Origin of the sequence: Kitasatospora sp. NPDC057015 (assembly GCF_042673745.1) — a bacterium.
Taxonomy (GTDB): domain Bacteria; phylum Actinomycetota; class Actinomycetes; order Streptomycetales; family Streptomycetaceae; genus Kitasatospora.
Window position 1 is genome coordinate 1 of the sequence record NZ_JBHUSG010000048.1, and the last position, 57,671, is coordinate 57,671.

Annotated in this window: 43 protein-coding genes and 3 pseudogenes (1 of these 46 running past the window's edge); 24 read left to right on the forward strand and 22 right to left on the reverse strand. The window is 74.0% G+C overall.

The genetic code is table 11. The features are described 5' to 3' along the window. Positions 1-116: pseudogene (locus ACFTWP_RS32835) on the forward strand (electron transfer flavoprotein subunit alpha/FixB family protein); the annotation flags it as partial. Between the two features lie 242 nt (positions 117-358). On the opposite strand, the gene ACFTWP_RS32840 reads toward ACFTWP_RS32835, so the two are convergent. Together ACFTWP_RS32840 and ACFTWP_RS32845 are read right to left on the reverse strand one after the other, a co-directional pair. Continuing rightward, a complete protein-coding gene (locus ACFTWP_RS32840; RefSeq protein ID WP_380268622.1) occupies positions 359-559 on the reverse strand; it encodes a hypothetical protein in 201 nt (66 codons plus the stop codon). 461 nt (positions 560-1,020) lie between these two features. Beyond that, a complete protein-coding gene (locus ACFTWP_RS32845) occupies positions 1,021-1,491 on the reverse strand; it encodes a DUF5709 domain-containing protein (protein ID WP_380268623.1) in 471 nt (156 codons plus the stop codon). A 666-nt stretch (positions 1,492-2,157) separates the two neighbouring features. Between ACFTWP_RS32845 and ACFTWP_RS32850 the strand changes: the two are divergent. Together ACFTWP_RS32850 and ACFTWP_RS32855 are read left to right on the forward strand one after the other, a co-directional pair. Beyond that, a pseudogene (locus tag ACFTWP_RS32850) lies at positions 2,158-2,778 on the forward strand (serine protease); the annotation flags it as partial. A gap of 201 nt (positions 2,779-2,979) precedes the next feature. After that, positions 2,980-3,702, forward strand: a pseudogene (locus ACFTWP_RS32855) (putative Ig domain-containing protein); the annotation flags it as partial. 160 nt (positions 3,703-3,862) lie between these two features. On the opposite strand, the gene ACFTWP_RS32860 reads toward ACFTWP_RS32855, so the two are convergent. From ACFTWP_RS32860 to ACFTWP_RS32870, 3 genes are all read right to left on the reverse strand, one after another. Then, the gene (locus tag ACFTWP_RS32860; protein WP_380268624.1) at positions 3,863-5,680 is read right to left on the reverse strand and encodes a cation:proton antiporter; all 1,818 of its coding nucleotides are present in this window, start codon (positions 5,678-5,680) and stop codon (positions 3,863-3,865) included. 265 nt (positions 5,681-5,945) lie between these two features. Then, the gene (locus tag ACFTWP_RS32865) at positions 5,946-6,284 is read right to left on the reverse strand and encodes an SHOCT domain-containing protein (protein ID WP_380268625.1); all 339 of its coding nucleotides are present in this window, start codon (positions 6,282-6,284) and stop codon (positions 5,946-5,948) included. Between the two features lie 5 nt (positions 6,285-6,289). Further along, a complete protein-coding gene (locus tag ACFTWP_RS32870; protein ID WP_380268626.1) occupies positions 6,290-6,733 on the reverse strand; it encodes a DUF6325 family protein in 444 nt (147 codons plus the stop codon). Positions 6,734-6,967: 234 nt separating this feature from the next. On the opposite strand from ACFTWP_RS32870, the gene ACFTWP_RS32875 reads away from it, so the two are divergent. Further along, the gene (locus ACFTWP_RS32875; protein WP_380268627.1) at positions 6,968-7,891 is read left to right on the forward strand and encodes a diiron oxygenase; all 924 of its coding nucleotides are present in this window, start codon (positions 6,968-6,970) and stop codon (positions 7,889-7,891) included. Between the two features lie 98 nt (positions 7,892-7,989). On the opposite strand, the gene ACFTWP_RS32880 is transcribed toward ACFTWP_RS32875, so the two are convergent. Then, positions 7,990-10,482 carry a ricin-type beta-trefoil lectin domain protein gene (locus ACFTWP_RS32880; RefSeq protein ID WP_380268628.1) on the reverse strand — a complete coding sequence of 831 codons (2,493 nt, stop codon included), beginning with the start codon at positions 10,480-10,482 and terminating at the stop codon, positions 7,990-7,992. A gap of 281 nt (positions 10,483-10,763) precedes the next feature. Between ACFTWP_RS32880 and ACFTWP_RS32885 the strand changes: the two genes are divergently transcribed. Then, positions 10,764-11,786, forward strand: a complete 1,023-nt coding sequence (locus ACFTWP_RS32885) for a polyprenyl synthetase family protein (RefSeq protein WP_380268629.1) — start codon at positions 10,764-10,766, stop codon at positions 11,784-11,786. A 69-nt stretch (positions 11,787-11,855) separates the two neighbouring features. On the opposite strand, the gene ACFTWP_RS32890 is transcribed toward ACFTWP_RS32885, so the two are convergent. Next, positions 11,856-13,049 carry a PP2C family protein-serine/threonine phosphatase gene (locus ACFTWP_RS32890; RefSeq protein WP_380268630.1) on the reverse strand — a complete coding sequence of 398 codons (1,194 nt, stop codon included), beginning with the start codon at positions 13,047-13,049 and terminating at the stop codon, positions 11,856-11,858. Between the two features lie 409 nt (positions 13,050-13,458). Between ACFTWP_RS32890 and ACFTWP_RS32895 the strand changes: the two genes are divergently transcribed. From ACFTWP_RS32895 to ACFTWP_RS32935, 9 genes are all read left to right on the forward strand, one after another. Then, a complete protein-coding gene (locus tag ACFTWP_RS32895) occupies positions 13,459-13,893 on the forward strand; it encodes a hypothetical protein (RefSeq protein WP_380268631.1) in 435 nt (144 codons plus the stop codon). Further along, the gene (gene pstC / locus ACFTWP_RS32900; RefSeq protein WP_380268632.1) at positions 13,890-14,894 is read left to right on the forward strand and encodes a phosphate ABC transporter permease subunit PstC; all 1,005 of its coding nucleotides are present in this window, start codon (positions 13,890-13,892) and stop codon (positions 14,892-14,894) included. The genes ACFTWP_RS32895 and pstC overlap by 4 nt, the downstream gene beginning before the upstream one ends. After that, positions 14,891-17,839: a phosphate ABC transporter permease PstA gene (gene pstA / locus ACFTWP_RS32905; RefSeq protein ID WP_380268633.1), complete on the forward strand. Its 2,949-nt coding sequence runs from the start codon at positions 14,891-14,893 to the stop codon at positions 17,837-17,839. Before pstC ends, pstA begins: the two co-directional genes overlap by 4 nt. Next, the gene (locus ACFTWP_RS32910) at positions 17,836-20,649 is read left to right on the forward strand and encodes a hypothetical protein (RefSeq protein ID WP_380268634.1); all 2,814 of its coding nucleotides are present in this window, start codon (positions 17,836-17,838) and stop codon (positions 20,647-20,649) included. The genes pstA and ACFTWP_RS32910 overlap by 4 nt, the downstream gene beginning before the upstream one ends. A 271-nt stretch (positions 20,650-20,920) precedes the next feature. Then, positions 20,921-21,919: a hypothetical protein gene (locus ACFTWP_RS32915; RefSeq protein ID WP_380268636.1), complete on the forward strand. Its 999-nt coding sequence runs from the start codon at positions 20,921-20,923 to the stop codon at positions 21,917-21,919. Between the two features lie 161 nt (positions 21,920-22,080). Further along, positions 22,081-23,673: an Ig-like domain repeat protein gene (locus ACFTWP_RS32920; protein WP_380268637.1), complete on the forward strand. Its 1,593-nt coding sequence runs from the start codon at positions 22,081-22,083 to the stop codon at positions 23,671-23,673. Between the two features lie 131 nt (positions 23,674-23,804). Beyond that, positions 23,805-25,763 (forward strand): hypothetical protein, encoded by a 1,959-nt coding sequence (locus ACFTWP_RS32925; protein WP_380268638.1) that lies wholly within the window; start codon positions 23,805-23,807, stop codon positions 25,761-25,763. Next, positions 25,760-26,725 (forward strand): sortase, encoded by a 966-nt coding sequence (locus tag ACFTWP_RS32930; RefSeq protein ID WP_380268639.1) that lies wholly within the window; start codon positions 25,760-25,762, stop codon positions 26,723-26,725. Before ACFTWP_RS32925 ends, ACFTWP_RS32930 begins: the two co-directional genes overlap by 4 nt. 127 nt (positions 26,726-26,852) lie before the next feature. Next, a complete protein-coding gene (locus ACFTWP_RS32935) occupies positions 26,853-27,650 on the forward strand; it encodes a phosphate ABC transporter ATP-binding protein (RefSeq protein WP_380268686.1) in 798 nt (265 codons plus the stop codon). A 251-nt stretch (positions 27,651-27,901) separates the two neighbouring features. Here ACFTWP_RS32935 and ACFTWP_RS32940 read toward each other — a convergent pair whose 3' ends face one another. Further along, positions 27,902-28,996: a M20 family metallopeptidase gene (locus ACFTWP_RS32940; protein ID WP_380268687.1), complete on the reverse strand. Its 1,095-nt coding sequence runs from the start codon at positions 28,994-28,996 to the stop codon at positions 27,902-27,904. Positions 28,997-29,183: 187 nt separating this feature from the next. On the opposite strand from ACFTWP_RS32940, the gene ACFTWP_RS32945 reads away from it, so the two are divergent. The 3 genes from ACFTWP_RS32945 (at position 29,184) to ACFTWP_RS32955 (ending at position 31,998) form a co-directional block, all read left to right on the forward strand. Further along, positions 29,184-29,912, forward strand: a complete 729-nt coding sequence (locus ACFTWP_RS32945; RefSeq protein ID WP_380268640.1) for an alpha/beta fold hydrolase — start codon at positions 29,184-29,186, stop codon at positions 29,910-29,912. A gap of 311 nt (positions 29,913-30,223) precedes the next feature. Next, positions 30,224-30,868 carry a transcriptional regulator gene (locus ACFTWP_RS32950; RefSeq protein ID WP_380268641.1) on the forward strand — a complete coding sequence of 215 codons (645 nt, stop codon included), beginning with the start codon at positions 30,224-30,226 and terminating at the stop codon, positions 30,866-30,868. Next, the gene (locus ACFTWP_RS32955; RefSeq protein ID WP_380268642.1) at positions 30,865-31,998 is read left to right on the forward strand and encodes an aminotransferase class I/II-fold pyridoxal phosphate-dependent enzyme; all 1,134 of its coding nucleotides are present in this window, start codon (positions 30,865-30,867) and stop codon (positions 31,996-31,998) included. Before ACFTWP_RS32950 ends, ACFTWP_RS32955 begins: the two co-directional genes overlap by 4 nt. Before the next feature lie 138 nt (positions 31,999-32,136). On the opposite strand, the gene ACFTWP_RS32960 is transcribed toward ACFTWP_RS32955, so the two are convergent. Beyond that, entirely contained in the window at positions 32,137-32,796 is a 660-nt protein-coding gene (locus tag ACFTWP_RS32960) for a TetR/AcrR family transcriptional regulator (protein ID WP_380268643.1), read from the reverse strand. Positions 32,797-33,004: 208 nt separating this feature from the next. Here ACFTWP_RS32960 and ACFTWP_RS32965 point away from each other — a divergent pair, with 208 nt between their 5' ends. Both ACFTWP_RS32965 and ACFTWP_RS32970 read left to right on the forward strand, forming a co-directional pair. Further along, complete coding sequence (locus ACFTWP_RS32965) at positions 33,005-33,814, forward strand: class II aldolase/adducin family protein (RefSeq protein ID WP_380268644.1); 810 nt, start codon at positions 33,005-33,007, stop codon at positions 33,812-33,814. Positions 33,815-33,968: 154 nt separating this feature from the next. Beyond that, complete coding sequence (locus ACFTWP_RS32970) at positions 33,969-35,024, forward strand: 2-dehydropantoate 2-reductase (protein ID WP_380268645.1); 1,056 nt, start codon at positions 33,969-33,971, stop codon at positions 35,022-35,024. A gap of 25 nt (positions 35,025-35,049) precedes the next feature. Here the strand turns inward: ACFTWP_RS32970 and ACFTWP_RS32975 are convergent, their stop codons facing one another. The 3 genes from ACFTWP_RS32975 to ACFTWP_RS32985 form a co-directional block, all read right to left on the reverse strand. Continuing rightward, the gene (locus ACFTWP_RS32975; protein WP_380268646.1) at positions 35,050-36,045 is read right to left on the reverse strand and encodes an SMP-30/gluconolactonase/LRE family protein; all 996 of its coding nucleotides are present in this window, start codon (positions 36,043-36,045) and stop codon (positions 35,050-35,052) included. A gap of 276 nt (positions 36,046-36,321) precedes the next feature. Continuing rightward, a complete protein-coding gene (locus ACFTWP_RS32980) occupies positions 36,322-37,137 on the reverse strand; it encodes a hypothetical protein (protein ID WP_380268647.1) in 816 nt (271 codons plus the stop codon). A gap of 235 nt (positions 37,138-37,372) precedes the next feature. Then, positions 37,373-38,578 carry a hypothetical protein gene (locus ACFTWP_RS32985; protein WP_380268648.1) on the reverse strand — a complete coding sequence of 402 codons (1,206 nt, stop codon included), beginning with the start codon at positions 38,576-38,578 and terminating at the stop codon, positions 37,373-37,375. A 443-nt stretch (positions 38,579-39,021) separates the two neighbouring features. Here ACFTWP_RS32985 and ACFTWP_RS32990 point away from each other — a divergent pair, with 443 nt between their 5' ends. Next, positions 39,022-39,654 (forward strand): AAA family ATPase, encoded by a 633-nt coding sequence (locus ACFTWP_RS32990; protein WP_380268649.1) that lies wholly within the window; start codon positions 39,022-39,024, stop codon positions 39,652-39,654. Between the two features lie 95 nt (positions 39,655-39,749). On the opposite strand, the gene ACFTWP_RS32995 is transcribed toward ACFTWP_RS32990, so the two are convergent. Beyond that, positions 39,750-41,156 (reverse strand): M64 family metallopeptidase, encoded by a 1,407-nt coding sequence (locus ACFTWP_RS32995; protein WP_380268650.1) that lies wholly within the window; start codon positions 41,154-41,156, stop codon positions 39,750-39,752. Positions 41,157-41,288: 132 nt separating this feature from the next. Here ACFTWP_RS32995 and ACFTWP_RS33000 point away from each other — a divergent pair, with 132 nt between their 5' ends. The 4 genes from ACFTWP_RS33000 to ACFTWP_RS33015 all read left to right on the forward strand — a co-directional run bounded on the left by ACFTWP_RS33000 (position 41,289) and on the right by ACFTWP_RS33015 (position 47,101). Then, complete coding sequence (locus ACFTWP_RS33000) at positions 41,289-42,704, forward strand: tetratricopeptide repeat protein (protein WP_380268651.1); 1,416 nt, start codon at positions 41,289-41,291, stop codon at positions 42,702-42,704. 216 nt (positions 42,705-42,920) lie between these two features. Next, positions 42,921-43,745 (forward strand): FAD binding domain-containing protein, encoded by an 825-nt coding sequence (locus ACFTWP_RS33005; protein WP_380268652.1) that lies wholly within the window; start codon positions 42,921-42,923, stop codon positions 43,743-43,745. Between the two features lie 138 nt (positions 43,746-43,883). Then, positions 43,884-45,488: a CehA/McbA family metallohydrolase gene (locus ACFTWP_RS33010; protein WP_380268653.1), complete on the forward strand. Its 1,605-nt coding sequence runs from the start codon at positions 43,884-43,886 to the stop codon at positions 45,486-45,488. A gap of 263 nt (positions 45,489-45,751) precedes the next feature. Next, positions 45,752-47,101, forward strand: a complete 1,350-nt coding sequence (locus ACFTWP_RS33015; protein WP_380268654.1) for an acyltransferase — start codon at positions 45,752-45,754, stop codon at positions 47,099-47,101. A gap of 192 nt (positions 47,102-47,293) precedes the next feature. Here ACFTWP_RS33015 and ACFTWP_RS33020 read toward each other — a convergent pair whose 3' ends face one another. The 9 genes from ACFTWP_RS33020 to ACFTWP_RS33060 form a co-directional block, all read right to left on the reverse strand. Further along, positions 47,294-48,859 carry a polysaccharide lyase family 1 protein gene (locus tag ACFTWP_RS33020; protein ID WP_380268655.1) on the reverse strand — a complete coding sequence of 522 codons (1,566 nt, stop codon included), beginning with the start codon at positions 48,857-48,859 and terminating at the stop codon, positions 47,294-47,296. Positions 48,860-49,609: 750 nt separating this feature from the next. Further along, a complete protein-coding gene (locus tag ACFTWP_RS33025) occupies positions 49,610-50,401 on the reverse strand; it encodes a DUF3050 domain-containing protein (RefSeq protein ID WP_380268656.1) in 792 nt (263 codons plus the stop codon). Positions 50,402-50,498: 97 nt separating this feature from the next. Continuing rightward, positions 50,499-51,473 carry an alpha-ketoacid dehydrogenase subunit beta gene (locus tag ACFTWP_RS33030; RefSeq protein WP_380268657.1) on the reverse strand — a complete coding sequence of 325 codons (975 nt, stop codon included), beginning with the start codon at positions 51,471-51,473 and terminating at the stop codon, positions 50,499-50,501. Beyond that, positions 51,470-52,462, reverse strand: a complete 993-nt coding sequence (locus tag ACFTWP_RS33035) for a thiamine pyrophosphate-dependent dehydrogenase E1 component subunit alpha (RefSeq protein ID WP_380268658.1) — start codon at positions 52,460-52,462, stop codon at positions 51,470-51,472. Before ACFTWP_RS33035 ends, ACFTWP_RS33030 begins: the two co-directional genes overlap by 4 nt. Further along, positions 52,459-53,388, reverse strand: coding sequence for a phytanoyl-CoA dioxygenase family protein (locus ACFTWP_RS33040; RefSeq protein WP_380268659.1), 930 nt, complete (start codon positions 53,386-53,388; stop codon positions 52,459-52,461). Before ACFTWP_RS33040 ends, ACFTWP_RS33035 begins: the two co-directional genes overlap by 4 nt. A gap of 68 nt (positions 53,389-53,456) precedes the next feature. Then, a complete protein-coding gene (gene hppD / locus ACFTWP_RS33045) occupies positions 53,457-54,452 on the reverse strand; it encodes a 4-hydroxyphenylpyruvate dioxygenase (protein ID WP_380268660.1) in 996 nt (331 codons plus the stop codon). 37 nt (positions 54,453-54,489) lie between these two features. Next, a complete protein-coding gene (locus ACFTWP_RS33050; RefSeq protein ID WP_380268661.1) occupies positions 54,490-55,773 on the reverse strand; it encodes a beta-ketoacyl-[acyl-carrier-protein] synthase family protein in 1,284 nt (427 codons plus the stop codon). Beyond that, positions 55,770-57,389 carry a class I adenylate-forming enzyme family protein gene (locus ACFTWP_RS33055; RefSeq protein WP_380268662.1) on the reverse strand — a complete coding sequence of 540 codons (1,620 nt, stop codon included), beginning with the start codon at positions 57,387-57,389 and terminating at the stop codon, positions 55,770-55,772. Before ACFTWP_RS33055 ends, ACFTWP_RS33050 begins: the two co-directional genes overlap by 4 nt. Before the next feature lie 256 nt (positions 57,390-57,645). Further along, positions 57,646-57,671: the end of a hypothetical protein gene (locus ACFTWP_RS33060; RefSeq protein ID WP_380268663.1), read on the reverse strand. It continues 574 nt past the right edge of the window; only the last 26 of its 600 coding nucleotides appear in the window; its start codon lies off the right edge, out of view — the gene reads right to left on this strand; the stop codon is at positions 57,646-57,648.

Sequence of the window (57,671 nt, forward strand, 5' to 3'; positions counted from 1 at the left end):
CGGTGAACAAGGACCCGGAGGCGCCGATCTTCGAGCTGGTGGACTACGGCGTGGTCGGCGACCTCTTCGCCGTCCTGCCCCAGCTCACCGCCGAGACGGCCGGTCGCAAGGGCTGAGAGCGCCGCGCCGCGCGCCCCGTACGCAAGGCCACGGGTCCGCTCCCGGGAGAACGTCTCCCGGGAGCGGACCCGTGGCCTTGCGGTCTGCTCCGGCGGCTCGAGTGCCGCGGGCGCCGGTGCCGCCGGCGGGCGCCCGGCAGCGGGGCTTCACCGCGGCGCGGGCCGATCGTGCGGGCTGATCGTGCGGTAGGACAGTCCGGCGCGGGCCGCACGGCCCGGTCAGCGGACGGGCTCGGGGATCAGGGGAGCAGCCGGTCGAGGGCCGCCTTGCCCTCGGTGGCGAGCTTCTGCTCGGCCCAGGCGAGGTTCTTGGGGGTGAGGTCGCGGCCGGACGCCAGGACGATGTCCTCGGCCGTGACGGGGCCTTCGGAGCCCACGTGCAGCAGGGCGTCGGGGGTGATGCGGTCGGACGGCGGAATCGAGTCGGGCTGAGTGTTCATACTGGCTCCTTGGTGCTTCTCGGGACCGGCGGCCGACCGGCGTTCGCGGCCGGCCTCGCCGGTACTGTTCTGCTCCTCGTCGGTACCGGCCGCCCGTACGGGGCGGCGGGCCCCTCGTCCGCCCGCGGGGTGATCGGGCGCAACCCCTCCGGCTCAGCTTCGCGGGGTCCCCTCCATGGTCCATCCTCCGCCCGTCGCGGGCGCCGCGGCGGGCGGGCGTGTCGTCGCGGCCGGTGGGCCGGGGGCACCGGCCGCGCTGCCGGTCCGGTAGGTGCCGCCGTGCGTTCCGCGCGCTCCGGGACGGGGAGGACGCCGTCCCGGCCGGGGCCCGGCGGCTACTCCCTGCGGGTGGTGTCGCCGCCCTGGAGCCGGCTTTCGGAGTCGGTTCGCGGAGCCGGTTCCCGGTCCGGGCCACCGGTCCGGACCTCGGCCGGGCCGCCCCGCCGGGGAGAGCGGTCGTCTCAGGGGAACTCGCCGTCGGCCGGGATGATGTGCACGGCGGCCTCCTCGGCGGAGGCGGCGGCGCCGTCGATGCCGACGTCCTCGGCGAAGGTGCTGGGAATGCGCCCGGTCGGGGCGGTGAGCCGGCCGGCACGGGCCGCTCCGACCTCGCCGTCCAGCGGCTCACCGTCGGTGTCCGACACGTCGCCGATCCCGTCCCCGACGTCGGCGGCGAAGTCGAGCGCGGGGTCCGGGAGCTCCTCGGTCAGCCGCTGGGCGAGGCTTTCCCCCACACGCTGTTCCTCGGCCGTCGTGCCGACGCGCTCGACCGCGAGTGAGCGTTCCGGTGGCGACCAGCCCTCGTCGTACGGGTCGGCCTCCCGCCCGGTGAGGGTGTCCTGGGCGTCCAGGATGCCGCTGTCGTCGACGATCTCGCCGCCGCCGTCGGGCTGGTAGACGTCGTCGCCCCTCGCGCTGTCCGTCGCTGCCATGGCGTGAGTCCCTTCGTGTGAACCCCTGAACCCCCTGTGCGCTCCTGTGCGTCCGGACGGTCCTGGCCCCGGGGCCCCGGCCCACCCGCCGTGGTGACGAGACGCGGGCACCGCTGTGCCCGCCGTCCGGGGCGGCGCCGGCGCCGCAGCGCCCATGTTCAAGGTTAGGCCGTGTCGGGCCGGGTGGGTGTTCGGCGGGTCCGCGGCGGTGGTGTGCGGGCCGCTGCGCCGTCCGATCGTCACGGAGAGTGAGGGCTCTCCCGGGTGCGGCCGGCCGCCCCGTGCGCCGGCGGTCGGCCCGTCATCCGCCCGCCCGGGGGAGGACTGCTGACGGGCCGGGGCGTCCGCCCGGGGCCGGGGTGGGAGCGGGCCGCCCGGGGCCGGCGGTTCGGGGTGCCCGGCCGGGTCGGCGGTCGCCGCGACGGCGCTTTCCCGTCAATTCCGGGCTCCGGCGGGCGGTCGGCCGTGGGGGCGGGCGTACGGGCGTGCGGGTGTGGTGAGGCGCGACGCCAGGGGCGCCGTGCGCTCCCCGGGGCGCGGGGCGCGGGAATTCGGCCGCGAGTTCGGTCGGCATGGTTGACCTTGTTGAAGTGCCCATGGCAGGTTCTTCCCGGCGTGGGAGTCCGCAACCGGTCGGACGCTCCGTCATCCCCCACAAGGAGAGCCATGTTCAAGAGACTTGTCGCCGCATTCGGCGCGGCCACGGTCCTCGCGGGCGTACTGACCATCGCCGCCACCCCGGCGCAGGCGGCCGTCCAGGCGAGCGACCTCACGGCCACCATCGCGCTGAGCAACTGCTCCGCGTCGCTGGTGCGTTACCCCTCCTCGGTCGACACCGACCGGGCCCTGATGCTCACCAACGGGCACTGCCTGCCGACCATGCCGTCCGCCGGCCAGGTCATCCAGAACACCACGGCGAGCCGCAGCGGCACGCTGCTCAGCCCCTCGGGCACCTCGCTCGGCACCGTCCAGGCGGACAAGGTGCTCTACGCGACCATGACGGGCACCGACGTCGCGCTCTACCAGCTCACGGACACCTACGCGTCCATCACCACCAAGTACGCCACCACGGCGCTGACGATCAGTGACACCCACCCGGTCGACGGCTCCGCGATGTACATACCCTCGTCGTACTGGAAGCAGGTGTGGAACTGCTCGGTCAACGGCTTCGTCCCCACCCTGCGCGAGGACCAGTGGACCTGGCACGACTCGATCCGCTACAGCTCCGGCTGCAACACCACCCACGGCACCTCCGGTTCGCCGATCGTCGACACCGCCACCAAGCGGGTCGTCGGCATCAACAACACCGGTAACGACGACGGCGCGGTCTGCACGCTGAACAACCCCTGCGAGGTGGCGGCCGACGGCACCACCACGGTGACCAAGGGCCAGAGCTACGGCGAGGAGACCTACTGGTTCACCACCTGCCTCGGCACCGGCCGCGCCATCGACCTCAGCGTCAGCGGCTGCCTGCTCACCAAGCCGGTCGGGGCCGCGCCCACGGTGACCAACCCGGGCAACCAGTCCAGCACGGTGAACTCCTCCGCCAACCTGCAGATCCAGGCCACCGGTGGAACCGCCCCGCTGACCTTCACCGCGACCGGCCTGCCCACCGGCCTCTCGATCGGCTCCTCCGGCCTGATCACCGGCACCGCCACCGCGGCCGGCACCTACAACGTCACCGTGACCGCGAAGGACGCCGCGAACAAGACCGGCTCCACCGCCTTCACCTGGACGGTCAGCAGCACCGGCGGCACCTGCACCCCGACCCAGCTGCTCGGCAACGCCGGCTTCGAGACCGGCACCGCGGCGCCCTGGACCACCACCAGCGGTGTGGTCGACAACAGCTCCGGCCAGGCCACCCACGGCGGTAGCTGGAAGGCGTGGCTGAACGGCTACGGCTCCGCCCACACCGACAGCCTCGCGCAGACCGTCACCATTCCGGCCGGTTGCAAGGCGACCCTGAGCTACTGGCTGCACATCGACACCGCCGAGACCGGCAGCACCGTGTACGACAAGCTGACCGTGACCGCCAACGGCACCACGATCGCCTCGTACTCGAACGTGAACGCGAACACCGGCTACGCCCAGAAGACCGTCGACCTGTCGGCCTACGCCGGGCAGTCGGTCGCGCTGAAGTTCAACGGCGTGGAGGACTCCTCCCTGCAGACGAGCTTCGTGATCGACGACACGGCCGTCCAGACCAGCTGACGCCGGGCCCGGCCGGCCGCGGACGACCGTCCCCGGCCGGCCGGGCACTGCTCGGTGCCGTACGCCCGGCGAAGTGCCGTACGGCTTCGGCCCGTACTGTGCGTACCGCCCTGCCCGTACTGCCCGTACTGCCCGTACTGCGCGTACCGCCCTGCCCGTACTATCCGGTGGACGGCGCCGTTGCCGGGCCCAGCAGGATCCGCAGTCCGGTGCCGGTGCCGGTGGCAACGCCGGTGCCGGTGAAGGGGCCTGAGCCGCCGTCCGGGCCGGGAGCGCCGCCGCCCTCGTGGGCGGGGCTCAGCCGGCCGTCCGGTGCGACGGTGAACAGCACGTCGTGGCCGGGCGGGACTTCGGCGGTGACGGGCCGCGCCGAGATCCCGCCGCCGTTCCGGAAGCGCCCGGCGATGGCCCGGCCGGTCAGGCCCGCGGCGAACAGCGGCGCGGTGTCCGGGTCGACCAGGGCGCCGTGCTCCAGCGGCTCGGCGGGGACCAGCCGGTGGACCGCCCGGCCCTCGTCCTCCTGGAGCAGGGCGGACACCAGGGCGTTGAAGTCGTCGTCGGCGGTGAGCAGGTAGACGGCGGTGACACTTTCGCGTTCCGCTCCCTCGCCGCTCGCGCTGGCCAGCAGGTCGCCCCCCGCGAGGTCCAGGCCCGCCGCCCTGATCCGGTCACGCTCCGAGGCCCGGCCGGCCCACACCAGCGCGTCCAGGCCGGCCGACCGCAGGACCCGGCCGAGTTCCAGCACCCAGAGGTCCCCACCGACCAGCAGCGGCCGCGAGCGTGCCGGCCTGACCACGCCCAGCCGTCGGGCCATCGGCGCGGCCGTCAGCCCGTACAGGGTGACGGTGGCGACGATGACGAGGAAGGTCGCGGGCAGGATCCGTGCCGCGCCGCCGATCCCGGCCGCGGCGAGTTCGGCCGAGAAGGTGGCCGCGGTGGAGGCCGCGACGATGCCGCGCGGTGCCATCCAGCCCAGGAAGGCCCGTTCGCCGTGGGAGAGGTCCGTGCCCAGGGTCGAGAGGGCGGCCACCAGCGGGCGGACGAGGACGACCAGGACGGCGACCAGGCCGACGGCCGGCAGCAGGATCGGCCGCAGCGACGACCAGGTGACGGTCGCCGAGATCGAGATGAACAGGACGCCGACGGCCAACGAGACGAGGGTCTCGAAGAACGGCCGTCGGATGGAGAGTTCGAAGGCGGGGAGGGTGGCGACGGCGACGCCCATCGCGATGGCCGCGATCAGCCCGGTGTCCTCGCGGAACGCGTCGCACCCGGCGGCGACGCCGATCACCGTGGCCAGCTGGACGGTCGTCCCGAGGAGTTCGCCGAGCCGCATCCGCACCAGGAGCCACCAGAGCAGCGCGATGCCGACCGCGCCGCCGAGCAGGCCGACGCCGACGCTGGCCAGGAACTGCAGCGCACCGATCCCGAGGCCGTGCTTGTGGTCGCTGATCAGCGCGTGGAAGACCAGCGCGCCCGCGATCCCGCCGACGGCGTCGATGAGCGAGCCCTCCCAGAGCAGGATCCGCTGGAGCCGCTCGTTGGGGCGTACGAAGTTCAGCACCGGCCCGACGACGGTGGGCCCGGAGACGATCAGGATGGTGCCGAGCATCGCGGCCGCCTGGCCCGAGATGCCGAGCAGGGGGGCCGCCGCGAAGGCCGCGATCGGTGCGGTCAGCAGGGCTCCCATCCAGACCAGTCGATGCACCACCCGCCGCGTGTGGCCCCCCAGTTGGCGCAGATCCAGGCCGAGGCCGGCGTCGTAGAGGATCACCGCCACGGCGAGCGAGACCAGCGGGGAGAAGGCCGCCCCGAGGATCTGGTCCGGATGCACGGTGTCGGTGATCGCGCCGGCCGCGAAGCCCAGCGGCAGCAGCACGATGATCGCGGGGATCCGCAGCCGGGCGGCGAGCACCTGCCCGCCCACGGCCAGCACCACGATCAGACCCACGCCGATGAGGATCTGCTGGGAGGTCATCCGTGACCGGTCCTTCCGTTGCTGCCGGCCCGGGGCCGGTGGGGACCATGGCGGTCGGGGTCGGGGTCGGTCGCAGTGGTCGGGGGAGAGCGGGCCGTCCGCGCGGAGGTGCCACCGCGAGGGGAGCCGACGGGCGCGCCCGTGTGCCGTGCCGGGATGATGCGGGGGAGCCGCGGCCGAGGCCGGGGCGACGGACCACTCGGGCCGGCGGCGAGGGCACCCGACGCCGGCCGCCCCGTAGGGGGACGGCCGGCTGGGTGGTGCTTCAGGAGTTGAGCACGCGGGCCTTCTCCGCGGCGAACTCCTCGTCGGTCAGCAGCCCCTGGGCCTTGAGGTCGGCCAGGGCGGTGAGCTTGCCGATCCGGTCCTCCCCGGCCGCGGGGGCGGCCTGGGCCTGCTGGCCGGCCGTCACCTGCGCCGCCGCCTGGGCGGCCGCCTGGTCCACCATCGCCTGCTGCTGGGCCGCCGCGGCCTGCTCCTGCTGGGCGGAGCGTTCGGCCGCGCCGCGCTGCATCCGCCCGGACACGGTGGTGGCGGTGCCCGCCACCACGGCGGTGCGGGCCACCGTGCCGAGCAGGCCGGGCCTTCCCATCCGTCGACGCATCGTGATCAGTCCTCCTCGTCGAGTGCGGTGATGGCCCTGAGCACCTCGTCGCGCGGGATGCGCTCCAGCAGGAGCACCTCGCCGTGCGAGGCGCGCAGCGCCGCCGCGAGCCGGGCGGCCCAGGTGTTCTCCCAGACCACCACCAGTGCCGAGGTCTCCGGCGGGAGTCCGGCGGCGGCCGCTGCCAGATCCTCCTCGCTCAGCAGGTCGAACTCGTCCGAGGTGGCCCGGGCGAAGGCCGCGGCCACCTCGGAGTCGGTGACCTCCACCACCGCGACCGCGCCGTCGCGGTCCTTGCGGATGAAGGTGAGGTCGAGGATGCGGACCGTTCCGCTGTCCTGGAGGTCCAGCAGGGCCGGGGCGACCTCCCCGTTGAATCGATTGCCGTCGAAGGAGACCACCGCGACGTCCACCGGGCCGACCGTGTCGGCTGTGAGACCCCTGGGCACTTCGTCACCCGCTCTCTGAACCGTCTCGCTGAACCGTTTCTCGTGGTGAATACGAACATATCGGACAAATACTCTCGGGGTGGCGGTCCGCCCGCGTCGCGTGTCACCGGCGCGGGCGAGAAGGGGTCGTCAGCTCTATTGACGCTGTGTCTAATAGCTTCTAGCTTCTGGACGGGGCCCGCTGCTCGGTCGCCCCCACGGTCGGTCGCCCACCCAGGAGTCGAGGAGCCGCTCATGACAGCCACCACCCGCCGGGCGAAGACCGGGCCGGACGCGCCCGACCACGCCCCGGCCCGCGAACGCACCGCCCGGCGCCTGCTCGCCTCCTCCGCCAAGCTCTCCTTCGACCCGCTGACGGACGTCGACTGGGCCGCCGCCCCGGAACCCGGCCGCTTCTACGGCCCGCCGCACCGCCTCTCGCTCTACGGCACCCCCCAGTGGGAGCGGATGACGGAGGAGCAGCGGATCGAGCTGAGCAAGCACGAGGTCGCCAGCATCGCCAGCGTGGGGATCTGGTTCGAGGAGATCCTCATGCAGATGCTGCTGCGGCACGCCTTCGACCGCGATCCGACCACCGCCCACGTCCAGTACGCCCTCACCGAGATCGGCGACGAGTGCCGGCACTCGGTGATGTTCGCCCGGATGATCTCGTGGATGGGCGTGCCGGCGTACGGCCCCGGCCGGGTGGCGCACGAACTGGGGCGGATCTTCAAGGCCGTCTCGACCCACAGCCAGACCTTCGGCGGCACCATGTACGTCGAGGAGATCCTGGACGCCTTCCAGCGGGAGGCGATGGCCGACGAGACGCTCCAGCCGCTGACCCGCCAGGTCTCCAGGATCCACGTGATCGAGGAGTCCCGGCACATCAGCTACGCCCGGGAGGAGCTGCAGCGGGAGCGCCTCGGCCCGGTGCGGCGACGCTGGGAGCAGCTCCTCATCGGGGTGATCGTCTACTTCTCCACCACCAGCCTGATCAACCCCCGGCTCTACGCCGCCGTCGGGGTTGACCCGGCGGAGGGTCGCCGGGCCGCCCGCCGCAACCCGTTCTGGCACACCACCAAGCGGGAGATGGCCGCCAAGACCCTGGAGGTGCTCGACCGGGCCGGGCTGGTCGGCCGGGCCAACCGCTGGCTGCTGCGGGCGGCCGGCGTGGTGTAGCCGGGCCGCCCGCAGCAGCCAGCTCGCGCCCTCGCCCGCCCGCAGCAGCCGCCCGCCGTTTCGCCCCGCCCGCTGTCGCGCCCCGCCGGCCCGTGCGATCAGACGCGGACCCAGTGCCGGCTGTCCGCGCCCGTACAGACGCCCAGCTCCAGCGGGGCGCCGTCGCCGGTGCTCGCGCCGGCGACGGCCAGGCACAGCCCCGACCGCGCGCCGACGAAGCTGCCGTCGCCGTTCCGGACCCACCGCTGGCCCGGGCCGCCGTCGCACTCCCCGAGGACGATCCGGGTGCCGGGGGTGGTGCCGTGGCCGGCGGTGTCCAGGCACCGGCCGGCGATCCCGAGGCTGCCGTCGGGAGCGATGGTGACCCGCTGGGCGCTGCCGCCGCGGCAGGTCCGCTGCGCCACCGCGCCGGCGGCAGCGGCGGTGCCCGCGTCGACGCACCTGTCCGAGCCGACCCCGACCAGGCTGGAGGTGGGCCCCGCACCGCTGCCGGTCACGGTGAGGTCGTCGAACTGCGCGGGGTGGTAGCCGGCGGTGCCGAGGCCCGCGAGACCGACGGCGTACGTGGCGTCGGTGACGCTGCCGAGCACGGCGCCGTCCAGTGCCGCGGTGATGGTGCTGCCCCGGAACCCGAGGGCGACGGTGTGCCAGGTCGAGTGTCCGAGGGGGCCGGCCGTCCCGCTGAGGAGGGTGGTCGTCGAGGCCTCGTCGTCGGGGCTGTTGCGCAGGATCGACCAGGCGCCGGTGTCCGAGATCCGCAGGTAGTAGCCGGCCTGGTGGCCGGGGGCGCCCTTGGACTGGCGGGTGGCGCGGCCCAGCAGCTCCACGCCCCCGCCGGGCTGCGGGAGCAGGGCGTCCAGGCTGACGGTGTAGTCGCCCCAGTCGGGGTCGCCCAGCAGCGCGAACGGCTCGCAGTCGACCCGGGACCACTCGATCGGCCGGGTCGGCGCCGCCTGCCGCAGGCAGGTGCCGGTGCGCCCGCCGGTGCACGGCGCGGCCTCGAAGGAGCCCTGCATGTCGGCGAGGTAGCGGGCCTGCCGGCCGGCGGCCAGGAGCTCGAAGTCGTCGCGGTACGGGAGCGGGAGGCCGTGCCGGGCGGGGACGGGGCCCGCTCCGCCCGGCACGCCGGCGCCGAGCGGGTCGGGGGGCTCGGTGGTGGTGAGGGTGTAGGCGTGGCCGGGCTGGAGGGTCAGCGAGAAGGCGCCGGCGGCGGGGGAGACGTCGGGCAGCCGGGTCATCCAGCGCGCGGGGTCGGTCGAGTCGAGGGCGCTGTCCCAGACGTGCACGGTGGTGGCGGGCAGACCGCGTACCCGGAAGTCGACCGGCTGCGCCGCGGTGGCCGTGGTGGTCTCGATCACCGTGGTCCAGTCGGCCCCGTCGGGGGACTTCAGCGAGACGTGGCTGCCGTTGGCGCGGTCGCCGCCGAGGTAGCCGCTGCCGGTGTCGAGGTACTGCCACCCGGCCCGGGTGAACCGGGTGGTGTGGGCGGTGGCCCACAGGTTCCGCCCCGCGGTGTAGTTGCCCGACCAGGGCTGGTTGGCCAGCAGGAGCCCGTCGGTGGAGAAGGGCAGGCTCTGGGGGACGGCGGCGACCAGGGGCCAGTTGATGTAGGAGGTCATCCGGGCGTCCAGGTAGGCGCGGTTCGTCCCGCGCACCAGGGCGACGCCGTCCTGGTGGTCGTGCGATCCGCTCTCGCTCGCCCAGATCCGCTTCCCGCTGCGCAGGGCGTTGTCGTTCGGCGGCCGGCAGTCCGTCTGGGCGGTCAGGTAGCCGCAGGGGTAGTGGATGCCGATGACGTCGACCGCCTCGGCGAAGGCCGGGTCGGCGGCCATCCGGTCGGCCACCGTCCAGTTGTTGCCGCCGTCGTCGGCCCCGACGATCCGGGTCGGCAGTCCGCGGGCGGCGAGGGCGGCGTGGAACTCCCGGTACCAGGCCTTGTCGACGTCCTCGTGCTCGTTCCAGCCGCCGATGTAGTCGATGGTCAGCCCGTGGTCGGACCGGGCGTGCTCGATCCACCGGAGGTAGTAGTCGATCATTTCGGTCGACCAGAAGGACCCGATCCAGCCGGGGGCGCCCCAGGCGAGGGCGTAGAGCCTGATGTCGGGGTTCCGGGCCTTGGCCTGCTCCATCAGCCACCACTCGTAGCCGCGGTCGTAGTCGACGTCGGTGGCCGTGTGCTCGGCGCTGGGTTCGGCGCCGTCGGTGGAGTTGGTGTCCCCGCCGACCTCGACCTTCAGGACCTGCAGGCTGGCGCCGCGGCCCGGGGTGAAGAGCAGGTCGAGGATCTCGCTGCGCTGCGGCTCCGGGTAGTCGTACAGCAGCCGGCTGTTGCCGCCGCCGCCGCTGGCCGCTCCGATGCCGTCGAGGATCCGGCCTTCGGAGGCCCCGTCGACGGTCACCGTCCGGGTGGCCGCCGGGGCGGTCACGGCCGCCGGCCGGGTCGGGGCGGGAGCGGGAGCGGCCGTGACGGCCCCCGCCCCGGCCGGCGTGAGGGCGGCGGCGAGGGCCGCGGCGAGGGCGCGGGCCGCGAGGCGGCGGACCCGGCCGCGCGGGCGGACCCGGTGGCCGGGTGCGGGTGGGTCGGCCGGCAAGGCGGGCTCCTGGGGTGCTCCGGAGGGGTGACGGGCGATCACGGTCGGGTGCGGACCGGCCGGTCGGGGGAATCGTCGGCGGCGCCGGTGCGGGGGAGGGCGGCGCCCGGCCGGTGGTACGGGTCCGTCATACCGGTTCGCCCGCGTCCGGGGCGGTGGCGCGCCGCGGGCACTGGCCCTACCGGGTGAGCCCTATCGGGTGAGGGCGCCCTACCGGGTGAGAGCCGGCATGGAACGGCCCCCGTTCCGGGAACGTGTCCCCGAAACCCTGGAGGCCGCAATTGCAGACCGTACGCACCTCGGAGCGGATCACCGAAGCGGTGACCGCCTATCTCGAACCCGCCCTGCGCGAGGCGACCGCCAAGCTCAGCCAGCCGGTCAGGCGGATGGCCGAGTACCACTTCGGCTGGATCGACGCGGACGGGAGGCCCTCGGTCCCGGTGGGCTTCCGGCGCCGCCCGGCGCTCGTGGCGCTGCTGTGCGCGGGGAGCACCAGGGAGGCCTGGGACGCCGTCCGCAACGCCGCGCTCGCGGGCACCCTGATGTCCGCGGGGGGCACCGTGCACGACGACATCGGGGACCAGGAGATGCTCCGCAAGGGGCGCCCGACGCTCTGGACGGTCTTCGGCGTGCCCGCCGCCGTCCAGGTCGGGGTCGCCATGCACTGCCTGGCCTTCGAGCTGCTGGCGGCGGAGGGCACCCCGGCCGCCGCCGAGCTGAGCCGTCAGGCGGCCTTCGCGATCCGCGAGTGCTGCTCCGGCCAGATCCGCGACCTGGCCTCGGAGGGCAGTTCGCAGGCCGACCTGCAGGGCGCGCTCGACCTGCTGGAGAGCACCATCGCGCTGCCCACCGCCGGGGTGGCCATGGTCGGCTCGCTGGTGCGCGGGGCGCCGGCCGAGGAGGTCGCGGCGGCGAAGCTGTTCGGCTACCACGCCGGTATGGCGATGGCCTTCTTCGACGACTGGGAGGGGGTCTGGAGCAGCTCCCGCGACCTGCTGGAGGATCCGCTGGCCGACCTCCGCCGGCGCAAGGCGCGGGCCTTCGTGGCGGTGGCCCTGCAGTCGGCCGGGCCGGCCCGTGACCGGTTGGCGGCGTTCTACGACGGCACCTCCGAGCCGAGCCTGGCCGAGCTCGAACAGGTGGCCGCGCTGATCGAGGAGTGCGGGGGCCGTGGCTGGCTGGAGGAGCGGATCAGGGAGCACGTCGGGCTGGCGGTCCGGTTGCTGCCCGCGGCGGTGCCCGACCCGGTCGCGCAGGCCGAGCTCGCGGCCTTCCTGCGCGTGATCGGCGACGAGCTGCCGTAGCGCGTGGCCCGTGGTCGCTCCCGTACCCGTGGCCCGCGAGCCGGCCCTGCGGTGCGCCGGGTGCCCGGCTCACCCGTGCGGCCGCGGCCGGCCGGCGGGCCACCCGGTGGTGCCCTCGGGCGCCGCGTGGGCGGCGAGGTTCCCGGTGGGACGCCACTGCGAGGGGGTGCGGCGCACGGTCAGGGCGGCGATGTCGTCCCGCCGGGCGCCCGCGGTGAAGCGGTCGATGTCGGCACGCAGGGCGGCGAGCAGCTCGGCGGGCGGCAGCGGGGCCAGGGCCGGCAGCCGTGCGTCGAGCGGGTAGAAGCGGCCGTCGGGGTCGCGGGCCTCGGTGACGCCGTCGGTGTACAGCAGCAGGGTGGTCCGTTCGGGGAGGTCGAACCAGCCGACGGTACGGGGGTCGTCGGCGAGCGCGGCCAGGCCGAGCGGCACCGCCGTGTCGGGGATCGGGACCGGCCGGCTGCCGTCCACGTCCAGCAGGTACGGCTGGAGGTGGCCGCAGTTGACCACCTGGACGCCCTCCTCGTCGTCGATGCCCAGGGCCAGCGCGGTGACGAACCGCGAGGGCTCGTCGTTCTCCTCGACGTAGGCGTTGTGGCGCACCACCGCGTCCTCCAGGGCGTCGACCACGGCGGTGAGGGTCGGTTCGCGGAACGCGGCCTCCCGGAACGCGCCGAGGACGGCGAAGCCGGTGCCGATGGCGGCCAGCCCCTTGCCCTGGACGTCGCCGATCAGCACCCGGGTGCCGTACGGCGAGCTGACGACCTCGTAGATGTCGCCGCCCACCATCCGGTCCTCCTCGACCGGTGCGTACAGGCCCTCCAGCATCACCTGCCGGGTGACGACCGGGAGCGGGCGCAGGATCTGCCGCTGGAGGGTGACCAGCGTGGACCGGAGGCGGTCGAGTTCGTGCTGGCGGGCGGTCCGCCAGGAGCAGGCGGTGACGGCCAGGACCTGGAAGGCGAGCGCGGCGATCGAGGCGGCGACCGCTTCGGCGCGGTGGGCGGGGGGCTCGTAGGCGAAGGAGGCCCAGAGGCCGGCCATCGCCCAGGCGGAGGCGATCACCGTCTGCCGGACGGAGCCCAGCCCGGCCGCGAACGCGGGCAGCACGATCAGCAGGGGTGACAGCCGGGAGGCGGTGTGGGTGGTGACGGCGAGCACCACGTCCAGCAGGGTGACCAGGGCGATTCCCAGCCAGAACACGTGGGCGGGGAGCGCGTAGGAACCGGACGTCGCCGGCCCCGGGGTGCCTGCTCGGGTCATCTGTCCTCTCCTGGCTCCGCCTCGGCCTGCCGGACATGGCAGGGTTTCGCACAGAACGCGTACTCCCTCCCCTCCATTGGCGCGTGGGGCGTCGTTCACCGCCACCCGGCCCGCCGTCCGGCCGGTCGCCCGGGCCGCCGCTTCCGTCGGCGCGGAACCGGCCGGCGTTTCGGCTGATCCGCGGCCCCGGACGGGCGTCGCCCGGCCGCCCCGTCCGCCGGGCGGGCCCGGGGCAGTGCGCTGACGGGGCGTCAGAATCGTATACAAAGTGTGGGACCGGTGAAAGCGGACCGCGCCGTTCGTTCAGCTGGTCCGTGTCCGGCGTTCACCCCGTTGCACCTGGGAGGTCCCGCTGAGCCGACACCGTCCTCTTTCAGCCAGGGAGTGCGGCGGAAGGGCGAACACCGGCATGAAACATCCCAGATTTCTGATCGTCAGCAGACCGTCCCGCCTGGATCGTTCGGCGAGCGGAACGGTCTGGCGGCTGCTCGGTGCCAACAACCGGCACCTCGGGCAGAGCGAGGAGACGTTCCGGGACGCCGCCGCCTGCCGCGCCGCCATCGAGGAGTGCCAGCACCGGCTGGACGAGGGCAGGGCGACCCTGTGCTCGCAGGGCAACGGCGGGCTCTGGCTCTGGAAGCTGGAGCTGGACGGCCGCACGGTCGCCTGCTCGGCGCGGGGCTACCGGCGCCAGCGCGAGTGCCAGTACAACCTGGCCCGCTTCCTCGCCGGGGCCCGCACCGCGGCGGCGGCGGCCCGCACCGAGGCGGCGGCCGGCTCCGGGCCCGCCCCGGCCGGCTCCGCGACCGCCCGACCGGGTGTCCTGACCGGCGGTGCCGGGTGAGCACGGACCAGCTGCTGCCCGGCTCGGACACCCCCCGCAAGCCGGCCGCCAACCCCGGCGCGGCGGACCGCGTCTTCCTGCTCTGGGCCCGCTTCAGCGGTGCCTTCGTCCTCCTGGTGATGCTCGGCGTCGGCGGCTACCTGGCGGTTCGGGCGACCCGCGCGCTGCGCGTCGCCGGGCTGTCCTTCCTGACCACCGAGAGCTGGAACCCGGACGGCGGACACGGTCAGTTCGGCATCGCCGCGGTGCTGGTCGGCACCGTGCTGATCGGCGGCATCGCGGTGGTGCTGGCGGTGCCGCTGGCCCTCGGCAGCGCCCTCTACATCAGCGAGTACGCACCCCGGAAGCTGCGCCGGACGCTGATCGGCATGGTCGACCTGATGGCCGCCGTCCCCAGCGTGGTCTACGGGGTCTGGGGCTTCGTCCTGCTGCAGTACCAGCTGACCGGCGTCGCCCGCTGGGTCTCCACCTACTTCGGCTGGATCCCGCTCTTCAAGGTCAACGGGGTCGACGTGGACGACCCGCTGACCCCGCCCCTGGTGTACACCGCGTCCAGCGTGATGGCGGGCACCGTGGTGGCGTTCATGATCACGCCGATCATGTGCTCCATCATGCGCGAGGTCTTCGACCAGGCACCGGCCGGCGAGCGCGAGGGCGCCTACGCCCTGGGCAGCACCCGCTGGGGCATGATCCGCTCGGTGGTGCTGCCGTTCGGCCGCGGCGGCATCATCGGCGGCACCATGCTGGGCCTCGGCCGGGCGCTCGGCGAGACCATCACGGTCTACCTGATCCTCTCGATGACCTTCGAGATCCAGCCGCACATCCTGCAGACCGGCGGCAGCGCCGTCGCCCCGATGATCGCGCTGCGCTACGGCGACTCCACCCCGTTCTCCATCTCCGCCCTGATGGCCGCGGGCCTGGCGCTCTTCCTGCTGACCCTGGTGGTCAACTTCGCCGCGGCCGCCGTGGTCGCCCGCAGCCGCTCGGGAGCCAGCTCATGACCACCGCCCCGCCCCGCACCACCGTGGTGCGCACGCCCGCACCGGCGGCCCCCCAGACGCGCCGCCGCCCCGGCCGGCGCCGGGCCTCCGACCACTACGCCTTCTGGGGCAGCCTGGCCGGCGCCGTGGCGCTCTCCGCCCTGCTCTTCCAGCGGCTGGCGCCGTTCAGCGGCGGCATCGGCTTCGTGGTCTGCACCTGGCTGGCCTTCCTCGGCCTCTACGCCCTGCTCGTCTCCCGGGACGAGAGCGGGCTGGCCGTCCGGGACAAGCTCGCCTCCGCCGTGGTGCACAGCATCGCCGCCCTGCTGCTCGCCGTCCTGGTGTGGACGGTCGGCTACGTGTTCATGCACGGCTTCGACGCCCTGCGGCACACCAACTTCTACACCCAGGACCTCTCCGAGGCCGGGCCCGCCGACCCGCTCGACAAGGGCGGCGCCCTGCACGCGCTGATCGGCACGCTCACCCAGATCGCCATCTCGCTGGCGATCACCATCCCGCTCGGGGTCAGCTGCGCGGTCTTCCTCAGCGAGGTCCCGGGCCGGTTCAGCCGGCTGGTGCGCACCCTGGTCGAGGCGATGACCGCGCTGCCCTCCATCCTGGCCGGGCTGTTCGTCTACGCGGTGGTGCTCAGCCTTGACGCGCACCGCTCCGGACTCGCCGCGGGCGTGGCCCTGTCGGTGATGATGCTGCCCATCCTGATCAGGGCCGCCGACGTGGTGCTGCGCCTCGTCCCCGCCTCGCTCAAGGAGGCCTCGTACGCGCTGGGCGCCGGCCGGTGGCGGACGGTCTGGACGGTCACCCTGCCGAGCGCCCGCTCCGGACTGGCCACCGCCGTCATCCTCGGGGCCGCCCGCGGGATCGGCGAGACCTCGCCGGTGCTGCTCTGCTCGGGCTACACCAAGAACCTCAACCTCAACCCGCTGGACGGCCCGCAGGCCAGCCTGCCGCTGATGGCCTTCACGCTGGTCAAGTTCCCCTCCCAGTTCCAGGTCACCCGCGCGTTCGGCGCGGCGGCCGTCCTGCTCGCCCTGGTGCTGCTGCTCTTCCTGGTCGCCCGCACCCTCGGCGGGCGCGGCCCCGGTGAACTGACGAAACGTCAGATCCGCCGCAGGGCGAGGCAGTCCGCCGACGACCTGGGCCGGATGGCCGCGATCCCCACTGCCCGAAAGGCGCCCGTGCTCACCCGTACCGTCACCCTCCTGGCCGCGCTCGCGGTGTTCAGCACCTCCCTGCTGCTCGGCTCGGCCCCCCGGGCGGCGGCGGCCGACTACCGGCGGATCAGCGGCGCCGGCTCCACCTGGAGCAGCAACGCCGTCGACTCCTGGGTCAGCAACGTCCGCCAGTACGGCATGACGATCGACTTCGACGCGCAGGGCTCCAGCTACGGGCGCAACCAGTTCAAGAACGGCGCCACCGACTTCGCGGTCTCCGAGATCCCCTACGGGCTCACCGACGGGGGCCAGTTCGACGCCCCGCCGCCGTGGCCGATGGCCTACCTGCCGATCGTCGCGGGCGGCACCGCCTTCATGTACAACCTCAAGATCAACGGCAAGCGGGTCACCAACCTGCGCCTCTCCGGCGACGTCATCGCGAAGATCTTCACCGGCCAGATCACCCGCTGGAACGACCCCGCGGTGGCGGCCGACAACCCCGGCCTGAAGATGCCCGACGTCGCCGTCCGCCCCGTCGTCCGCTCGGACGGCTCCGGCACCACGGCCCAGCTCACCACCTGGCTGAGCAAGCGCCAGCAGTCGACCTGGGACGCCTACTGCGTCAAGTCCCCGCGTCACGCCCCCTGCGGGATGACCTCCTTCTTCCCGCTGCTCGGCGGCTCCACCTGGCAGGCGCTGGGCACCTCGGTGGCCGTGGCGAACGCCGTCGCCACCGACTCCAACGTCGGCGCCATCACCTACGTCGAGTACTCCTACGCGCTGAACAGCGGGTTCCCGGTCGTCAAGATGCTCAACCCGGCCGGCTACTACGTCGAACCCAAGGGGCAGAACGTCTCGGTGGCGCTGGAGAAGGCCCAGATCAACGCCGACCTCACGCAGAACCTCGACGCCGTCTACGACAACAACCTGCCGAACTCCTACCCGCTCTCCAGCTACAGCTACATGGCCGTGCACGCCTCCGAGGTGGGCACCTTCACCGCCGAGAAGGGCAGGACGCTCGCCGCGTTCGGCTACTACTTCCTCTGCGAGGGCCAGAAACAGGCCGACCAGCTCGGCTACTCCCCGCTCACCAGGCAGCTCGTACAGTCCGCCTTCGAGCAGTTCGCCAAGGTGCCCGGCAGCGAGGCCCGCGCCTTCGACGCCGCCAAGTGCAGCAACCCCACTTTCGGACCGGGCAACACCAACCCGTACGCGGCCGGCGCGCCCAAGCCCCAGGACTGCGACAAGAAGGGCTCCGGCGGCCAGTGCGGCACCGGGACCGGCGGCGCCGCGCAGACTCCGACCCAGACCAACACCGGTACCGGTGGCACCGGCGCCGGCGGCACCACGGGCGGTGACGGCGGTGACGGCGGCTCCGACGGCTCCGACGGCTCCGGCTCGGGCTCGGGCTCCGGGGGCGGCGGCGGTTCGGCCGCCACGGGCGGCGGCGCCGCGGCCACGGGTGGCTCCGCCGCGGGCGGAACCGCCGCCGGTGGCACGGCCGGTGGCGCGGCGGGCGGTACCGGCGGCGCGGCCGGCGGCGGAGACCCGGCACTGAGCGGTGGCGCCGGCGGCGGGGACCCGGCGCTGGGCGGCGGTGGCGGCAGCACCGGCGGCTCGGGCGGATCCGGTGGCCAGCAGGTCAGCGCCGACTCGATGGCCATCGCCGCGGACGCCGGCAGCGGCCTGCGGTACTCGCTGATGGTGATCGCCGTACTGCTGCTCGGCGCCGTCATCGTCCTGCCGCCGCTGGTCGCCGGTCGCGCGGCCCGGGCCACGAAGGAGCGGGCATGACCAGGGCCACCGGCCTGCGCAGGGTGCTGCGCACCACGGGCCTGCTCACCCTGCTGCTGGCCACCGCGGCCGGGGCGGCGCTGTCCGCCACCCCCGCCGGCGCCCCCGGCAAGGTCCCCGTCGCGGCCACCGGCGCACCGGACATCCCGGTGGACGCGATGACCGCCGCGCCCGTCCCGATCGACCCCCCGGCGACCTCCAGCGCCCCGGGCGCAGCCACCGCCGCTCCGGCCGGGTCCGCCGTCCCGGCGCCGACGCCGCAGCCGGCCGCGCGCACGGCGCCGCTGACGGCCACCTCCTCCTCCGCCTTCGCGGCCCAGGAGGTGGGCGGCGCACCGACGGCCGTCGGTGACCCGCTGCCGGTCGTGGTGCACGGCACCGGCGAGTTCGCCGACCTGGAGGTGACGGTCAGTCAGACCACCCACCTCGTGAACCAGGTGATCGGCCTGACCTGGAAGGGCGGCCGGGCCACCACGCCGAGCCCGATGTCCTTCGGCCAGAACTACCTGGAGGTCATGCAGTGCTGGGGCGACCAGGCCGCCGGACCGGACCGCGAGCAGTGCCAGTACGGCGCCTCCAAGGGTGACGGCCGCGGTGGCGCGTACGTGCCCAGCCGGCAGCTCAACTACGGCCGCACGCTGACCGATCCGGCCGAGACGATCCGCCCGGCCGGCGAGAACCAGAACGTCTACGCGCCGTTCCGCCCGGTCAGCGGCGCAGCGGCAGAGACCAACGGCAGCAGCCAGTACTTCGACTCGCAGTCCACCAACGAGGTGCCGTTCGCGCCGACCCGCGCCGACGGCACCGGACAGCTCTACTTCGAGATCCAGACCGGTATGGAGGCCCCGGGCCTCGGCTGCGGCCAGACCCCGGCCGGCCAGCCCGGGCCCTTCACCGAGGGCCGCGCCTGCTGGCTGGTGATCGTGCCGCGCGGTGACCGCGAGGTCGACGGGCAGCCGCCGACCGGCGACTCCGCCAAACTCCAGTCCTCCCCGCTCAGCGCCACCAACTGGGCCAAGCGCATGGTCGTCCCGCTGCACTTCGAGCCGGTCGGCCTGTCCTGCCCGATCGGCAGCACCGAACGCCCCACCAGCGGCAGCGAGATGGCCGCCGAGGCGGTCTGGCGCTGGCAGCCCGTGCTCTGCCGCCAGGCCGGCGGGATCTTCAGCTTCACCAGGACCACCGACTCGCTGGCCCGCGGCCGGCTCCTGCAGGGCGACCCCGGCCTGGTCTACATGGGCTTCCCGCTCCCGCAGGACGCCCAGACGCCCGGCCGGACCCCGGTCTACGCACCGCTCGGCGTCTCCGGGCTCGCCATCTCCTTCGTGGTCGAGAGCCAGTCCTACTCGCTCACCCCCGCCGACATCCGGCAGAAGGACGGCCAGCGCATCCAGGAGATGAACCTGACGCCGAGGCTGGTGGCCAAGCTGCTCACCCAGAGCTACCGGTACGCCGTCAACCCGGGCGATCCGGACGTACCCGCCGGCAACCCGCTCGACCTCACCTCCGATCCGGAGTTCCTCGCCCTGAACCCGCAGTTCAAGAACCTGTACTTCCCGTCCAGGATCCCCGACCTGCTGCTGCCGACCGGCGACAGCGACGCCGCCGCGCTGGTCTGGGCCTGGCTGTTCTCCGACCCGGAGGCCCTGGCCTTCCTGCAGGGCACGGTCAGCCCGGGGTGGGGCGACTCGGTCAACCCGGCCTTCGTGCGGGACGGTCTCATCATGCCGGTGGCCAACTACCCCAAGCCGGACAGCTACTGCCAGAGCTTCCCGGACGACCCGACCAACCGCCCGGCCTGGTGCAACCTCGACTCGCACCCGTACGCCAACACCATGCTGGAGGCGGCCCGTTCGGCGGCCCGCGGGGACACCCTGTCCAAGTCCGTCTGGGACTCCACCACCACCCCCGGCTCGCTCAAGAAGGGCGCGCCGCAGGCCCAGGGCCTGCGCGGGGTGCTGGCGCTCACCACCACCGCCCAGGCGGCCAGGTACGGCCTGAGCACCGCCCGACTGCGCAACGGCAAGGGCGAGTTCGTCGCACCGGACAACACCTCGATGCTGACGATGCTCGACCAGGGCCTGGTGCCCACCACCAGCGGCATGCCCATCGTGTCGCCGGCGGCCCCGGTCACCGGCGGCTACCCGCTGACCTCGATCACCTACGCGGCGACGGTGCCCTCGGCCCTCGACACCGCGAGCGGGGCCTCCTACGCCTCGCTGCTGCGCTACGCGATGGGCGACGGACAGACGCCGGGCGTCGCGGCCGGGCAGCTGGCCGAGGGGTACGTGCCGCTGCCGGAGGACGTCCGGTTCGCCACCCGGAAGGTCGCCGACGCCATCGAGGCCAGGGCGGGCAAGCCCGAGCCCACGCCGACGCCCACCGCGACCGCCGGGCCCTCCCCGAGCACCGGGCCGACGACGGCGCCGACCCCGACCCCGACCGGCGGCGGCCTGGCGGCCGGTGTCACCGGCCAGACGGTGGTGGAGTCGGTCTCGGACGAGACCGAACCGGCGCCGTCGGGCGACCGGGCGGTCACCGCCGGCCCGGCCCGGTCCGCCGGTGCGGGGGCGGGCGCCGCAGCCGCCTCCCCGTCGCCCACCCCGAGCCCGGCCGGCCCGGCGAGCCCGTCCCCGGCGCACACCCCGGTCGTCCTGGCGCCGGCCACTCCCGCCGCGGCCTTGGCCAAGACGGCGAAGACCGAGGTCGGGAACGTCCGCTTCCTGCTGCTCGGCGCCCTCATCGCCGGAGTGCTGGCGGGCGCGGCCGGGTTGCTCGTGCCGCGTCTGCTGCGCAGGCGCCGACCCTGACGGACGGCGGCCCCGCCAGGCCGCCCGAACCGCCACCGGGCCGCCCGCGCCGGCCGCGCCACCGCCGCCGGGCCGTCCGGGCCCCCAACGACCAACCGCATCCCGCGGCCGACCGCACCCACCGGCCGATCGCGGCCACCGATCCACCGATCCACCGTTCCGCCGGATCCACCGCTTCACCCGGATCCACCCTCAACGCATGTGCGCCACACGGCCGATGACTCCTTCGGCCGTGCCCGAGAGCTGTCTCCACACAGGGAAGAGCACCAAGATGAGCCTCACCAAGAGCCACCTCGCCAAGTGCGTGACCGTCGCCGCCGGCCTCGGCCTGGTGGTGGCCGGCACCGGCTCCGCCCAGGCGGACCCGTCCGGCCCGCCGGTCTACCGTCCGCTCGCCGGCGTCGGCTCGGACACCACCCAGGGCGTCATGAACGCGCTCGCGGGCGACATCACCGTCGGCGGCCAGAAGGTGGTCGGCTCCTACAACGCGATCGGCTCGGCCACCATCGCCACCAAGGAGTCCGCCGACTGCCAGGCCGTGGCCCGCCCGAACGGCTCCGGCGCCGGCCGCTCCGCCCTGCTCAACGAGCTCAACAAGGGCAAGGGCTGCCTCGACTTCGCCCGCTCCTCCAGCCTGAACCTGGCCGCCAGCACCCCCGGCCTGACCTACGTCCCGTTCGCGGTGGACGGCGTCACCTACGCCGTCAGCGCGGGCAGCTCGCTGCCGCTCGACCTCACCACCGCCGACCTGCACGCCATCTACAGCTGCGACCCCGGCTACGTCGGCACCGCGCCGAACTGGGCGATCCGCCCGCTGCTCCCGCAGGCCGGCTCGGGCACCCGCTCGTTCTGGCTGTCGGTCGTCGGCATCACCGAGGCCGACGTGGTCGCGAACAAGTACCCCTGCGTGAGCGACACCAAGGGCGGCAAGAAGATCGAGGAGCACGACGGCCGCGTGCTGGACACCGCGTCGCTGGTGCCGTTCTCGATCGCCCAGTACATCGCCCAGAGCTCCAACACCATCGCGGACATCCGCGGCACCGCCCAGCTCGGCAACATCAACGGCGTGCCGTCGGTGCTGCTGAACACCGGCGCCCCGGCCACCCGTGACGTCTACAACGTCATCCCGACCAGCAAGGTCGCCACCTCCCCGTGGAGCGACGTCTTCGTCGGCGGCACCTCGCAGATCTGCCAGCGCTCCTCGCTGATCAAGCAGTACGGCTTCGGCGTGAACAGCAACTGCGGTGACACCTCGCGCACCACGGGCTGATCCGGCCGCACGCACGCCCGCCGGCCGGCTCCCCGCTCCCCTCGCCGGCCCGGTGCTCCGCTCCACCGCCTGACCCGCTCCGCCGCGTGACCTGCCCCACCGCCCGACCCGCTCCAACTCCTCTCGCCCGCACAGCCTTTCACCTGGAAGCGAGCAACACCGTGAGCATCCGCATAACGCGCTCCGTAGCACTCGGCGCGGCCACCCTGCTGGCCGCGGGCAGCATCAGCATGATCGGTTCCGTCGCGTACGCCGCCGACGAGAGCCCGACCATCGGCACCCTGGCCCTGAACCCGGCCACCGGCGCGGACGACGAGCTGATCAGCGTCGTCAGCTCCGCCTCCTGCCCGGGCGGCACCAACCTGCAGACCCTGGTCTTCGGCCAGGGCTTCCCGGCCGAGGGCTACGGCGTCACGCCGAACCAGGCGCAGTCGGTCTTCCCGCCCGACGCGCAGGGCCACCTGACCATCCCGCTCAGCGACACCATGCGCAGCTTCGCGCAGAAGAACGGCTTCTCCACCCTCTCCGGCAAGTACGAGTTCCGGCTGCGCTGCCGCGCCAAGATCGGCACCACTTACTTCGGCGACTTCGTCGGCGCGGTCTGGTTCACCAGCCCCACCAGCTACACCTCCACCGACCCGAACACGCCGGTCGCGGTGGCCACCAGCACCGCGCTGAGCGTCACCCCGACCGGCTCGGCCACGGCCGGCAGCGACGTCACGCTGACCGCCAACGTCACCCCGGCCGCCTCGGGCACCGTGCAGTTCCTGGACGGTGCCACCCCCGTCGGCACGCCGGTCGCCGTGTCCGGTGGCCAGGCGAGCCTGATCACCGCGGCGCTGACCGAGGGCGCCCACACCCTGTCGGCCGTCTTCACCTCGACGAACGCGGGCTTCCTCGGCTCGACGTCGCCGGCGGTGGCCTACACGATCAGCCCGCGCGGCGCCGCGGCCACCCACACCGCGCTGGCGGTCACCCCGGCGAGCTCCGCCGCCCAGGGCACCCCGGTGCAGCTCAGCGCCACCGTCACCCCTGGTGTCGCGGGCACCGTGCAGTTCAAGGACGGCGGCGCCGTGCTCGACACCAAGCCGGTCGTCGCGGGTGCGGCCCAGCTGAGCGTGAACGGCCTGCTGGAGGGCGACCACTCCTTCACGGCCGCCTTCACCCCGGCCGACCCGGCCGCGTACGCCGCCTCCGCCTCGGACGCGGTGGCGTTCACCGTGACCCCCGTGGTCACCCCGCCGAACCCGGGCGGCCCGACCCCGCCGGCGCCGGTCGGCGAGACCATCACCACCACGGTCGCGCCCGGCGCCCTGGTGATCAGCGTGGCCGGCGGCAACGTCACCCTGCCGCCGCTCACCCTGAACAGCTCCAGCACGCTGTTCAGCACCAACGGCGCGATCCAGACCGTCACCGTCACGGACACCCGTGCGGGTGCCCCGGGCTGGTCGGTCACCGGCCAGGTCGCGCAGTTCGCCTCCGGCACGAACACGATCAACGCGCAGAACCTCGGCTGGGCCCCGAACCTGCTCTCCAAGGGCGACGGCCTGAAGGTCACCCTCGGCGGCCAGGTCAGCCCGGCGAACGGGGTCGGGGCGAACGACAGCGGCGCGCTGGGCCTGCGGTCCGCCCGGACGCTGGCCGTCGCGACCGGTCTCGGCACCGCCAAGGTCGGCGCCGACCTGACCCTGCTCGCCCCGACCTCCACCCAGGCCGGGACGTACCAGGGCGTGCTGACCCTGACCGCGATCTGACGCCCGCTCTTCACCGGGAACCCGTCAGGCCGTAACCCGGTGGCCGGGCCGACCAGGCGAAATGTAGCCAGCCTGGTCGGTCCGGCCGCCGCGCCCCAACCCTCCCTCCCGTAACCGAGGATGACGCCACGATGCAGCACCGATGGCTCCTGGTACCCGCTCTGCTCGCCCTGCTGGCGACCGGCGGCCCCGCGTTCGCCGACGATCCGGTACCGGCCCCCGCCCCGGCGCCGGCCGCCGCGCCGCCCGCCGCGCAGACCTTCGGGATCCAGCCCGCCGGCGAGACCGAGCCGGACGCCCGGGGTACCTTCACCTACGGCGTCACCCCCGGCGCCATCCTCAAGGACCACGTCGCGGTCTGGAACTACAGCGACCAGCCGCTCACCCTGCAGGTCTACCCGGCCGACGCCTTCAACACCGACACCGGCGGCTACGACGTACTGCCCGAGGGCACCCCCTCGACGCAGGCCGGCAGCTGGCTGCGGACCGGCGCCACCACCCTCGACCTGCCGGCCCGCAGCCGGCAGATCGTCCCCTTCACCCTGGCCGTTCCGGGCACCGCCTCGCCGGGCGACCACCCGGCCGGGATCGTCGCCTCGATGCGGACGGAGAGCAAGGACGCCAAGGGGAACGCGGTCACGGTCGACCAGCGGGTCGGCGCCCGGGTCAACATCCGGGTCTCCGGCGACCTGCGGGCCGAGCTCAAGGTGGAGGACGCCCACGCGGTGTACCACCCCAGCGCCAACCCGCTCTCCAGCGGGCACACCACCATCAGCTACGCGGTCCGCAACACCGGCAACGTGCGGCTCGGCGGCAAGCAGGCCGTCCGGGTGGCCAACGTGTTCGGCACCATCGCCACCGGCAACGCACCCGCGGACCTCCAGGAACTGCTGCCCGGCAACGTCGTGCACCACCAGCTGGACGTGGCCGGGGCGTACCCCACGCTGTGGTCCACGGCCGGGATCACCGTCGATCCGCTGCCGATCGCCGGTGACAAGGATCCGGCGCTGTCCAGCAGCGTCGACAAGCGCCGGTTCGCCAGCATCCCGTGGGCGCTGCTGGTCGTCCTGGTACCGCTGGCCCTGCTGGGCAGTTGGTGGTGGCGGTCCGCCCGGCGGCGCCGTCCGCCGGCCTCGCCGGCCGCCCCCGCGGCACCCGGCGCGCCGCTCACCCCGGTCGACCCGGCCGCTCCCGCGCCCGCTGCTCCCGTTCCCCCGGCTCCCGCTGCGTCGGCCGCTCCCGCGGCGCCCGTCCCGGTGACCGCCGGGGCGCCGGCGGCTGTCGGGACCGAGTCGGCCGGGTCGGGCGGGCCGGTGGAGCCCGGCGCTCCGGTCCGGCCGGACGGTCGGTCCGAGCCGGCGACTTCCGGTGCGGCGGCGTCCGGTTCCGGGGCGTCCGGTCCGGGTGTCGTGCTGGCCGGCGTCCTGCTGCTGCTCACCGCCCTGACGACGCTGCAACTCCCGCTGGCCCCTGCGGCGTCCGCCGCCGAGCCGGTGGGCACGCTGTCCTTCGACTACGCGACCGGGCGGGACGACGACGCCCTCGACCTGCTGAGCTCCGGCCAGTGCCCCGACCCGGCGGCCGACTACCTGACCGTCCGGATCACCGGCGCCGGCTTCCCCGCGGAGGGCGCCCCGCTCACCGGGACGGTGGCCGCCTCGGTCTACCGGACGGCCGCCAACGGCGGATACGTGCTGCCGCTCAGCAACACCCTGCGGGTGGTCGCCACCCGCAGCGGCTCCGGGCAGCTGAGCGGCGCCTACACCATCACCGCCAGCTGCCGGGGCAAGGTCAACCCGACCTCCCGGCGGGACTTCACCGGGGTGCTGACCTTCACCACCCCCACCACCTGGCAGGCCGTCTCGGTGGCGGCCGAGGGGCTGATCCACGACTCCGGGGCCGCCGAGCCCGTGCCGCTCGCGGCGCCGGAGGCCGCCCGGCCGGCCGCGGCCGTCGCCCCCCGGCCGGCCGGGACCCCGTGGTTCTCGCTGCTGGCCGTCGCCGCCGGAGCCCTGCTGCTCGGCCGGATCGCCCTGCCGTACGCCCGCCGGTGGCGCAGCCGCCGCCCAGCCCCGGAGGCCGCCGAATGACCGCAACCGAACTCGTCCCGGCGCCGGCCGCCGCGCCGCCGGCCACCCCGGCGCCCGTCCCGCCGCCGTCCGGACCGCCGTCCGTCACCGGGCAGCCCGTGCGGGGCCGCATCTGGCCGGACGGCCCGCAGGCGATCGGCGCCGGGCTGGCCATCGTGGCGGCGCTGCTGTTCGGCCTGCTGCTCGACCTCGGCCCGCTCGGCGGGCTGCGCCACCTGCGCGACCACGAGACCGGGTACGCCGAGCTGCGGGAGACGCTGGCGATGGGCACCGCACCGGTCGGCCAGCTCGACCGGGACGGCAAGCCCGTCCGGCTGGGTACGCCGGTCGCCCTGCTGGAGATTCCCCAGCTGGGCCTGCGCGAGGTGGTCCGGGAGGGCACCACCGGGGGAGTGCTGGCCGCCGGCCCGGGCCACCGCCGGGACACCCCCATGCCCGGACAGGCCGGTACGAGCGTGCTGCTCGGCCGCCAGGCCGGGTTCGGCGGTCCGTTCGGCGTGCTGGGCAACCTCCGTGACGGCGAGACCTTCACCGTGACCACCGGCCAGGGGACGCACACCTTCCGGGTGATCGACCTGCGGCGCGCGGGCGATCCGGTGCCGCCGGTGCTCAAGTCCGGCGCGGGCCGGATCGTCCTGGTCACCGGCGACGGCGCGAAGTACGCCCCGTCCGACCTGCTGCTGGTCGACGCCGATCTGGTGACCGAGGTCAAGCCGTCCGGCGCCCGCCCGCTGACGCCCGGCGCGCTGCCCGCCGCCGAGCGGGCCATGGGGACGGAGGACGCGGCCTGGATCCCGCTGGTGCTCTGGGGCGAGGGGCTGCTGCTCGCCGCCGTGGCGCTGGCCATGGCGTGGACGCGCTGGGGCCGGCGCCAGGCCTGGATCGTCGGTGTGCCGGTGCTGGCCGCGCTCGCCCTCGCGGTCGCCGACCAGGTCGCCCGGTTGCTGCCGAACCTCGTCTGAGCCCCTCCCGGCGGTGGGGCCGCCCGGGTGGCCCGCCCTGCCCGACCGTTCCGCTCCGCCTCGCCCGATCGACCGTCACCACCACGAAAGGGGCCGCTCCGTGACCAGTCTCGACACCACGGCCGTCCTGCCCGCCGTCCGGCCCAGTGCGGCCGGCACCCTCGACGCCCGCGCGGTCTCGGCCTGGTTCGGCGACCGCAAGGTCCTGGAACAGGTCTCGCTGCTGATGCCGGCCGGGCGGGTCACCGCGCTGATCGGGCCGTCCGGCTGCGGCAAGTCGACCTTCCTGCGGATCCTCAACCGGATGCACGAGCTGGTCCCCGGCGCCACGCTGGCGGGCGAGGTGCTGCTGGACGGCGCGGACGTCTACGCCCCCGAGCGTCGGCTCACCGCCGCCCGGCGCGACATCGGCATGGTCTTCCAGAAGCCGAACCCGTTCCCCGCGATGAGCATCTACGACAACGTGGTGGCGGGTCTGAAGCTCACCGGGATCCGGGCGAGCCGCCCGGAGAAGGACTACCTCGTCGAGGAGTGCCTCACCAAGGCGGGCCTGTGGCGCGAGGTCCAGGACCGGCTCCGGCAGCCGGGCGGCGCGCTCTCCGGCGGCCAGCAGCAGCGCCTGTGCATCGCCCGTTCGCTCGCCGTCCGCCCGAAGGTCCTGCTGATGGACGAGCCCTGCTCGGCCCTCGACCCGACCTCGACCCGCAGGATCGAGCAGACCATCCGCGAGCTGGTGCACGAAGTGACCATCGTCATCGTCACCCACAACATGCAGCAGGCGCAGCGCGTCTCCGACCAGTGCGCGTTCTTCCTCGCCGAGCAGGGCACCCCGGGCGGCATCGTCGAGCACGGCCCGACCGAGGCGATGTTCACCGCGCCGGTCGACCCGCGCACCGCGGACTACGTCAACGGCCGCTTCGGCTGACCGGTCGTCCGGGCTCCTCCCGGCCCCGGGCGGTCCGTCCGGGCTCCTCCCGGCCCCGGCCGGTCGTCCGGGCTCCTTCCGGCCTCGGCCGTCCCGCGGAGGCGACGCCGGGACGGCCGGGCCGGGGTACCCCGGAAACGGGCCGGAGCCGTTCAGCGGTGGTGGGCGGCCCGGCCGGCGCCGGGTTTCATCGGCGACCACCCGGGCGACCCGACCCACCAGGCCTTCAGCGGACCATGGGAAAGCCCCCGCTACGAGTTCCGGATCGCGTCCACCAGGCCGGCGACGAGGCTCGCCCGCTCCGCCATGGCCTCGATCACCAGGTACTCGTGGTCGGCATGGGCACCGCCGCCGACCGCTCCCAGGCCGTCGAGGGTCCGCACCCCCAGAGCGCCCGTGAAGTTGCCGTCGCTTCCGCCACCGACCGCCCTGCCTTCGAGGCCGGGAAGCAGCCGCTTCGCCACCGCGAAGAGCGGGGCGGAAGCCGATTCCGGCAGTGGGGGCCGGCCGATGGCCCCCCTGACCGAGATCTTCGCCCCGTCGAGGTGCGGAGTCAGGGCCGCGAACGCGGATTCGACGCGCTCCTTCTCCTCCGCCGTCTCGACCCGGACGTCGACGACGATGGTGGCTTCGGCGGGCACGACGTTGTCCAGGGTGCCCGCCGAGGCGACGGTCGGGGTGACGGTCGTGCCGATGTCGGGTCGCCCGAGCGCCGCGATGTCCAGCACCTGGTGCGAGGCCTCGATCAGGGCGTTCACTCCGACTTCGGGCTCGAGGCCCGCGTGCGACGCCCGGCCCGTGACAGTGACCTCGAACGTGCCGCAGCCCTTGCGGGCCGTCTTGAGGGCCCCGCCTTCGGCCGCGCCCTCGAAGACGAGCACGGCGCCGCAGGCGCGGGCCCGTTCCTCGACGAGGGCCCGCGAGGAGCGGGAGCCGACCTCCTCGTCGGAGGTCACCAGGATCTCGACGCCCGACCGGTCGCCGAGCAGTGCCACGCCGTGAATCGCCTGTACGAGCCCGCCCAGCATGTCGAAGACACCGGGGCCGGTGGCGCGCCCGTCCCGGACGGTGAACGGGCGGCGTTCGAGGGTTCCGAGCGGGAACACCGTGTCGTGGTGCCCGAGGATCAGCACCTCGGGGTCGCCACCGCCGGACCAGCGGACGTGCGGCCCGGCTTCGCTCTCGACGAGGACGGCCCGCCCGCCCAGGCGGTTCTCGATGACGCCGGCGACGGCTTCGGCCGACGCCGTCAGGGCGTCGACGTCGCGTGACGGGGACTCGACTTCGACGAGTGTTCGAAGGTCCTCGATCATCGCGTCGACACTCACCGGGCCGTACCTGCTCATCGTCGTGATCACGCTGCCACGGTAGCGAGTACGTCGTACCGAAAGGGAGGGCCCCTGTCCGGTGGCCTGCGGGCGGCAGGCCGGGAGCGCGAGGTGTCGCACCTCGCGGGCGGACTGGAATCTCCCCCTGCGGGAACTTCTACCGTCCGTCCAGCAGGTATGAGAAACGCTGACGATGAGGTCCGTCATGACGACGTTCGTGCTGGTTCCCGGTCTCTGGATGGGCGGCTGGGCCTGGGAGGCGGTGGCCGCCGAGCTGAGCGCCCGCGGCCACCGGGCGGTTCCGGTGACGCTACCGGGCCTGGGTGAGCGGGCGGGGGAGGACAGCGGGAGGACCGGGCTCGCGGAGCACACCGCGGAGGTGGCGGCCCTGCTCGACGCGGAGGGTCCGGGGGTGGTGCTGGTGGCGCACAGTTACGGAATCTTCCCCTCGATCTCCGCCGCCGACCGGCGGCCCGGCCGGGTCGCGCGCCTGGTGCTGGTGGACACCGGGACTCCGGAGAACGGCGAGTCGCTGCTTTCGAGCTTCGTGGGCGCGGCCGTCCCCGCGGCCGACGACAGCGGCCTGCTGCCGGTGCCGAGCGAGGTCGCCGGCGTTCCCGAGGCGGAGCTGGAGCGGTACCACCGGCTGGCCACCCCGCATCCCGCCGCGACCGTCACCGACCCCGTCGAGCTGACCGGCGCCTGGAGCGTGCTGCCCACCACCGGCGTGTTCTGCCTGGAGAACGGCCTCAGCCTGGACGTGGCCCGGGCCCTGCACGCCTCAGGTGAGCCCCGGTTCGCCAGGCTCGCCGAGCCGGGGGTCACCTTCTTCGAGATGGCGACCGGCCACTTCCCGATGCTCTCCGCCCCGGTCGAGCTGGCCGAGGTCCTGGTCCGGGCGGCGGCGGGCGAGGGGGTCGGCCTGTACGGCTAGGCCGTGTCCGGCGGATCTTGCCGGGCGCACGACGCCGGATCATCCCAGCTGGACGCACGCCCGAATCGTCCAAGTACGTCCAGTACGAGGCCGACTCGGACGCACGCCCAGCCGGGCGCCCGACCCCGCGCGCTGATCCGCCAAGATCCGCCGGAGACGGCCTAGGCCGCGTCCGGCAGGATCCGCCGGAGACGTCCCGGCCGCTCGCGCCGCCCCGGCAGGGCCCCTCCACCGCAGGGGCCCGGCCGGGGCGCGGCCGTCCCCGGCAGGTTGCATGGACTTTTCGTCCAAGTTGGACGTAGAGTCCAGACATGGGAGACGTGGAGACGGGACAGGACCCTCGGGTGCGGACGTGGGCGCCGGTGTGCCAGGCCGTCGGGCTGCTGCTCGGGCCGTACGCCGAGGTGGTCCTGCACGATCCGGACACCGACCGCGTGCTCGGGATCTGGAACCCGATGACCGCGCGCAAGCGGGGCGACCCGTCGCTCCTGGGCGAGCTGGACGCGCTGGACCCGTCCGCGCAGGACGTCTACGGCCCCTACGAGAAGGTGCTGGCGGACGGGCGGCGGCTGTCCTCGGTCAGCGCCGTCCTGCGCGACGAGCACGGCGCGCCGTCGGCGGTGCTCTGCATCAACCTCGACCGCACGCCGCTGGAGGAGGCGGCCGCCGTGCTCTCCGGTTTCGCGGCCCCCACCGTGCAGCGGCCCGAACCGCTCTTCGAGCAGGACTGGACCGAACGCGTCCAGCACGTCGTCGGTGGCTACGTCCGCGAGTCGGGGCGCCCGGTCGAGCGGCTCGGCCGCGAGGACCGCCTCGCCGTGATCGGGCGGCTGGACGAGGCGGGGGTGTTCGCGGTGCGCCGCGCGGCGCCGGTCGTCGCCGGCGCCCTGAAGGCCTCCCGCTCCACCGTCTACGCCCTGCTGGCCGAACACCGAGACCGTAGGACCGCCCCATGACCCGCCTGCCGGACTTCCGCCTGGAAACCCACTTCTCCCGTTGGGAGTTCACCGCCCGTCACCATCTCACCGCCTCCGACGCGCAGACGATGACGATGGCCGAACTGCTCGCGCTCGCCGACACCGACGACCGCGACGCCTTCGAGAACCTGTCCCTCGGCTACACCGAGACCTTCGGGGACCCGGCGCTGCGCGAGGTGATCGCCTCGACCTACGAGCACGCGGACGCGGAGGACGTGATCTGCTTCGCCGGGGCCGAGGAGGCGCTCTACCTCGCGATGAACGTCCTGCTCGGGCCCGGCGACCACGCGGTGGTGCTGACCCCCAACTACCAGGCGGCCGAGACCGTGCCGCTGGCCCTCTGCGAGGTCACCGGCGTGGCGCTGGACCCGGAGCGGGATTGGGCGCTCGACCTGGACGAGGTGGTGGCCGCGATCCGGCCGAACACCCGGGTGGTGTCCGTCAACTTCCCCAACAACCCCACCGGCAAGGTCATCGGCGCCGCCGAGTTCACCGAGCTGGCCCGCCTGTGCGACCGGCGCGGGATCCACCTCTTCAGCGACGAGGTCTACCGGGGCCTGGAGCGCGATCCGGCCCGCACGCTGCCGCACGCCGCCGACCTCTCGGAGCGGGCGCTCTCGCTGGACGTGACCTCCAAGTCGCTCGGACTGCCGGGCCTGCGGATCGGCTGGATCACCTGCCGGGACCGCGAACTGCGTTCCCGCCTGGAGCGGGCGAAGCACTACACCACCATCTGCAACGCCGCCCCCAGCGAGGTGTTGGCCCGGATCGCCCTGAAGGCCCGCGGCGCCATCCTGGCCCGCAACCGGGCGCTGATCGCCGCCAACCTGCCGCTCTTCGACCGCTTCTTCGACGAGTTCGCGGACCTCTTCGAATGGCGGGCCCCGGACGGCGGTTGTGTCGCCTACCCCCGCTACCTGGGGCCGGAGGGCATCGAGGAGTTCTGCACCCGCCTGGTGGCGGAGGCCGGGGTCCTGCTGCTCCCGGCCGGGATCTTCCGGTCCGACCTCACGCCCACCCCCGCCGACCGCTTCCGGATCGGCGTGGGCCGCGCCGACCCGGAGGCCGGACTGGACGCCTTCGCCGACTGGTTGCGCGCGCGCCGCTGATCCGCTGGCCGAACCGACGCTGATCCGCCCGCCGGACCGATGCCGCTCCGCGCGCCGAACCGACGCCGGTCCGTCCGGTGGGCGCGGTCTCGGGGGTTCCGGGCGCTCCCGGTCCGGACGGCTCGCGGCTCGGCCGGTTCAGTCGCCGGCTGCCGGCGGCGTCCCGTCCGGATGCTCGCGCCCGGGGGTGCTCAGCTCGCTCGTGACCGCGGTCAACAGCGGTACCAGGAAGCGGCGTTCGAGCTGACCGGGGGGCAGCTCGCCGGGTTCCACGTAGCTCTGGGCGAGTCCGCCCTCGCGGATCGCGATGAGGAGCCGGGCGAGCTCGTCGGCGTCCACGGTGAGCTCCCGGCCGGCCCGCGCGAGGTGCTCGGTCAGGCAGCGGGCGATCTCCGCGCGCAACCGGGCGTCGTGCCGCGCCAGAGCCCAGGCGGCCTGCGGGTCGCGGATGGCGTGCAGGGTGAACTCGGTGGTGACGAGGTACCAGTCGCGCTCGGCCGGCTCGACGTCGGACAGCACGTCCACCAGGCCCTGGAGGGTGAGGTCCTCGGCGGCGATCGAGTCGGCCAGGGTGGTGATCCGGGCGACGATCCGTTCGCTGTGCTCGTCGAACAGCGCGAGGAAGAGCTCCTCCTTGCTGCTGAAGTTCGAGTAGAACGCGCCGCGGGTGTAGCCGGCACGCTCGCAGATCGTCTCGATCGGGGCCGCGTGGAACCCGTACTCGGCGAAGGTCTCCAGTGCGGCCCGCAGCAGCGCGGCGCGGGTGCGGGGGCGGCGCTTGGTCACTCCCCTGGGCATCGGGTCTCCCTCCTGTGCGGCGGCCGTTCTGCACGGCGGCTGCTTCGTACGGCGGCCGTTCCGTGCCGCGGCCGTGGGCCGGCGTCCCGATCACCCTACCGTTCGGGCGGTGCCGGTGGATGCGTCGGTGTATCCGATGCATTGGCGTATCCGATACGGCGATGTATCTTTCGGGACGTCTGCATCGTCGCCGACCCCTGGAGCCGTCATGAGCACCACGCTGCCCGCCGATCTGGCCGCCGCCGTCGGACCCGTCCCGGAGGGCGTCACCCTGCCCTTGCCACCGACCTTCGACTCGGTCGAGGCGGAGCGCCGGTACCGCAAGGAACAGCTGGCGGCCGGGTTCCGCCTGTTCGGCAGGTTCGGGTTCTCCGAGGGCGTCGCCGGCCACATCACGGTGCGGGACCCGGAGAACGACGGATGGTTCTGGGTCAACCCGTTCGGGATGAGCTTCCAGCAGATCAAGGCCTCCGACCTGATCCTCGTCGACCACGAGGGCACGCTGCTGCACGGCAGCCGTCCGGTGAACCGGGCCGCCTTCGTCATCCACTCCCAGGTGCACGCCGCCCGCCCGGACGCGATCGCCGCCGCACACTCCCACTCGCTGTACGGCAAGGCCTTCTCCAGCCTGGGCATCCCGCTCGACCCGATCACCCAGGACGCCTGCGCGTTCTTCGAGGACCACGGCCTCTACAGCGACTACCGCGGGGTGGTCAACGAGGCCGAGGAGGGCCGGCGGATCGGCGCGGCCCTCGGCACCGGCAAGGCGGTCATCCTGCAGAACCACGGCCTGCTGACCGTCGGCCAGTCGGTGGCGGAGGCCGTCTGGTGGTTCATCACCATGGAGCGCTCCTGCCAGGCGCAGCTGCTGGCGATGGCCGCCGGCACGCCCCGGCTGATCGACCGGGAGACCGCGCTGCTCACCCGCGGCCAGATCGGCTCGCACCTGGCGGGCTGGTTCCAGGCCCGCCCGCTCTGGGATCAGATCACGGCCTCCGACCCCGACCTCTTCGACTGAGACCCCCGGGTGGACGGCGCGCGGAGGACGGCGTGCGGCGTGCCCCCGACGTCTCCGGCACCCGCACGCCCCCCCCGCACGCCCCCCGGGGCGCCGACCCGCCGACCCGCCGCGCCCCGGCCACCCCACCGCCACCACGTCCGGAGGAACCCCCGTGCCCACTACCCCCGACCCGCGGCGCCCGCGGATCGCCGTGCTCGGAGCCGGCAGCATCGGCTGCCACCTGGGCGGCATGCTCGCCGCGGTCGCCGACGTCACGCTGATCGGACGACCCGCCGCGATGGCCGAGATCGAGCGCCTGGGGCTGACGCTGACCGGCCCCGGCCAGGCCCGCCGGGAGATCCGCGACCTGGCGGTCGCCACCGACGCGGGCGCGGCGGCCGGCGCCGACTGGGTCCTCGTGACGGTCAAGAGCAACGACACGGCCGCCGCCGCCCGCGAACTCGCCGACCACCTCGCCCCGCAGACGGTCGTGGCCAGCTTCCAGAACGGGCTGCACAACCCCGCCCTGCTGCGTGCCGGCCTCCCCGGGCACCGGGTGCTGGCCGGCATGGTCCCGTACAACGTGGTGCGCACCGGTCCGGCGGCCTTCCACCAGGGCAGCGGCGGGCAGGTGATGCTGGAGAACGGCCCGGCGGCCGGCGGCAGCGGGCCCGGTGCCGCGCTGGCGGGCGCGGCCCGGGCGGCCGGGCTCGACCTGGTGCTGCGTCGGGACATGCCCGGGGTGCAGGCGGCCAAGCTGCTGATGAACCTCAACAACGCCGTCAACGCCCTGTCCGGACTGCCGCTGCGCGATCAGCTCGGACGGCGCGACTACCGCGCCTGTCTGGCGCTCTGCCAGCGCGAGGGGGTCGCGGCCCTCCGCGCGGCGGGCGTGCGGCCCGCCCGGATCGGCGCGGTGCCGCCGGCCTGGATGCCGGGTGTGCTCGGTCTGCCCGACGGGCTGTTCCGGCGGCTGGCCGGGGCCGCGCTGCGGATCGACGCGCAGGCCCGCTCCTCGATGTGGGAGGACCTGGAGCGCGGTCGCCGCACCGAGATCGACACCCTGCAGGGCGAGATCGTCGCGCTGGCCGGGCGGTACGGCCTGCCGGCCCCGGCGAACGCCCGGCTGATCGAGCTGGTGCGGGACGCCGAGGCGGCGGCCCCGGGGACGGCCCGCCGCTGGGGCGGCCCGGAGCTGCTGGCCGAGCTCGGCCGGGCGGCGGGGTAGCGCGGCGGGCCGGCCCGACGCGGCGTCAGGGGTGTCGGCCGCGCAGGGTGGCGAGCAGCAGGTTGGGGTCCTGCCGGGTGAAGAAGGCGGCGCCGGTCACGTACACCGTGCCGCCGCGCACCGCCACCGAGGTGGGATTGGAGAGGCCGTCCGGCTGCGTGAGCACGACGCTGCGGGTGCCGTCGGCGGCCACGTACACCACCTCGTTGGCCACGTTGCGGGCGGCGAGCAGCGTATCGCCATGGGGGCCGGTGAAGCCGAAGTCGTCGATGCCGTCGATCCCGGTGACCCGGGTCTCGACCGGTCCGGCGGCGCCGTCGGGGCGGACCGGGATGCGCAGGACCGTACCGCGGTCGGTGTTGGAGACCCAGACGGCCCCGTCGTGCAGTCGCACGCCGTTGGCCCCGAGGAAGGCGGTCGGCCGCAGCTCGGCGGCGGTGGCCCACGCGGTGGCCGGCCCGCGGTGCAGCGACACCCGCCAGATCGTGCCGGACGTCGACTCGGCGGCGTAGAGCACGCCGCGGCGCTCGTCGAGGGCCAGGCCGTTGGGCAGACCGTCGGGCGGCAGGGCGGCCAACTGCTCCGGCGGGCCGCCGGGGGAGATCCGCCAGACGCCGCTGAGGGCATCCCCGGTCGCGTAGTTGACGTAGAGGGTGCCGTCGTGGCCCCGGGCGATCCCGCTGACGGCCGCGAAGCCGACGACCGGGGTGGGCGCGGCGGGTGGCAGCGTGGCGATGATCCGGGGCGCCGAGCCGTCGAGGGCGACCCGGGCGACCTGACGGGCGGCGGCCAGGGTCACGTCGGCGGAGCCGTCCGGTTCGAGGACGAGGTTCTCCGGTGTCTGTCCGGTCGCGATGTCGAAGTGGGCGACGACGCGCGGGTTCGACAGGGGCGGGGCGACCGAGACGGCGGGTGACGATCCGAGCAGGACGAGGGCGGCCGCCACGGCGGCGGTCGCGGCGACGGGGGTGAGGCGGGCGGGGGTGCGGAGGCTGGGGGTGAGGCGGGCGGCGCGGGGCAAGGTCTCTCCTCTGCGGGCGGTGCCCGGTGCCCGGTGCGGGGCCGCCGGGAGCCGGGCTGGGACGGGCCGGCCCTGGGCCGGGTCCGGGCTGGGCTCCCAGCACAGCACGGCGGCCCCCGGGTCACCCGCCGGCGGCGGGTGGACGCCTACGGCATCCGGGGCGTGACGCCGTGTCCGCCGGTCCGTCACCCGCGCGGATCGCCCGGTGGGCCGACACCGGAGCGGCCCAACGCGCCCGCGGGCTCCCGGGACGCGCTGTCGGCCGCCGCGCCGCCGCTACCGGGAGGACCGGCCGACGTCGCGGCTCAGCTCCAGGGCGAGCACCTGGTCCACGCGCACGAAGGTCTCGAACACGGCCCCGGGCGGCAGGTCGGTGCGGGCAGCCAGCCCGTCCAGCAGGCGCAGCGCCGGCGCCGCGTCCAGGTCGTCCGCGAACCCGTCGAAGGCGTCCTGCACCGCGTCGGCGATCGGCGGCCGGGAGGGCGTCCGGGCGCACTCGGCCACCAGCCGGCGCCACCGGTCGAGCGTGGCCTGCGCCCCGGCGAGGACGTCGGCGGTCAGTTCCACGGGCAGGTGGTGCTGGGTGCCGAGCAGGGCGAGCCGGACGGCGAGGGGTTCGAGCCCGTCCGGTGTCAGGCCGGCGAGCGGGCCGGACGGTGCCGAGCCCTCCGGAAGGAAGGCGGCGGTGGCCCGGGCGACGTCGACGAGCGGGGGCGGGTCGGCGGGCCCCGACGGTCCGGCCGGGGCGGGGGCAGGCGCCGCCGCGGCTGCCACCGCCTGATCCGACCTCACCTCCAGGTCCGCCGGCCCGTCCCCGTCGTCGGTCTGGGGGCGGATCCCCAGCAGGTCGGCGTCCTGCCGGAGCAGCTTGACCTCCGGCGGCGCCGCGGACGGATGGCCGAGGGAGGTGATGACCTGCGGGCCGCGGAGCTCCGAGGTCCGCTGCAGCAGGTCGGTGACCAGGAGGGCGCGCAGGTCGGAGAGCGCGAACGGGCTGCCGGGGCGGCCGACCCGGGTGCGCACCCGGAGCAGTCCGGATCGGCGCTGGCGGATCTCGGTGCTGCGGCCGGTGCGGGCGTCGGTGATACGCATGGAGTCCTCCGGGACCGGCCGGGGAGAGGGCGGTGGCCTGCGGGTACGGCGGCCGGCCGGTCCATTCTCCGTCCGACGGTGCCCCGCCGTCCGGCAGGTCGGTGATCCGGCGCGTGTCAAGGGTGCGCCCGCGCCCCCGGTGTGGCGGACGCAGCCGGCCGGCGGGCGCCGCAGCGGCGTGAGCCCCGCCCCCGGGAAGGTCCGGCGGCGGGGCTCACGGGTGGTGCGGGGTGGTTCAGGCGCGGCGACCGCGGCGGCGGGCGGCCACCACGACGGTGGCGCCGACGGCGAGCAGGCCGGTGGCGATGCCGACGGTCAGGCCGGTGCCGTCGGAGCCGGTCTCGGCGAGCGGGGCGCTCGATGCGGCGGCGGAGGCCTTGGCGGGGGCGGGCTTCGTCGCGGCGGCGCTCGCGGCGGCCGAGGGGCTTGCGGCGGGGGCGGCGGCGAGGTCCAGGCACGCGGGGGCGCCGTTGACCGGGGTGGCGGCGAAGCCGGCCATGGTCCAGAAGTGGTTGGGGCCGGCGCCGGGGTAGAAGCCGAAGCCGATGCTGGTCGAGGACGTGGAGGTGTAGCCCTTGCCGAGGGCGATCCGGGCGTTGAAGGTGCGGTTGTCCACGGGGCCGGTGCCCCACTTGGTCAGGTCGACGTCGCCCTCGTCCATGGCGACGGCCTCCAGGCCGACCCGGTGCCAGCTGCCGTCGGCCGGGTTCTGCACGTCGATCTCGGCGTCGCAGGCGGTCGGCTGCTTCACCCCGTCGCCGGTGTAGAGGAAGAAGGAGGCCTTGGTCAGGTGCCAGTCGAACCCGTTGGCGGTCTTGATGGTCACCTGGAAGGGGTGCGCCTTGCCGTCCGCGGGAATCGCCTTCGGCAGGCCGCTCAGGGCTACGTCGAGTCCGGTCAGGGGTACGTTGCCCCCGGAGGCCTGGACGGTCCAGTCCTTCGCCTGGCCGGTCCGGTCGAGCCCGGCGGCCAGGTGGCCCTGCAGCGAAAGGTCGGTGACCAGTGCCCGGTGCGAGGTCTGGAGCAGTTTGATCCGGATCTTGAAGGTGTGGGTGGCGTGCGGGGCGACCTTGACGGTGGCTCCGGTGAGGTCGGCGGCGAGTCCCTCGTGACCGTTGGTCGAACCGCCCAGATCCATCGCCACCAGGGGCGCCGCGTGCCAGGAGTCCGGGGTGGACCCGTCCGCGAACTCGACCTTGAGGTCGTCGGCGCCGATCTCCTGCTGGGCACCGAACTCCAGGACGAGGTGCTGGGAGTCGTACTCGGCGGCGGCCTTGTTGGTGACGGTGATCGAGCCCTCCGACCACCCGCCGCCGGCCTGCAGGGCGGTGAAGGCACTGAAGGCGAGCGTGCGGTCCGGGTCCTCCGCCTGCGCCGGCACGGCGAGTGCCAGCGGCGAGGAGACCAGGGCGGCGGCCATCAGGGCATGGCTAATCTTCAAAATGGTGCCTCATGGCTCGAATGGCGGCATCTGCTGCCGCGGCAGCGCAGGTGAAAATACCCCGCGCGCGAGCACATTACCTTGTGATGATCTCTTCATGGCAAGCCCATTCTGTCGCAGAAGAATGCTGCCAAATCGCCCGAAATCTGACGGACCTGCCTATTGCGCCACCAGTAGGCCCTTGCCATTCGGGGTAGTCGGTCGCCGGCCATCCGACTGGATGGTACACGGTGCACGGCTGATGAACAGCCACGATGCCCGGAGGATCGCTGCCCCGGGCCCCGTCATCTCGTCAGTATTCGACCCCGAAGAGTCATTTGCCCCCACCCGGCTCGCGGAGGGAGAGGGGCGTCGGTGTTCTGTCGGGTAAAGCCCGGAAGGAGATGACAGGAAATGTTCCCTGTCCGAACCGGGGCTGCTCGGATGCGCACTAGAATCCGTGCATGCTCTTGTGGATCAACGGCCCCTTCGGCGGTGGCAAGACGCAGACCGCGCACGAGATCCGACGGCGGCTCGCCGGAAGCGTCGTCTGTGACCCCGAGCACGTCGGTTTCGGCCTTCACCGGATGACGCCCCCGCCACTGCGCGGGGACTTCCAGAACCTTCCCGCCTGGCGGCAGGGTGTCTACGAGGTGCTGGACCGTGCTCTCGTCGAGCACGACGGCGTGGTGATCTCGCCGATGACGGTCGTGGAGCCGGCGTACTTCCGCGAGACCGTCGGCCGGCTGCGGGAGCGCGGCCATGACGTCCGGCACTTCGCCCTGTTGGCCGAGCGCGGGACCGTGGTGCAACGGCTGCGCGAGCGTGGTTTCGGGCATGCCGTCCGGTTCGTCGCGGGGAAGGACGCCCCGCTGCGTCGGGAGAGCTTCGCCCTGTCGAAGCTCGACCTGTGTCTGGAGCGCCTGCGCGAGGCGGAGTTCGCCGAGCACCTCTGGACCGATGGCCTCACGATCCCGCAGGTCGCCGATCACATCGCCGCCTCCTGCGGGCTGACGCTCACTCCGAACACCGACGGCGCCCTACGAGGGCGCATCCGCCGGGCCTGGACCGGGGCCAGGCACATCCGGTTCGACTGAGCCCGGCGAGGCTGCGGGAACGCGGCCGGCCGTGGTGGTCGCTCGGGCGGTGGGCGGAGTCACCCGCCGGGGAGGGTGACTCCGCCCACCCCGTCTCAGCGGGTGACCTGCCAGGAGAGCGAGTCGGTCAGGGACTCGCGCAGCTCGGGGTCGAGGACGGCCGGCGTCGGGTCGGTGGCCACCGCGGTGAGGAGGTGGCGCGCGCCCCGGGGCCCGGTCAGCCCGAGGTCGGCGACCTGGACGCCGGTCCGTCCGCTCAGTGCCCTGACCTCCCGGCCGTCGACGAACCAGCGCAGCCGGGTGGCGGGGGTGGCCGGCTCGACGGCGACCCGGCCGTCCCGGCCGAGGACGGTGCCGGCCGGGGTGTCGCTGGAGATCACCGAGGCGTACCGGTAGAAGCCGCCGATCATGGCCTCACGGCCGGGGAGGTTGAACTCACGGCCCAGCGACCGCATGATCGAGTTCTCGGTCGGCCGGTACAGCCCGAGCGGGTGGTAGCCGCCGCCCTCGAAGGCGCCGACCGTCCCGCCGTCGGGCGAGGTCCGGCCCAGCCAGCGGTACCACTTGGTGTGGGTGCGGCGCAGCCGGTCGGCGGTGAGTCCGGTGAGGTTGGCCTCCGGCGGCTCGTCCCCCTGGTAGGCGCCGCCGTCCTCGTAGAAGTACTCGTCCGCGAGCTTCCCGAGGGAGTGGCCGGTCTCGTGCACCGCGATCTGGCCGGACCTGGCGTTGCCGCCCGCCACCGTCGCTATGCCCGAGTAGCCGAGCGGCGAGACCACGTCGTTGTACCCCGCGCCGCCGTACTTGGCGCTGTTGGCGACGACCAGGACGAGGTCCGCCTGCGGGGCCAGGGCGGCGTACCGGTCGACGGCGTCGGTGTCGACGCAGAGCAGGCGCTCGACGTCCTCGCACCAGAAGTAGGCGCCGAGGGCGGTGGTGCGGACGGTGGTGCGATCGGGGTCGCCCGTGACGCCGGACTCGGCGGAGACGGCGTCCACCGCCCAGACGTTGAAGAGGGAGCGGTACGTCGCGTAGGGCTCGACGGCGGTGATCTCCTGCCACTTCGCGGCGGCGTCGGCCCGGAACCGGTCCTGTTCGGCGGCGGTGTAGCCGTCGCCGATCACCACGACGTCGAGTTTGGCCCCGGTGCCGCCGTTGTGGACGATCGGGGTCACGGTGCCGTCGCCGGCCGCCTCGCCGCGCGCGGCGCTCCCGTCCGCCCGGGCGCCCGCCTCCGCGCGGGGGGTCGCCGCGAACGGGGAGGCGGCCGGGACGAGGGCCCGTCCGATGCCGCCCGCCTCGTCGAAGGCCTCGACCCGGTGGACGCGCGGACTTCCGGCGGTGGTGGCGGGCCCTGGCGCGGGTGGGGGGGCGGGCACGGCCCGGGCGGTCGGACCGCCGGCGCCGACGGGTGCGGCCGCGGCGCCGGGGGCGCCGGCCGGGCCGAGGACCGCCAGGGCGGTGAGGCCGGCCAAGGCCATGGCGGTGAGTCGGGCTCTGGGCACTGGAGCGACCTCCTGGCTGGTGGTTAACTTGACACTTAATCAGACTTAAGCGCTGGGTTAATGTAGGGCACTCGTACGCGTCGGGCAACGGTGCGGGGAGAATGCGAGCGCGACGGACGGAAGGGGACGGCGATGACCGAGGGGGCCGAAACGGCCGTGACCGGCGGGCACGGGGCGGTGGTCGACGGGCAGGGGACGGTGGCCGCCACCGGGGCCGACGCGGCGGACATCGGCGAGCGGGTCCAACGGCTAAGACGGGAACGCGGACTGACCCAGCGCAAGCTCGCCGAACCCGCCTACACCGCCGCCTACGTCTCCACCCTGGAGGCCGGCCGGGTTCGCCCCTCCGAGGCCGCCCTGCGACACCTCGCCGAACGCCTCGGCGTCACCTTCGACGAACTCGCCACCGGCCGCCCCGCCCACCTGGCCACCGAACTGCGGCTCGCCCTGGCCGAGGCGCACGGTGCCCTCGCGGCCGGCGACACCGCCGTCGCGGCCGAACGCTTCGCCGACTGCCTCGGCCGCGCCGACCGGTACGGGCTGCCCGCCCTGCGGCCGGCCGCCCTGCTCGGCCTCGGTGACTGCGCGCTGGAGAGCGGGGAACTCGACCGGGCCCGCGAGTACTTCGAGGAGGCCGAGCGGCTCCAGGCCGGCGAGCCGCTGCCGCGCCGCGCCGCGGCCGTCCGCGGCCGGGCCGTCGCCCACCTCCTCGCGGGCGAACTCCGCTACGCCTGCTACCTGCTGGAGAGCACGATCGACCAGCTGAACGCGAGCGGCCTGCACGACCCGGACGCCCTGCTGCTGCTCTACTCCGCGGCCATCGGGCCCTACATGGACATGGGCGCCCACGCCCGCGCCGCCCAGGCCGCCGAACTCGCCCTCGCCCTCGCCCCCGGTGCGACCGATCCCGCCCTGGTCGCCGGCATGCACCGCAGCGTCGCCCGGACCCTGATCGCCGAGGGCCGCACGGCCGAGGCGGACGCCTCCCTGGCCAAGGCCCAGGAGCTCTACCAGCGGCTGCGGTTGAGCACCGACCTCGCCAAGTGCCACTGGATGCGGGGGTACGTGCACGCGCAGGCCGGCGAGCTTGACCGGGCCGAGAGCGAGCTGCGCACCGCCCGCTCGATGCTGGCCTCCCGCAACGCCGTGCTCTTCACCGACCAGGTCGAGGTGGAGCTCGCGGACGTGCTGCGCCGCCGCGGTCGCCCCGCCGAGGCCGGCGCCCTGCTGGGCAGCCTGCTGGACCGGATCGGCCCGGAGCGCGGCGCCGTCCACGCCGCCGGCGCGCACCGGCTGCTCGGGCTGATCGCCGAGGACGGGGGCGACACCGAGCTCGCGGAGGAGCACTACGTCAGCGCCCTGTCGCTCCTGGAGCGGGCCGGAGCGGCCGGCGACCTCGCCGACCTCTGCCGGCTGCTGGGCGACCTGCTGCGCCGGGCCGGCCGGGTCGAGGCCGCCCTCGACGTGTACCGCACCGGGCTGGGGCACCGCGCCGCCCCGGGCACCACCACCCTCGGGCCCGCGCCGGCGGCGCCGCCGCTCGGCTGAGGCGCCGGCCGACCACGGGGCCACCCAGGCCCACTGGGGCTTGCATGCGCAATGTCGGTGTGAGACGGAAGCTGGCAGATGCGAGGTGAGGGGAGGTTAGCCCCGCTGGTGGATCGTCCAGCCGGACGCCTGATCACTGGTGGGGGACACCACTCGTCCCCACCCCCGCCCGTTGCTTCAATCGCTCTGACGAGCTGCTGAGGACGGTGGAACAACGTGGATCTGAACACGGTGCTGGAGGTGCGCGACGCCCGCCGCCGCGACGCGTGGCAGGCCGGCGACGCCTGGCTGGGCGGCGGCACCTATCTCTTCTCCGAGCCGCAGCCCCACCTCAGGCGGCTCATCGACCTGAGCCGGACCGGCTGGGACCCGCTGCGGATCACCGCCACGGGAGCCCTGGAGATCGCCGCGACCTGCACCATCGCCCAGCTCTCCCGGTACCCGAAACCCGCGCACTGGGCCGCCGGGCCGCTCTTCGAGCAGTGCTGCCGGGCCTTCCTCGCCTCGTGGAAGATCTGGAACATGGCCACCTTCGGCGGCAACGTCTGCAATTCGCTGCCCGCCGGTCCGATGATCTCCCTGGCCGCCGCCCTCGACGGCGTCTGCCTCCTGCGGTCCCAGGCCGGCGCCCTGCGCGAGGTGCCGGTCGCCGAGTTCGTGACCGGGGCCGGGCGCAACGTCCTGCAGCGGGGCGAGCTGCTGCGCTCGGTGACGATCCCGGCCCGGGCGCTGGAGAGCCGGACGGCGTTCCGGCAGGCGTCGCTGTACGGTCTGGGCCGCTCCGGCGCCCTGGTGATCGGCGCCCTCGACCCGGTCGACGGTGGGCTGACCCTCACGGTCACGGCCTCCACCGTCCGTCCGATCCGGCTCCGGTTCCCGCTGGCGCCCAACGCGGCCGCCGTGCGCGAGGCGGTCGAGTACGCGATCGGGCCGGGCGAGTACTTCGACGACATCCACGGGCTCCCGGCCTGGCGGCGGCACATGACCTTCCGGTACGCGGAGGAGATCCGCCGGGAGCTGATCGAGGAGGCCGGACGCTGACCCCGGCCGCCGGTCCGCCCGTCCCCACTCCTGGAGAGGTCCCGGACACGCGATCGACGGGTACCCGCCGAACGCGCCTCATCGCGTGTTCACCGCCCGGGGTAGGGAGGAGGGACGACGACCGGGAGGGCGGCTGTGATGGGTGAGCGGGTGCGGGACGAGTCCGGGGGCGGGTCGGCGATCGACCGCCGGAGTCTGTTGCAGGCGGGCGCGCTGGCCGGTGCGGCCACGCTGGCCTCGGTGGTGGCGGCCACCGAGGCCTCGGCCCGACCGGAGGACGGGTCGGGGCCGGTGCCGCCGGGCGGCGAGACGACCACCGTGCTGACCGGCCACCTGGACACCGGCGCCGCCGACTTCGTCCTCCTCCCCGTCGACGTCCCGGCCGGCGTACGGGAGATCGCTGTCTCGTACTCCTACGACCGGCCGGCCGTCCCGGCCGGGACCCCGGGCAACTCCTGTGACATCGGCATCTTCGACGAGCGCGGGACGGAGCTCGGCGGCAAGGGGTTCCGCGGCTGGTCCGGCGGGTTCCGGACGTCCTTCGCGATCAGCCGCTCCGAGGCCACTCCCGGCTACCTGCCGGGCCCGGTGCGGCCGGGCCGCTGGCACGTGGTGCTCGGTCCGTACCAGGTGGCGCCGCAGGGTCTGGACTACCGGGTCGAGGTGACCCTGCGATTCGGCCGGCCCGGACCGGAGTTCACGCCGTCCTACCCGGCCGAGCGGGCCCGCGGCCGGGGCCGGGCCTGGTACCGCGGCGACTGCCACCTGCACACGGTGCACTCCGACGGCCGGCGGCTGCCGGGCGAGGTGGCGACCGGCGCGCGCGAGGCGGGGCTCGACTTCATCGTCTCCACCGACCACAACACCTCGTCCTCGCACGGGGTGTGGGGCCCGCTGGCCGGACCGGACCTGCTGATCGTCACCGGTGAGGAGGTCACCACCCGCAACGGGCACTGGCTGGCGCTCGGCCTGCCCGCCGGGCGTTTCGTCGACTGGCGCTACCGGTCCCGCGACGAGGAGTTCCCGCGTCTCGCGCGCCAGGTCCGGCGGGACGGCGGCCTGGTGGTGCCGGCGCACCCGTACTGCCCCTACGTGGGCTGCCAGTGGAAGTTCGGCTTCCAGGACGCGGACGCGGTGGAGGTCTGGAACGGTCCGTGGACGTACGACGACGAGTCCGCCGTGGACAGTTGGGACGCGGGCCTGGCCGTGGCGCTCCGGCAGGGCCGGTCGTGGCTGCCGGCCATCGGCAACAGCGACGCGCACAGCGTGCCGCAGGTGATCGGCTCGCCGCACAACGTGGTGCTGGCGGAGGACCTGACCCGGGACGACGTCCTCGACGCGATCGCGGCGGGCCGGACGTGGATCGCCGAATCCGCCGCCGTCCAGCTGGAGTTCACCGTCACCGGGCACGGCCGGCAGGCGGGGATCGGCGAGCGGTTGACCGTGCCGGCGGACGCGCCGGTGGACGTCCGTCTCACGGTCTCCGGCGTGCCGGGCGGCACCGTCCGGTTCCTCACCGACGAAGGGCAGTTGCACCAGGAGTCCCTTCCCGCGGGTGGGGCGGGCACGGTGGTCTGGCGCACCACGGCCTCGCTCGCCGGCTACGTCCGCGCGGAGGTCCGCCACCCCAGGGCCGACGGCGGCCCCGGCAAGGGGAACAGCATGGGCCCGGAGCTGCCCTGGGGAGCGATGGCGGCGCTCACCAACCCGGTCTTCCTCTCGGCGGAGCCCGCCGGCCGCTGAGCGGGCGGCCCCCCGGGGCGGCGAACTCGACCGGCGGCCCCGGGGCCGGATATTTGGACTAGACCACTGGATTGCGGGAGGCCGCTGCCCTATCGTTCGAGGTGATCCGAAGCCGCCGGTCCGGGGTGGCCCGCGAGTGGCTGACCCCCGTGCGCCCTTGCGCGCCACAGCCGTTGGTCCGGTCTTCGGACCGGAGCCGCCGGCTCTGACGGGACCACCGCTGCCCCGACCGGCCCGACCGCCCCGAGATGGAGCACGCCACCATGAGCGCCTGGCCGCAGCTGCGCGAGTCCCGAACGATCCGCGCCGGGCGGGCCCCGGGAACGGTGGTCCGCTGCGGGCTGGTCGACACCATGCTGGCCGACCTCTCGGTGTCCGTCGTGTACTTCTTCGAGCGACGGCTGGACGAGGAGCTCCTCACGGCCGGGCTCGCCCGCGCCCTGGAGCGGCTGCCCGTCTTCGCCGGCCGGCTGCGGACGGTCGACGGGCGGCTGGAGATCGTCTGCGACGACTCGGGCGTGCCGGTGGACAGTTACGACGTGGACGAGACCCTCGCCGAGGCGATGGGCCGGGTGACGATGCCCAGTGCGCGGCTCGCCGATCCGGTCGAGGCCGCGGCGGGCCGGGCCGGCGGACTGCCGCTGTTCACCGTCCGGGTGAGCCGACTGGCCGACGGCGGCACCGCGTTGGGCTGCTCCTGGCACCACGCCGTCGGTGACGTGCAGACCTTCACGCTGCTGATGCGCGCCTGGTCGGCGGCCGTCGAGGGAGCCGAACTGCCCCCGGCCGAGCTGGTGGAGGACCAGGACGCCTTCCTGCGCGGGGTGCTCCCGGCCGAGGACTGCGGCCGTCCGGGGTTCCGGCTGCCCGAGCCCGCGGAGGCCGAGCAGTTGGGGCGGGAGGTGGCGGGCGCACTCCGGTCGAACCGCACCGTCCAGGTGTACTTCGGCCCGGCGGAGGTGGACCGGATGCGCCAGGAGTTCGGTGCGCGGGCCGGGCGCAGGCTCTCCACCGGTGACGTGCTCTGCGCCCATGTGGTCTCGTCGGTCCGTGAGTTGGACGGGGACGAGGAGGTCAGGTGGCTGACCGTGCCGGTCAACGTCCGGCGTCCGCTCGGACTCTCCGCCGACCTGGTGGGCAACCTGCTGAGCGAGATCCACCTGCCGTGGGCGCCGAAGGAGGGCCCGCCCGCGCTCGCGGCGGCGCTCAGGGCGGCGGTGGAGGACTTCACCGGCGAGCACCTCAACCTCCGTGCCAACCTGGGGTTCCTGGAGTCGATCGGCCGTGAGCGCTTCGCCGACTGCGTGCCGCTCGGGTTCGACCCCGGGCGGCGCAGGTTCACCTTCTCCAACTGGAGCGGGTTCGGCGCGTACGGCATCGCCTTCGGGGGGCAGCGGCCGGTGTTCTTCAGTCCGGCCGCCAACCTCCCGCTGCCCTGGGTCTCCTGGCTGGTGGAGGGCTTCGAGGGCAGCGGGTACCTCTTCACCGTCGTGCTGCCCGCCAAGCTGGCCGGGCGCCTGCGCGGGGCGGAGGGCCGTGCCGTGCTGCACCGGTTCCGCGATCCGGCCGACGTGCTCCCCGCGGCGGCCGGGTCCGTCCCGAAGGTGGTCTGAGCGGCGTCGAGTCCGCTCGGTGCGCCGCCGATCGCGAACCTGCTCGGCAACGCGGACGGAGGGGCATCGGCTCGCTTCGAAGCAGGCGGCGGACCTGCGAGAGCAAGTCGGGCCTGCCCGATCACCGTGCCCCTCCGCCCGGGGACTCCGAGGTCCCCGACAGGCTCGGTCCCGGACGACGGGACCGACCCGTCAACCCGCGTAGGTCTCGAACTCGGCGACCTTCGGCGTTCCGGTCGAGCTGGTGATCTCAAAGGTGATCTTGCTCAGCGAGGTACGGGGGACGGCGATGGCGCCCGCTCCGCTGCCGGAGGTCAGGACGGCGCCGGTGTCACCGTTGAGGACGCGCCAGGATCCGATGCTGCCCGCCGAGCCCGCCGCCTCCCGGATGGTGACGCCGCCCACGGCGGTGGGGGAGGACCACTTGACCGAGACGGAACCGGTGGAGCCCGCCGGGGACCAGAAGGTGGTCAGGTTGCCGTCCTTCACGTTGCCGTAGCTCGTCCCGGCGGCCTTGCTGGAGCCGTCGGCACCGGCGCCGATGCTGAGGTTGGTTCCGCTGGGCTGGGTCGGGGTGGATGTGGGCGTGGTGGTGGGACTGGTGGTGGGACTGGCGGTGGGGGTGGTCGGGGTCGGTGACGGCGTCTGCGGCGTGCAGCTGCCGTTCGACACCTTCAGCCCCTTGTCGGCCCCTGCCGTCCGGGTCACGATGTCCGGCACGCAGGAGGCCGCGTCGAGGCTGAAGGAGTAGGGGACGCCGACCGTGGCGGTGGACTTCACGTCGGGCCCGGCGGGGTTGTTGTCGGTGCCGGGGCTGGACCAGGTCACGTTGTCGAAGATGTTGCCGGCGACCTGCCAGTAGCCGGCCGCGCTGGTGTAGAAGGTGCCCAGGACGTCCTTGGAGTCCTTGAAGTAGTTGTTGTCCACCTTGGCGTGGGCCCCGGCCCGGGAGTTGATCCCGGACTCGTTGAGCTTCACGTAGTAGTTGTTGTAGATGTGCGCGGTGCCGCCGCGCAGCAGGGGCGCGCGGGAGTCGATGTTCTCGTACAGGTTGTGGTGGAAGGTGATGAAGCTGTTCGAGAGCTCGGTCTCGCTGGACCCGATGAGGCCGCCGCGGCCGGAGTTGCGCAGGGTGCTGTAGGACAGCGTCACGTACTGGGTGTTGTCCTTCATGTCGAAGAGGCCGTCGAACCCCGCCGACTCCCCGCCCGAGGCCTCCAGGCTGGCGTGGTCGACCCAGACGTTGCGGACGTCGGTCTCCATGCCGATGGCGTCACCACCGTTGGAGATGGGCGAGCCCGACTTCTTGACGTTCCTGACGGTCACGTTCCGGATGATGATGTTGCTGGACTGGCGGATGTGGATGCCCAGTTGGTCGAAGACGGCGCCGCTGCCGACGCCGACGATCGTGACGTTGCTGATCTGCTTGAGCTCGATGACGCCCGCGGCGGTGTTGCAGCCGGCGCCCGACACCTTGTCGGTGTTGCCGTGGTTGATGGTGCCCTCGACCTCGATGGTGATCGGGGTGCTGGCGCTGGCCCGTCCGCACAGGGCCGCATGGATCGCGGTCCCCGTCGTCGCACGCACGGTCTGCCCGCCCGCACCGCCGGTGGTCCCACCGTTCTGGGACGCGTAGCCGGTGGCGCTGCCGGTCACTGCCGCCGATGCCGAGGGAATCGCCACGACCACACCGGTCGCGGCCGCCAGGGCCGTCGTGGCGAGTGTCGCGTAGAGTCGCAGGGCGACTGTTCGTCTCATGTCCATCTCCCAAGTCGGTCTCGAACTACGGGTGTTGCTGCTCAGTACGGTCGAACGACGGCCCTGCCGACGGACCGTCGGGAACGCCGCCCTGTCGCCGGGGCGGTCCCGCAGAGGTCCGGTGACGAGTGCCCTCCCCGACGCGACCGGTTCGGCGTCGGCCGACGGCCTGCGTGATGCCCCGCACCGGCATCGGCCCATGCGGAAGTCGCGGTCGATGCCGTGACGGCCGCATCAACCGGAACGTGGCTTGCGAAGGGGAAGCGTTGCTGTCCGCGAGGTTAGGGCCGCGTCTGACGGACTGACAAGGTTCTGGTCACATATGAAATTCGTGCCGCTCCGACTCGGGTGACATCGCCTTACGGCCAGAATGGCATTCTGGAGAAGTACTTCCTGTGTTTGGGCATCTCGGCAGCAAGTCCTGCTGTTTCAGGTGCGTTTGACGGTCTATTAACGTCAGGCGCTCGGCTGAAGAAGTTCATGATAGCGAGAAATGTTCGAGTATGTGAACAGAAACGGGCTCGCCGACGCCCGTGCGGGTGGGATTGTGCGGCCCGACGACCGGGTGGGTGGGGGCTGTCTCCGCAGCGGCCGGGCACGGCGAGTGTGGGGGGACGGTGGCGTCCTCGAGGTCGAACGCCATGCGGCGCCGAACCGTGCGGCGGGCCGAGATCGACCCGAAAAGCCCGGTGGGGCCGGCATCCCCGGATGGGGCGGCCGGCCCCACCGGGGGCGTACGGAGGTGCCTGGTCAGCCCGCGAAGGCCGCCTCGATCGCCGTCCACAGGGCCACCCGGGCCCGCAGCGCGGTGCGGACGGTCTCCGCGCAGGCCTCCCACTTGGCCGTGTCGTCGCCGCAGAGGTCGATCAGCATCTGCATGGCCATCGGGGTGTGCTGCTCGCCGTCCACCTCGATGTGGCGGGCGAGGTAGTCCTTGAACACGGTGAGCACGCCGTCCGGGTCGTCGATCTTGATGACCTGGGCGAACATGTCCGGGATGAGGTCCTCGCGGCCGAAGGCGAACGCCGCCGCGCGACAGTGCACCGGCGCGTTCTCGATGATCTCCCAGGTGGTGGAGGTGAAGTCGACGGCCGCCTGCGGCACGCCGGCCTCCTTCAGCGCCGCCGGGACGGGCGTGCCGGCGCGGAGCAGGTCGAGGAAGGACTCGACGGGGGCCGGGTCGGCGCCGGCCTGCCGCATGCCGTCGAGGTAGAGCTCGAAGTGGCTGATGAAGCCCTCGCCCAGCTCGTCGCTCTCCTCGACCAGCACGATCTCGTTGATCAGCCGGCGGCTGGCGGTCGGTCCGGACGGCACCCACGGGACGTCGATGCTGGTGAGTTCGCGCTGGAGGCTCTTCAGCAGCGACATGAAGTCCCAGACCGCGAAGACGTGGCGGTCGAGGAAGACGCGGACCCGCTCGATGCTGTCGAGCCCGCCGTAGACGGTGTGCTCGACGACCTCGCGGCGCAGCGGCTCGATCGCCTGCTGGAGGCCGGACAGGCCGGGGTGCGAACGGTCCCAGTGGTAGCGGTTGGTGGACATCTGAAGGCTCCTCGGGGCAGGCCTGCCGTCGGCGCAGGCGGGTGTGGGGGGCGGGGCCGGTGTACTGCGGAGCGCCGATTCTGGCAGGACCAGTGCGTCAGCGCCACGGATTCTTCACAACTGACCTGATGGCATGCAGGAGTTGCTCCCGACCGGGCTGCAGGGCACGGTCGAGCCCGGGGGCGAAGGGCAGCACCGCGCCGTCCGGCCGGGTGATCCGTCGCGGCGGGGCGAGCAGGCGCATCTCCTCGGCGGCGGTGGCGAGCACCTCGCCGCCGATGCCGCAGCTGCGGTTGGAGTCGTCGACCACCACCAGCCGGCCGGTGCGCTCCAGCGAGGCGGCGAGCGCCGGCCAGTCGAAGGGGTACAGGGTGCGGGGGTCGAAGACCTCGACCGAGATCTCCCCGGCGAGTTCCTCGGCCACCGCCAGGGCGTCGTGCACCAGGTGGCCGACGGCGACCACGGTGACGTCGGTGCCCGCGCGGTGGATCCGGGCCGAGCCCAACGGGACGGGCGCCAGCTCCCAGGTGACGTTCTCGCGGACGCCGAGAGCGGCGGCCGGGGCGAAGACCACCACCGGGTCCGGGTCGCGGATCGCCGAGAGCAGCAGGCCGTACGCGTCCGTGGGGGTGGCCGGGACGAGGGTCTTCACCCCGGAGTGGGCGAACAGGCTGTACGGATGGTCCGAGTGCTGCCCGGCCCAGCCGTCCCGGGAGCCGGAGCCGGGGACCAGACAGGTCAGCGGCACGCTCGCCTGGCCACCCGTCATCAGGGAGAACTTGTGGGCCTGGTTCACCAGTTGCTCGAACACCAGGAAGAGCAGCGCGGGGATCTGGAACTCGATCACCGGCCGCCGGCCGGCCAGTGCGGCGCCCACCGCCATGCCGGTGAAGGCCTGTTCGGACAGCGGGGTGTCCACCACCCGGTCGGCGCCGAACCGGTCCAGCAGGCCGAGCGTCGGTCCGGCCAGTCCGGCGCCGATGTCCTCGCCGAGCAGGAACACCGCGGGGTCGTCGGCGAGCGCGTCGCCGAGCGCCCGGTTGAGCGCCTTGGTGTAGGAGAGCTTGCTCACGCGACCACTCCCGCGCGCGGCCGGTACCCGTCGGCGTACAGGTGGTCCAGGGCGCCGGCCGGGTCGGGGTGCACCGAGGCCAGCGCGAACTCCTCGGCCTCGGCGAGCTCCCGCTCCACCTCGGCGTCGAGCTGCTCGGTGCGGCCGGCCCCCAGCGTCGCCGCTGCCCGCGGCAGCGGGTCGCGGGCGCGCCAGTCCTCGATCTCCTCGGCGGTGCGGTAGCGCAGTTTCATCCGGCGCTCCATGGTGTGGTGCCCCTCGAAGCGGTAGGTCCGGCACTCCAGGAAGGTCGGCCCCTCGCCCGCGCGGGCCCGGTGCACGGCGAGATCGCTCGCCGCCCGTACGGCCTCGGTGTCCATGCCGTCCACCTCGACGGCCGGGATCCCGAAGGCGGCCGCGCGGCCGACGGCGCTGCCGGCCACCGCGGTGGCGGCCGGCAGGGTGGTGGCGTAGCCGTTGTTCTCGCAGACGAACAGGACCGGCAGTCGCCACATCGCGGCCAGGTTGAGCGACTCCAGCAGTACGCCCTGGTTCAGCGCGCCGTCGCCGAAGAAGCAGACCGCCACCCCGTCCTCGCCCGCCTGGCGGGCGGCCCAGGCGGCGCCGACGGCGATGGGCGCGCCCGCGCCGACGATCCCGTTGGCGCCCAGGATGCCGAGCGAGAGGTCGGCGGCGTGCATCGAGCCGCCCCGGCCGAGGTTCAAGCCGCCGACGCGGCCGGTCAGTTCGGCCAGCAGTCGGCGCGGGTCGGCGCCCTTGGCGAGGACGTGGCCGTGGCCGCGGTGGGTGCTGGTGATCCGGTCCTGCGGGCCGAGCGCCGCGCAGACGCCGACCGCGACGGCCTCCTGCCCGATGTACGGGTGGATGCCACCGGTGATCGCGCCGGACCGGACCAGGCGCAGGGCCAGTTCCTCGAAGCCGCGGATCAGCCGCAGCATCCGGTACCTGCCCTCGGGGCTCTCCAGGCCGACGACGTGACTGACCGTCACAGAGCGCCCTGCCAGATCGGCGGGCAGATGTCCGGGTCGGCGTAGTCGGGGCGCCCGTCGGCGGTGCGGCGGACCACCACGTCGTGGTTGTAGACCACGGTGCCGCCGTCCGGGCGGGTGTGCCGGCGGTACTCGTTGGCGCCGTCCTGGAGGTGCAGCGAGACGGCCCGGCGCGGGTCGGCGGCGAGGTTGGCGCCGCTGCCGTGGTAGGTGCGGCAGTGGTGGAAGCTGACGTGCCCGCGGGGGATCAGCATCGGGACCTTCGTGACCTGCTGCCCGTTGAACCGGGCGTTCTCCAGCAGCAGTTCCTCCAGCTCGGAGCGGTCGCGCTGGGCGAAGTGGCGGCTGGAGTCCTCGCCGGAGTCGAGCTCGCGCCAGCGGTGGCTGCCGTCGACCATGGTGATGGTGCCGTTCTCCTGCGCGCAGTCGTGGAACGGGATGAACGCGGTGAGCATCCGCTCCGAGGTGCTGGTCTGCCAGTAGTGCCGGTCGAAGTGCCAGGGCACCTGGTTGCTGGGCTCCTCGGGCACCGGCGGCTTGTAGATCAGGGTCGCCTGGAAGATCCGGATCTCCTCGGCCCGGGCGAGCAGGGCGGCCACCGCGCCGAGCAGCGGCTTGCGCAGGATCGCGCCGATCGCGTCGCTCTCGTAGTGCACGTAGTCGTTGTGCCGCTGGACGGGCCCGTGCGAGGGCTCCCAGGCGGCGAGGTTCGGCGGCCGGACCGCCAGGGTGCGGTCGCGGTGCCCCTCGTAGTACTTCTCGGTGGCGTCCTGGAGGGTGTCGAGCTCCTCGTCGGAGAACAGCCGGCGGGACAGGTACCAGCCGTGTTCGAGGTAGCCCTCGACCTCCTCGGGCGTGGGCAGCAGGGCGCGTTCGGCGTCGGTCAGCCGGAATGCCTGCGGGTCGGTGTGCGGGACGGTCGTCATGGGCCGGGCCTCCTCGTTCGGTCGGTGCGTGGTGTCCGGGGCGGGCCGCCGCGGTGGCGGCCGGTCGCTCAGACGGACGCGGTGGCGTTCTGGCGCTCGACGGCCTCGTACAGGGCCTTGATGTTGGCGGTGCCGAACGTCCCGGCGCCCTGGCGCTCGATCAGTTCCAGGAAGAAGGTCCGCCGGGAGTGCACCGAGCGGACGAAGATCTGGAACAGTTGCCCGCCGTGGTCCTGGTCGACCAGGACGTCGAGTTCGCGCAGGGTCGCGACCGGGATCGCGGTCTCGCCGAGCCGTCCGGCCAGGCCGTCGTAGTAGGCGCCCGGGGTGCTGAGGAACTCGACGCCGCGCTCGCGGCAGGTCCGTACCGCGGTGGCGATGTCACGGGTGCGGAACGCGAGGTGCTGGACCCCGGCGCCCTCGTGGGCCTCCAGGAAGGTGTCGATCTGCCCCGGTCGGCGCTCGGTGTCCGGCTCGATCAGGGTGAAGGTCACCGCGCCCGAGGCGCTCTGCACCACGCTGGAGTCCATGCCCTGCTCGCCGACCGAGATGTACTCGCCGAAGATCCGGTGGAAGCCGAGCGCCGCCTCGCAGAACCGCACGGCGGGGGCGAGCTCCCCGGCCGGCACGCAGATCGCCACGTGGTCGAGGGCCTCCAGGAGGTCGCCGGGCGCCGCCGGTTCGACCGCGGCGGGGGTGTCGGCGACGAACCGCAGGGCCACGTCGCCGAAGCCGGCCACCAGCCCGCCCGCGCGGTCGAGCACGATCCCGCCGTGCCGCTCGGCGCGCTCCAGCGCGGCCTGCGGGTCCGGACAGCCGAGCGCGATCACGGCGACGCCGTCCCCGTGCCGGGCCACGAACCGGGCCACCGGGTGGTCGGCCGACTCGGCCGAGTGGAGCCGCAGCCGGATGGCTCCCTGGTGCAGGTACACGCTCCGGGTGCCGGGCTCGGGCACCGGCTGGTGGGCGTCGGGCGCGAAGCCGAAGCCCGCGCGGAGGTCGGCCGCCGACCGGGCGGCGTCCGCGCAGTGGTACTCGACATGGGTGATGGCCTGGATGGACAACGGAGCTCCCCGGACTGATGGTCTGACAGGTGAACTGCTACTTCACGGCGCGGGTGGACGCCGGGCCGAAGATCAGGCTGATGTTGTGGCCGCCGAAGGCGAAGGCGTTGGTCAGCGCGGCGCCGGGCCGGACGGTCCGGGCCGCGCCGCGCACGTGGTCGAGGGCGCAGGCCGGGTCGGGGCTCTCCAGGTTGGCGGTCGGCGGCAGCACGCCCCGGGCGACCGCCAACGCGGTGACCGCCGCCTCCACCGCTCCCGCCGCCCCCAGCAGGTGGCCGGTCGACCCCTTGGTCGAGCTGACGGCCGGCTGGTGCGTGCCGAAGACCGCCAGCAGGGCGGCCGACTCGGCGAGGTCGCCCAGCTTGGTGCCCGTCCCGTGCGCGTTGACGTAGCCGATGTCGGCCGGGGCGAGGTCGGCGTTGGCCAGCGCCGCGCGCATCGAGTCCGCCGCGCCCTCGCCGTCGGGGCGGGGCATGGTCGGGTGGTGCGCGTCGGTGGAGGCGCCCCATCCGATCAGGTCGGCGTAGCCGGCGGCGCCGCGGGCGTCCGCGTGGGCGGTCCGCTCCAGGACGAGGACGCCGCTGCCCTCCCCGAGGACGAAGCCGTTGCGGCCGGTGTCGAAGGGCCGGCTCGACCGCTCCGGATCCTCCCAACCATGGGCGAGGGCACGGGCGTTGGTGAAGGCCGCCGCGATGGTCGGGTGCAGCGAGGACTCGCTGCCGCCGCACACCACCACGTCGGCGTCGCCGGCGCGGATCAGCCGCAGGCCCTCGGCGACCGCCTGGGCACCGGCCGCGCAGGCCGTCACCACCGCCGAACTGTAGCCCCGGATACCGTGCTTGATGGCGATCCGGGCGGCGGCCATGTTGGACAGCATGCCGGGCAGCAGGTAGGGGCTGACGCCGGTGCGGCCGCGGTCCAGGCGCCGGTGCGACTGCTGCTCGAAGGTCTGCAGCCCGCCGCCGCCGGTGGCCAGCACGACCGCGACCCGGCGCGGATCGACGTCCCGCCCCACCACGAGTCCGGCGTCGGCGAGGGCGTCGTCGGCGGCGGCGAGGGCGAGCAGGACGAAGCGGTCCACGCAGCGGGTCTCGGTCGGCGGCAGCACCTCGCGGCCCTCGACGGCCTGCGCGAGGCCCGCCGCCTCCAGCCAGCCGTGCGCGGCGTGGCCCTCGGGCAGGGCCCGGATGCCGGAGCGGCCGGCGGTCAGCGCCTCGAAGACCTCGGCGGGTTTGCGGCCGACCGGGGTGAGCAGGCCCATCCCGGTGACCACCGCGCCGGGCCGGCCGGCCGGGGCGCCGGCGGCGGGGTTCGCGGTCATCGGGCGGCCACCGAGTCGAGGTACTGCTGGCGCAGCAGGACCTTGCGGACCTTGCCGGTCGGGCCGAGCGGGATCCGGTCGCCCGTCACCACCAGGACCTGCCGGACGGTCGCCGCGGTGTGCTCGTCGAGCGCCGCCGTGACCTCCTTGGTGCGGTCGACGGCCGGGTCCGCGCCGGCGGCGAGCTGCAGCAGGATGTCGGTGACCACCCGGTCGCCGTCCCGTACCGCGACCACCGTGCAGTCCACCACCTCGGGGCAGCCGGCCAGCACCCGCTCCTCCGACATGGCTGTGAACAGCCGCTTGCCGCCGCCGAGTTCGACCGAGTCGACGGCTCGGTCCACGTGGTAGTAGTAGCCCTCCTCGTCCCGGTACATCAGGTCGCCGGTGAGGAAGTAGCCACGGACCCGGGTGCGGAAGGTGGTCGCCGAGTCGTTCCAGTAGCCCAGGGCCAGGGTCGGTGAGGTGGTGCCCAGCTCGCCGACCTCGCCGGGGCCGAGCGGCTCGCCGTCCGGGCCGAGCACGGCGCAGTCGACGAAGGCGTGCGGGCGCCCGACGCAGCGGCCGTAGCGCTCGGTGCCGGGGCCGTGGGTGATGAAGAAGTGCGAGTGGCCCATCTCGGTCGAGCCGAGCCCGTCCACGAAGAGCGAGCCGGGGGTGCGGGCGCGGCCGGCCCGGGTGACGGTCTCGCGCGAACCGGTGGCGATCAGGCGCCGGATGTGGACCTCGTGCGCGCAGTCGCCGGTGTTCCACCACAGCGCCACCGAGTCGAGGCCGCGCTCGCCCAGGTCGTGGTGCGCGAGTTCGGCCCAGGTGGCGGCGAAGCCGATCACGCCGCGCGGCTGCCAGCTCTCGATCGCGTCCAGTACGCCGTCACCGGACTGGCGCGAGAGCAGGGCGATCTCGGCGTGCGAGCTGAGCGCCAGGTTGACCGCGATCAGGGTGGCGGCGTGCGGCGCGGGCAGCGCGCTGAGCATCCGGTCGGACCCCTGCGGGCGGGGCAGCGAGAGGCGGTGGCGAATGGCCGCGTAGAGGCTGGCGTGGGAGTGCACCACGGCCTTCGGCATGCCGGTGGTGCCGGAGGAGTGGGTGATCGCGACCGGGTCGCCCGACCAGTGGCGGTACGGCTCGGGCGCGGCGTCCGGGTCGCCCGACCCCAGGGTGGCGATCTCGGGGAGGGCCGGCGTGGCGGTGTCGTGTCCGGCGAGCGCCGCCAGGTGCGCGGCGTCGGCGAGGACGCCGACGGCGCCCAGCCGGCTGATGTAGCGGGCGGCCCGCTCACCGTCCAGGTTCGGGTTGAGCAGGGCGGGGATCGCACCGAGCCGGGCCAGCGCGAGGAAGGCCAGCACGTGGTCGGCGGCGTCGGTCGCGTAGACCACCACCGGGTCGCGCGGGAGGACGCCGAGCGCGTGCAGCGCCGCGGCGCGGGCGCGGACGGCGCGGTCGAGCTCGCGCAGGGTGAAGGGCTGCCAGGCGGCGTGGTCGTCCACCGGTGTGTCGAAGGTCAGCAGTGGCTCGTCCAGGCCGAGTCCCAACGCGATCCTCTTGGTCAGCACGTTGCCTGCGCCGACCTGCGGATCGTCCGCCAGAAGGGTGCGGATGCTGCGGATGCTCACGGTGATGGATCCCTCCCATGGCGCTGGCCATGCTGGTGCGAGAGGCGGTGTGCGGGGACCGCTCGGGTGTGGGTGCGGGTGGCTGGGTACGGCTGGGTGGGGGTGTGGCCGGGTGGTCGGGCCCCGGTCCGGGGGGCCGGTCGGGCGGTCTCCGGGCGGCGGTGCGCGGACGACGGGTGCCGGGTGGCTGCTCGGTGGGCGATCGGTCGACGCGGCTCCGGCCGGGGGTGTTCGGCAGGAGCGGGTTCGGCCGGGCTCAGGCGAGGGTGACCAGCAGGGCGA

Coding starts and splice junctions, on each gene's coding strand:
- ACFTWP_RS33050 (WP_380268661.1), bottom strand. CDS start 55,773: ATGACCGCGAACCCCGCCGCCGGCGCCCCGGCCGGCCGGCCCGGCGCG.
- ACFTWP_RS32945 (WP_380268640.1), top strand. CDS start 29,184: ATGACGACGTTCGTGCTGGTTCCCGGTCTCTGGATGGGCGGCTGGGCC.
- ACFTWP_RS33020 (WP_380268655.1), bottom strand. CDS start 48,859: ATGAGACGAACAGTCGCCCTGCGACTCTACGCGACACTCGCCACGACG.
- ACFTWP_RS33015 (WP_380268654.1), top strand. CDS start 45,752: ATGAGCGCCTGGCCGCAGCTGCGCGAGTCCCGAACGATCCGCGCCGGG.
- ACFTWP_RS32950 (WP_380268641.1), top strand. CDS start 30,224: ATGGGAGACGTGGAGACGGGACAGGACCCTCGGGTGCGGACGTGGGCG.
- ACFTWP_RS33000 (WP_380268651.1), top strand. CDS start 41,289: ATGACCGAGGGGGCCGAAACGGCCGTGACCGGCGGGCACGGGGCGGTG.
- pstA (WP_380268633.1), top strand. CDS start 14,891: ATGACCACCGCCCCGCCCCGCACCACCGTGGTGCGCACGCCCGCACCG.
- ACFTWP_RS33010 (WP_380268653.1), top strand. CDS start 43,884: ATGGGTGAGCGGGTGCGGGACGAGTCCGGGGGCGGGTCGGCGATCGAC.
- ACFTWP_RS32860 (WP_380268624.1), bottom strand. CDS start 5,680: ATGACCTCCCAGCAGATCCTCATCGGCGTGGGTCTGATCGTGGTGCTG.
- ACFTWP_RS32915 (WP_380268636.1), top strand. CDS start 20,921: ATGAGCCTCACCAAGAGCCACCTCGCCAAGTGCGTGACCGTCGCCGCC.
- ACFTWP_RS32845 (WP_380268623.1), bottom strand. CDS start 1,491: ATGGCAGCGACGGACAGCGCGAGGGGCGACGACGTCTACCAGCCCGAC.
- ACFTWP_RS32910 (WP_380268634.1), top strand. CDS start 17,836: ATGACCAGGGCCACCGGCCTGCGCAGGGTGCTGCGCACCACGGGCCTG.
- ACFTWP_RS32895 (WP_380268631.1), top strand. CDS start 13,459: ATGAAACATCCCAGATTTCTGATCGTCAGCAGACCGTCCCGCCTGGAT.
- ACFTWP_RS32875 (WP_380268627.1), top strand. CDS start 6,968: ATGACAGCCACCACCCGCCGGGCGAAGACCGGGCCGGACGCGCCCGAC.
- ACFTWP_RS32890 (WP_380268630.1), bottom strand. CDS start 13,049: ATGACCCGAGCAGGCACCCCGGGGCCGGCGACGTCCGGTTCCTACGCG.
- ACFTWP_RS33025 (WP_380268656.1), bottom strand. CDS start 50,401: ATGTCCACCAACCGCTACCACTGGGACCGTTCGCACCCCGGCCTGTCC.
- ACFTWP_RS32940 (WP_380268687.1), bottom strand. CDS start 28,996: ATGAGCAGGTACGGCCCGGTGAGTGTCGACGCGATGATCGAGGACCTT.
- ACFTWP_RS32930 (WP_380268639.1), top strand. CDS start 25,760: ATGACCGCAACCGAACTCGTCCCGGCGCCGGCCGCCGCGCCGCCGGCC.
- ACFTWP_RS32990 (WP_380268649.1), top strand. CDS start 39,022: ATGCTCTTGTGGATCAACGGCCCCTTCGGCGGTGGCAAGACGCAGACC.
- ACFTWP_RS32980 (WP_380268647.1), bottom strand. CDS start 37,137: ATGCGTATCACCGACGCCCGCACCGGCCGCAGCACCGAGATCCGCCAG.
- ACFTWP_RS32925 (WP_380268638.1), top strand. CDS start 23,805: ATGCAGCACCGATGGCTCCTGGTACCCGCTCTGCTCGCCCTGCTGGCG.
- ACFTWP_RS32865 (WP_380268625.1), bottom strand. CDS start 6,284: ATGCGTCGACGGATGGGAAGGCCCGGCCTGCTCGGCACGGTGGCCCGC.
- ACFTWP_RS32955 (WP_380268642.1), top strand. CDS start 30,865: ATGACCCGCCTGCCGGACTTCCGCCTGGAAACCCACTTCTCCCGTTGG.
- ACFTWP_RS32960 (WP_380268643.1), bottom strand. CDS start 32,796: ATGCCCAGGGGAGTGACCAAGCGCCGCCCCCGCACCCGCGCCGCGCTG.
- ACFTWP_RS33040 (WP_380268659.1), bottom strand. CDS start 53,388: ATGACGACCGTCCCGCACACCGACCCGCAGGCATTCCGGCTGACCGAC.
- ACFTWP_RS32840 (WP_380268622.1), bottom strand. CDS start 559: ATGAACACTCAGCCCGACTCGATTCCGCCGTCCGACCGCATCACCCCC.
- ACFTWP_RS32965 (WP_380268644.1), top strand. CDS start 33,005: ATGAGCACCACGCTGCCCGCCGATCTGGCCGCCGCCGTCGGACCCGTC.